We start from the raw sequence: 56,479 nt of genomic DNA on the forward strand, positions 1-56,479 counted from the left end.
GGCGGCGACCACCGCGATCAGACCCGCGTACTCCACGGCCGTCTGCCCCTCGTCCCGGCGCCAGCGGATCATCCGGGCCAGGGAGAAGGGGCGGTACGGCGGGCGGGAGCCCTCCGGGAGGCGGTACCAGTCGCGGCTCTCCCGCCGGGTGAGGAAGTAGACGATCAGGATCGGCAGGAGCAGCTGGACGGCGCCCCGGGAAGACCCGTCCGTGATGTTGCCGATCGCCCCGAGGATCAGCCACCCCTGCACGGCGAGCAGCGCCGCCCAGGTCCGCGGGCCGCCGTTGCGCCGCGTGCGGCGCGCCAGCCACCAGCCGAGGGTGCCGGGCGCGGCGGCGTACGCGATCTGGGCGAGCAGCCGGCCGTCGACCGCGTCGTACGAACTCGCGGTCATCAGCAGGCCGATGCCGCCGAGCACGGTGACCGCGAAGAGGGTGTGGACGAGGACGAGGGCGAAGAGAAGCGGCCTGGGCAGGGCGGAACGCCGTCCGGAGGCCCCGGACGATCCGGAGGGCGGCACCGCCGCACCGCCCGCCGCTGCGCCGCCGCTCCCGCCGGCTCCGCTGACCCCCCCGACCGACGCCATGCCGACTCCCCCCTCGGACCCTCAAGTGGCGTGCTCGAGCGCGGCCTTCGCGGCCGCGCATCCGGCGAGCCTAGGGAGGGACTCCCGGGAGGGCATGGGCCCGTGGGCCCAATGACGAGCCCAAATCCGTGCCGGGAAGCGGAAGCTCAGGGGGCGAAGGGGTGGGAAACGGGCGATCAGAAGATGCGCTGGCCGGGGGTGAGGACGCCGTCCGGGTCGTAGCGCCGCCGGGCGGCGGCGAACTCGTCCCAGAACGGACCGAAGTGGCGGGCCCAGTCGTCCCGGGTGAGCGGCACCGAGCCGATCGGGTACCAGCGGCCGCCCGCCTCCACCGTCACGTCGTACTGGCGGCGGTTGGCGGCGACCATCTCCTCGGCCGGGTGCGCGTCCTCGGACGCGGTCTTCAGGAGGGAGAAGAGGTAGACCAGCTCCCCGTCCGGCATCACCGGGAGCGGGGTGGTGCACTTGGCGGTCAGCACGGGGTACAGCAGGATGACCGCGCTTCGCCCGAGGGCCTCGGCCTCGAGACCGTCGAGCGTCCTGGTGACGACCTGATGGACGCTGGAGGCGGGAAGCAGGCTGTCGTACCACGGGTGGGGCCGCTGCCACTCCCCCATGGCCTCGAACTCCTTCACCAAGGGGGCGAGCCGGTTGAGGAAGTCGAAGTAGCCGATGTCCTGAGCCTCCGCGGAGAGAGCTCCGAGGTCGTCCGTGAGCCGGGTGTCGTCGGCGGCGGTGGCGTCGTAGGCGGCGGCCTCCAGCATGTAGGCCCAGCCGTCCGGGGTGCGCAGGACCTGGCCTATGAGATAGTCGAAGCGCGCTTCCCGGATCAGTCTCTCCTGCTGCGCGGTGAGCGCGGCGACGCTCGGGTACATCAGCGTGTAGAAGCGGACGGAGCGGGGAGCGGGCACCAGGCGCAGGGCGGCCCGGGTGATGATCGCGCACTGCCCGAGCCCGCCGAGGGCGGCCCGGAACAGGTCGGGCCGCGCGGTGGGCGAGCAGGTCGTCAGTTCGCCCTCCCCGGTGACGACCTGAAGCTCGAGGACGTTGGCGACCTGGGTGCCGTGCCGGCCGATCTGCCCGCCCAGACCGCCGGCGGACAGCGTGCCGCCCACGGACAGCTCCAGGTAGTCGGTGAAGGCCGGCGGGGTGAGCCCCTTTCCGAGGCAGGCCCGGACCAGCGCGCTCCACCGCGCCCCCGCCTGCACCACGGCCACGGCGGCGTCCTCCCGCACCTCGACGGAGTCCAGCGCCCCGAGGTCGATGACGACACCGGACGGAACCTGGGCCTGCCCGTAGGTCGAGTGTCCCTGCCCCCGTGCGGCCACCTGCAGTCCGCGTTCCCTGCAGTAGCGCACCATCGTGGCGACGTCCTCGGGCGAGCCGGGTCTGAGCACCGCGGCGGGTTCCTGGCGGATCAGCCCGCCGAAGTCACTCGCCGCGGTGGCCAGCGAGGCCGCGTCGAAGCGGAGTTCGCCGTCCAGGTCGGGCACGTCGTCGAAGGCGCCGGGGACGGTCACGGGGGCGGTGGGACGGGCAGACGTCACGCGTACTCCATGCGGTCTCGGGGCGGCGGCAGGGCTCGGGCGCGCCGGCTTCCCGCAGATGTCGGCACAACTGCGGCTTCAGCACATTCTGATCACGTACTGATCGGAAGTTCCGTGAAAAGCCCAAGTGGTGGAACCCGTTCCGCTTGTCCTCCGTAGCGGGATCAGGGATGGCAGCCGGCGTACTCACGGCTGGTACGCCTGGGGAGAACGGCCCACATCCGGGTGCCGCCGCCCGGCTCTCTCGCGTCGCCGAAACCCCAGTCACCGGAGCAGCTCTTCACCACACAGGCCAGAAGCCGGAGCGCAGCCCGCCGCCGGGCGTCGCAGGCGGCGGCCAGACGGGGGTGGGTGTGACACGGATGCGCGTCGAAGACGATCACGCGCAGGGCGTCGTCCCGGTAGCGGAGGGAGAGGTAGGCGTCGGTGAACGGCGCTAACCGGTAGGCACAGGCGGTGAGTTCGCCGACCACCTGGATCGCGGCGTCCGCCATCTCCTCCAGACCGTGCGACGTGAGGACCGCGCGGGTCACCGTACGGGCGATCGATGGACTGTGCGGGGCGGCCGGGAGAGTGAGGCTGTAGGAGAGGCCTTCGGGAGAGGGCGGGGCGGACGCCGAGCCGTCGGGGCGGTCGGGCGCGGCGATCGGACAGAGGGAGCCGGAAACAGGCATGGAGCATTCCGTTCAAGGGCGGGGCGTTGATGGGTTGATGGTTCGGACCGGTGGCTTGTCTCCCTGACGCGGACGCCACCCCTCCCAGGGCAGGAGAGTGCGGGCGGGCCGCGCGATGCACTTCCGGTCCAGCGCTTCGCGGTCGACCTGTCACGGACGGTAGAGGAATTCGGTGGCAAAGTGCCACTGGATCTGAGCAATTGCCACTCGTGTGGGTGGACCGTGGCCCCGTGAGGGGGCAGACTGACGCCGCTACCGGGAGGAAGTGACACATGCCACCGAGGGCGACGCCCACCGAGCGCCAGAAGCGACTGGGCGCGGAGCTGCGCAAGATGCGTCTCGCAGCGGAGCTGTCCACGGAGTACGCAGCCGGGCTGCTCGGCATCGACCGGACGAAGATCTCCAACATTGAGGCAGGCGTCCGGACCATCACCCCCGAGCGTCTGCGCACTCTCGCCTGCAATTACGACTGCCGCGACGAGGCATACGTCGACGCCCTGGTGCAGATGGCCAGCGACCGCACGCGCGGGTGGTGGGAGGTGTACCGCGGCCAACTGCCCGCCGGGCTCCTGGACATCGCGGAGCTGGAGTGGAACGCCAAGGCGGTGCGCGCGGGTCTGGCCATGCACGTGCCGGGACTCCTGCAGAACGACGCCTACGCCCGCACACTGTTCGCCGCGGCACTGCCGCCGCTGTCACCCGCAGAGATCGAACTGCGCGTCGCCCACCGTATGCAGCGCCAGCAGGTGCTCCACCGGGAGAATCCGATCACCTACGTGGGATACGTCCACGAGGCGGCGCTGCGCGTGGAGTTCGGCGGCCGGAAGGTCATGCGGGCACAGCTCGACCACCTCTGCGAGCTGTCCGAGCGGCAGAACATCGACGTGCGCGTCATCCCGTTCAGCGCCGGCGCCTTCCCCGGGGCCGGGCAGGCCGTGACGTACGCGGAGGCCGTGGTCCCCCAGCTCGACACCGTGGAACTGGATTCGGCTCACGGCCCCGAGTTCCTGCACGGGCAGTCACAGCTGGACAAGTACCGCGCCCACCTGGACTGGATGGAGGGCGCGTGTCACTCTCGACGGCGGACTCACGTGACTTCATCCGCAGCATCGCCAGCGACTTGTGAGGAGAGCCGATGCAAGACATCGCCTGGGAAGAGCCGTACTGCGCCGAGGGCGCCAACTGCTTCCGCATAGGTACCGACGGCGACGGCAACGCCTATATCGCCCTCGCCGGGCAGGAGGACGCGCCCCTCAAGGACAGCCGGGACGCCCTGCGCGCCCTCATCCGCGGCATCAAGGCAGGCAAGGCGGATCACCTGCTGTGAGCGAGCGCGGGCCGCTCACCCCCGCCCGTGCGGGACGGCGAGCGGCCCGGCGTTCTCCGGTCAGTTCTCGGCGCGCGGGAAGGAGACCTCCACCCGGCGGTTCTTCTTCCGGCCGGCCTCGGTGGAGTTGTCGGCGATCGGGTACTGCTCGCCGTAACCGCGAACCTCGTAGGTGATGTCGGAGTCGTTCAGCTCGTCCTCCAGAACACCGTGCACGGCGTTCGCCCGCTTGCGGGACAGCACGTCTCCGTGGGCGGCGGACCCCAGGTTGTCCGTGAAGCCGAAGACGCGGACCTTCGTCGCGTTCTGCGCCTTGATCTCCTCGGCGATCTCCGCGATCCGGGACTTCGCCTTCGAGCTGAGCTTGGCGCTGTCCTTGCCGAACAGCACCTCCGCCTGAAGGGCGAACTTCACGTCCGTGTTGGTGTCCTCACGGCGCTCGTCACCGCTTTGGTCTTCGACAACCTGCTTGATGTCGAGAACCTTGGGCTCGGCGAGCGTGGCGCCGTCGGGGAGCTTGAGGTCCGGATCGTTGGCGTCCACCTTCACGGGAGCGGAGGGCTTGGCCTCGGTGCCCGGGGGGACGCTGGGGCCGTCGTCGGCGGAGGCGAGCGCTGCGCCGTAGACGTTCGTGGCGATCAGGAAGGTCGTCGCGGTCAGGGTCAGGGCCAGCCGCGATGGCGTGGGGCGCGTGTAGTTACGTGTCATGGCCGGCCTCACCCAGAGATCTGGATGGTGGCGCTGGCGAACGTCGGCAGTTGGAAGGTGACTTCGCTTGCGTCCTTTGGTGGTGCAGGGAACTGCATGAAGACGGGAATCGAAGCCCCGGCCTTGATGCGCGGCATGTCAGTGGTCGTGAGAGGACGGCCGTCGGTATCCCGCAGCACGTAGTAGCGCTTCTTGTTGGCAGAATCCACGAGGGTGGCGCCGCCTAGCGATGCCCCGTGCCGCATGATCTCCGTTTCGTCTCCGCGCGTCTCAATAGGTACACGCACGGGGTCGGACCCTTCGTTCTTGATTTCACCACTCACCGTAACGAATCCGCCGGCGTCCCGAGCGGCAGAGGTGAGCTTGAGCATCAATCCGTCCTCGCCCTTGAGCTCGGCCAGCACCTCGTCCTGCCCTTCCTGAGGACTCTTGCCGGCGTCTTTGGAGGCTGAGCTGGAGGATTCGGGCTTCTTGTCCTCGTTCCCCGCTCCACCGCAACCAGCCAGGCCCAGGGTCAGTCCGGCCACAGCGGTCAGCACGACCATCCCCCTGCGGGCCTTCGTAGTGAACCGCATGCTCATGCCTCTGCTTCCTTCATCACTCGTCGTTCGCTTCTCAGTCGGCCAGGTGGACGTCGAACAGGTCCTCGGGCTTGGGCAGCAGATCCTTGGGATCCTTCGGGTCGAGCTTCCACTGCCGGTCCTTGCAAGTGAGCAAGGGAAGTGTCTCCCCGTCTTCCTCCCACCCCAGGAGATTGAACGTGCAGAGAGGCTCGATCACCGCGGTGGCGGATTCCTGCGACTTTTTGTTCTCCGTACCAGGCACGATGGAGTCGCCCACGGTGTCCTTCGTCTCGACCTCGACCGTGTAGCCCAGGAATCCTTCCGGCACGCACTCGAGAACAGTCGCGTCGTTCTGCGCCGCGAGCTGGTGCGCCCGCCAGCAGGACGGTCCCACTCCCTGCGCCTTGCCGTCGAAGATGTCCTGCCACTTGGTGGGGTCGAGAAGATTCTTCAACCAGGCGCCGGTGAGCTGGTCACGCCGGTCCTGGGCCGCTGCCAGAGCTGCCGCATCCGCGGCAGTCTGAGCCTCGTTCCGATTCGCTGCGGCCTGGCCGACCGCAAGGTACGCGAACGCGAGGAAGAGCAGGCCCCCCACCACAGTGATGTAGATGGGGAAGGCCTGCCCTGCGTCGCCGTGGCGAAGGCGCCGGATCAACCGGTGACCTCGTCGATCCTGTCCGTGATCGCCTCGTAGATCGACTCGCCGATATCCGTCCCCGTGATCGCCAGCACGATCGCCACGACCACCGCGATGATGCCCAGGTACTCCACCGCGGTCTGGCCCTTGTCGTTGCGGGCGGCGCGGGTCTGGAGGTACGCGACCGTCGTGTTGATCCAGTTGCTCATGGTGTTCCCCTCCGGCTGACGCTGGTGTTGCGGCCCCCGTCGTCTCCTTCGCGGTACCGCTTTCGACACCAGAAACGTACGGCCGGACACCCCGCCCGCCAGAGGGTCCCAGGGCCCAATCGCGGGCCCAATCGCGGGCCCAGTTCTTCATCTGCATGACCGTCAGCCCACCCCTCGGCCCGAACCCGGTGCCGTACCGAGCCACTTCGCCGCGGCCTCCGCACGGCTGGTGCTGTGGAGCTTGGCGAAGATGCGGTTGATGTGGTTCTTGACCGTCTTCTCGCTGATGAAGCAGGTGGCGGCGATCTGCTGGTTGTTCATGCCCGATGCGATGAGGTCCATGATCTCCGCCTCCCTCGCGCTCAGCTGGAACCTCGACCTGTCCGGAGCGGCCGGAGGGCCGCCCGTCCATCTAGACGTCGACTGTGCCACAACCGGTTGCACTTGCGAAAGGTTTTCTGCCGAAGCAGTTGGCTGCGGAATGTGCGGAAGGCCCGCATTCGGCGAACTCACGCGCGGGTCATCGGTCGTGGAGCCCAAACCGTCCGGCAGGGGCGCGCCCCCATTGCCCCCATCGCGCAGTTGCGCCAGCAATGCCCCGGCGGCGGTGGGGGTGAAATGGGGCCGGCCCTCCTTGATGTCCCGTACCGCGGAGACCAGTTGGTCGGCGGTGAACTCGCCGTGGACCAGGTAGCCGCCCGCACCTCTGCGCAGGGCCTCCTGGACGATCTCCGACTCCCTGCTGTACGTCAGCATCATCACGGGGGCCAGCTCCACCAGGTACGGCAGAGCGGACAGGCCGTCCACGCCCGGCATGCGGACGTCCAGCAGGATGACGTCGGGCTGGTGCTCGCGCGCCGCGTCGTAGGCCTGCCGTCCGTCGGCGACCTCCGCCACGACCGTGATGTCGTCGCGCCCGGAGAGCAACGCGGTCAGGCCGGCGCGGACCACCGGGTTGTCGTCGGCCACGACCACCCGCAGCGGGGCGGGGGGCGGGACGTTCTCGAACGGGTTCGGCGGTGGCTGCATGGGGGCGGCCTCCTCTCCGGGCGTGGGGGACGTCTTCATCGGGGCTGGGCCTCCCCGTGCGGCTGAGCGGCCGGCACCGGCGCCTGCACCGGAATCTGGATGGTGGTGGTCAGCGCCGCCAGCGGCAGGTCCAGGCGGACCTCCGTGCCGCGAGGGTGCGAACCGCGGCCGATGCGGATGCGGGCGCCCACGGAGGCGGCCCGTTCGACCATGCCGAGGAGTCCGAAGTGGCCCGCCCGGCGGAGCTGTTCGAGGTCGGTGCCGGGCGGGAGGCCGCGGCCGTCGTCGTAGATGCTGATGCGGAGCAGGTCGCCGTGGACGCCGGCCCGGATCTCGACCTTGGTCGGTTCCGCGTGGCGGTGGGCGTTCTCCATGGCCTCGGAGGCGATGGTGAGGAGCTGGCGGGCCACCGCGGGCGGGACCGGCGGGACGCTGTGCTGCCCCGTGGGGCGGTATGTGACCGCGAGGCCGGTGCGCTTGGCGAAGTCGCGGGTGCGGGCGGCCAGTTCCACGAGGACGTCCGTGCCCTGGGTCGGGTCGGACTCGCGGCGCAGGTCGGCGAGGAGTTCGCGGGACTCGGCGGCGGCGCGGCGGGCCGAGCGGGCGACCAGTTCGGCCTGCTGCCGGATCAGGGCCGGGTCCGGGCGGCCGGAGCTGGCGCTGCCGGCCAGGCCGTCGGCGGCCAGGGCCACGCCGTGCAGGGTCTTGGCGACGGAGTCGTGCATCTCCCGGGCCAGGCGGGCACGCTCGGCACTGACCGCCTCGGTCACCGCAAGACGGGCCTGGACGGTGGTGAGGGCGCGGGTCGCCTCGCCGAAGTGCAGCATCAGGTTGCGCAAACTGGAGCCGACCGCGCCGGCGACCACACAGAGGCCGGGCAGGAGCAGCGTCTCCGCCGGGCCTCCGGTGGAGTCCTCCACCGTGGCGTACACGAGGAGCAGGATGAGGCCCTGGAGGGAGGCGAAGAGCGCGGCGCCGCGCCAGCCGTAGACCAGGCCGGCCAGCAGCGGTGTGCAGACGCTGACGTAGGCGAGGGTGGTGTCGGGGCCCGCGGAGACGAGGAGCAGGGCTCCGAAGAGGGTGTCCGCGGCGAGCAGGACGGGGTGGCGCAGCAGGAGCGGGCCGAAGCGTTCCCAGTCGCGGAAGAGGACGTAGGACGCCATGAAGGTGAGGACCACGGAGATGGCCACCAGGTAGGTGCCCCAGCCCGGACCCGCGTTGAGCAGGGCCGAGGGGGCGGCCAGGGCGATCATCGCCAGGCGGAACCCGAAGACCTGCCGGCAGAGGGCCTGCAGGGCGTTGACCTGGATGTCCACGTCGGGCGCGCCGGTCCGGCCCGTCGCCGGCCGCGCGGGCTGCACCGGACCGGCGGGCGCCTGCCCCTGTCCGGGTGCGGCAGGAGGAGACGCGGGCCCAGCAGCGGGCGCGGGGGCAGAGGCGGTTGCGGCAGCAGGTGCAGGGGCGGTTGCGGCAGCAGGTGCCGTGGCTGGGGCAGGGGCGGGTGCGCCGAGGGCCCCGCGCGGGTCGCCGCCCGTCTCTTCCCTGCCGCTCTGCCCAGCAGGCGCCGCGGGCTGCGGCGGCGCGTCCGAGGACCGCTCGCCCTCGCGCACAGCCACCCCGGCCCGCGCCCGAACCTGCTCCTGGGCCTGCTCCTGGGCCCCCGCCTCGGCCTGGGCCCCCGTCCGGGCCTCCTCCTGGGCCTGTTCCTGGGCCTGTTCCTGGGCCCCGGTGCGGGCCGGAGCCTGGGCCCCTCCCTGGCTGCCCACCGGCTCCCAGCCCGGCGGCAGCGCCGGCGTGACCGTGGTGACCGGAATGTCGGGGGCGCCCGTGCGGACGTGGGGTGGGAGGACCGTGCCCGCCGGCGGCGTGGTGATCTCCGGCGGACGCGCACGGCGGCGCAGCAGCCCGGTCCCTCCGGACGTGCCCTTCTCTTCCCTCGTCGTCATGTCACCCCTCCCCCGTCTACTCCCCTGTGATGGAGCCGAAGTCGGTGCCGGAGCCGAGGATCAGGCCGGCGCCGAGCAGGATCATCGTGGCCGGGACCATGAACGTGGTGATCATCATGGTGGCCTTGGGCACCGCCCGTGCCGCCTTGCGGCGAGCGTTCTGGGCGTCGGTGCGCCGCATGTCCTTGGCGAGGGCGACGAGCGTGTCCACGATGGGCGCGCCCAGTTCCTCGCCCTGCTGCAGCGCTGTCACGAACATGGCAACCTGCTCGCTGTCGTTGCGCCGCCGCAGTTCGGCGAAGGCCTGGCGGCGGCTCATGCCGAGGTCCATCTGGCGCAGGGTGATGCGCAGTTCGTCGGCCCAGGGGCCCTCGTACTTGGAGGCGACCCGGTCCAGCGCCTGGCGGAAGCCGAGGCCGGCGCTGACCACGACGGCGAGGACGTCGAGGAAGTCCGGCAGGGTGCGTTCGATGACGTCCTTGCGGACGCGGATCGCGGACCAGATGCCGACCTCGGTCCAGAAGGCGCCGAAGGCGAGCAGCAGCAGCGCCACGAACAGCTGGCCGCGCATCAGGAAGACCAGGAAGCCGACGCCGCCGAGGGCGCCGTAGACGGCGCGGCGGGCGGCGTAGCGGTCGATGGTCAGGCCGCCGGGGTTGCCTGCCAGGTCGATCTTGCGGCGGTACTTGGCGACCCGCTTGGGGCCCATCAGGCGCAGCACGGCGGGGGCATAGCGCATGCCGAGACGGTCGACCAGGGAGTCGACCGCGCCGGTGCGGGTGGAGCCGACCTCCAGGGCGAGGGCCAGGTCGCCGGGGAGCCTTGCCTCGGCGCGGTACATGCGGATGCCGGCGAAGATGCCCCAGACGCCGAGGGCCATCAGCAGCGCGAGCAGCAGAGCCATGATCGTGGCCTCCTCAGACGTCGATGCGGGACAGGCGGCGGATGAGGAAGAAGCCGACCGCGTAGAGGCCGAAGGCGACGATGACGGCGATCTGGCCGACCGGTGAGCCGGTCATGCGCTCCAGGGCACCGTCCTTGACGCCGTTCATCAGGAAGAGCGAGCCGACGCCGAGGACGGGGACCGCGTAGGAGGTCATGTTCACCTGGGAGAGCTGGGTGCGGACCTCGCGCCGGGTCTCCTTGCGTTCCTCCAGGGTCTCGGTGAGGTTGCGCAGGGCGCTGACCACCTGGCCGCCGGCCCGGTTGGACAGCACGAGTGTGGTGACCAGCACGACGAGTTCACGGGAGGGCAGGCGGTCGGTGAGTTCGCCGAGGGCGTCGTCCATGGAGGCGCCGACGGCGAGCTGGTTGGCGACCTTGGCCAGTTCCTCGCCCGCGGGGGCCTCCAGCTCCTCGGCGGCCATGCCGATGGCGGTGCGCAGGGCGAGCCCTGCCTGGGTGGCGTTGGCCAGGATGCGGGCGAGTTCGGGGAGCTGGTTGATGAACTTCTCGATGCGTTTCTGGCGTTGCCAGTTGAGGAACTGCAGGGCCGCCCAGATGCCGAGGAGTCCGGCGAGCGGGCCGAAGAAGGGGGCGAGGGTGGCCTGGCCGATGAGCCACAGGCCGGCGACCGTGGCCAGCATGTAGACGAAGAACTCACCGGGGGTGACGTCCAGGCCGGTGGCGGCCAGGCGGAGTTCGAGCTTGCGCCCGAGCCTGGTGCGGCGCAGCCTCCGGTCGAGGGCGATGAAGTGGCGCCGGCGGCCGACGACCGGTATCTGACCGGTGGCGCTGAGCCGGTCCACCAGTGCCTGCCGCTGGGCCCTGCCCATGGCGTACGAGTGCACGCCGACGACCGCGAGGACGCAGGTCAGCAGGGTGATGCCGGTGGTCAGCGTGATCAGGTTCTGCAGTTCCATGGGGAGTGGTCCTACCTGGCTTCTCGGGTGGCGAGCTGTTCGGCGCTCTGGGCGACGCCGAAGGCCTGGGGAACGGGCTGGCTCGCCATGTAGAGGCGGTCGGCGGTGCGGCGCGGGAGCGGGAAGTACTCGAACTGGCCGTAGACGCGGCCGTCGGCGGCCATGGGCTGGGCGTTGAAGCGGGCGACGGTGGCCAGCCGGTAGGGCTCGCCGCCGTGGCTGTCGAGGATGGCGATCTCGGTGATGCGGCGGGCGCCGTCGGCGAAGCGGGTGAGCTGGACGATGACGTCGACGGCGCTGTTGATCTGGTCGTGCAGGGCGACGAACGGGATCTCCACGTCCGACATGGAGGCGAGGGTCTGCAGGCGCATCAGCGCGTCCTCGGCGCTGTTGGCGTGGACGGTGGCGAGCGAGCCGTCGTGGCCGGTGGACATGGCCTGGAGCATGTCCAGGGACTCGCCGCCGCGGACCTCACCGACGACGATGCGGTCGGGCCGCATGCGCAGGGAGTTGCGGACCAGGTCGCGGATGGTGACCTGGCCCTTGCCCTCGACGTTCGGCGGGCGGGACTCCAGGCGGATGACGTGCGGCTGCTGGAGCTGGAGTTCGGCGGAGTCCTCGATGGTGATGATGCGTTCGCCCTCGGGGATCAGACCGGAGAGGGCGTTGAGGAGGGTGGTCTTTCCGGTGCCGGTGGCACCGGAGACGATCACGTTGAAGCGGGCCTGCACCAGACCGGAGAGCAGGTGCAGCATGTGCTCGTCGAGCGAGCCGAGGCCGATGAGCTCCTGGAGGGTGAAGGAGCGCGGGAAGCGGCGGATGGTGAGGGTGGCGCCGGTCAGGGAGAGCGGCGGGATGATGACGTTGACGCGCTCGCCGGAGGGCAGCCGGGCGTCGACCATCGGGTTGGACTCGTCCACGCGCCGGTTGACGGTGGAGACGATGCGCTCGATGGTCTGCATCAGCTGGTCGTTGGAGGCGAACCGCAGCGGCAGCTGCTCGACCCGGCCGCCGCGCTCGACGAAGATGGCGTCGGGCCCGTTGACCATGATCTCGGTGATGGAGGCGTCCTCGAGGAGCGGCTCCAGGATGCCGAGGCCGAGGGCCTCGTCGACGACCCGGCGGATCAGCTGGGAGCGCTCGACGGTCGACAGGACCGGGCCCTCGCGGCTGATGATGTGCCCGAGGACGCGCTCCAGCCGGACCCGGCGCTCGGCGGCGGCCAGCGAACTCATCTCCGCGAGGTCGATCTCCTCGAGGAGCTTGGCTCGGTAGGAGGCGACCAGGTGGCCGTCCTCGCCCCGGCTTCCGTTCTCCTCGGGGGAGTTGATGCGTGCCCGCAGGCTCATGAGTCCCGTGCTCCTCGTTCTTCGTTCCGCGTGTCCTGCTGGTGTGCTCTTCGCGTCGTCCCGGCGGGTGCTCCTCGCGTCCGTGACCGGGTCAGCGGTCGACGGGCATGGTGGCGGTCTTGACGGCCGGGTCGAAGTCCCAGCCCGGCACGATCGAGGGAATCCGGACCGTCGCCGTGACGGTGACCTCGTCCCCGCCCCTCGCCTCGGCGCAGTGGGTGCCGTCGGCCAGCCAGGAGCTGACGGCGTCGGCGCAGGCGGGTCCCGCGCCCTGGTCGAGGGAGGCGCTGCGCGCCCCGGCGCGGGCGGCGGTGCCGGCCTGCTGGGCGGTGTAGGCGATCAGGCCGAGTTGTACGGCGGCCATCGCGACGATGATCAGGATCGGGATGAAGCCGAGGTACTCCAGGGCCACCTGCCCCCGGTCCCTGCGGGTGCGGTGCTCGTGCGGCGTGTCGTACGGCATGTCAGCCCAGCTCCTCCTCGACCGCGCCGGCGTGGCCGTTGACCTCGAAGGGGAAGTCGGCGGTGCCGGGGAAGAGAATGGGGACGTTCAGCTGCACGTCGGCGGTGACCATGCCGTCCCCCGTGGCGCAGTTCACCGTCGCGGCCCCCTTCCACGCGTCGGGCAGCTTGTCCAGCCCGGCCTCCTCGCAGGCGCCCTGGCGTCCGCCCGGCTCCGTGGCCGTGCCCGCCCGTACCGCCTCGTCGGCAGCATTCCCCGCGAGGGTGAAGGTGTACCCCACCAGTACCAGCTGCCACAGGACCACCAGCGTGATCAGGATGGTCGGTGTCATGCCGAGGAACTCGACGGTGACCTGGCCCCGGTCGCGGTGCCGTATGTGCCCTGCCACGGGCCGTCCTGACCGTGTTCTCATCCCCCTGCCTCCTTCCGGCGCCGGAAGCTGACCGCTCCCCGGTCGCCGCGCGACCGGCCCGCCTTGGGGGCGCCCTCGGCGCTCTTGACCAGGCCGAGTTCACCGGCCAGCCCCCACAGGGCCTGCTTCACCGTGCTCTTGGCCTCGAGTTCGTGGACGCGGCCGGCGTCCACGACGGACTGCAGTTCCTTGTAGTGCGCGGGAACCGTCGTCGCGGCCACCGAGGTGCCGGTGATCTTCTGGATCAGCGGCGGCTGGATCTCCGTGGCCCGCGAGTGACGGTTGACGACGATCGTGGTCTCCTCCGCCTTGCGGATCTGGAGCCGGTCCCACATGCGCACCGCCCGCTTGGCGCCGCGCACGGCGATCACGTCCGGGGTGGTGACCAGCAGGGCGGTGTCGGCCATCTCCACCGCGGCCGCCCCGGCGCCGCTGAGCTGGGCGCCGCAGTCGACGACCACGACCTCGTAGCGGGAGCGCAGGGCGCTGATGATCTGGCGGGTGGCGCGGTCGGTGACGTCCTCGCCGCGTTCGCCCTCGGCGGGGGCGAGCAGCAGGGCGACGCCGGTGTCGTGGCGGAAGACGGCGTCGGCGAGGACCCGCGGGGAGATGTCGGTGACCGCGGCGAGGTCGACGACCGAGCGGCGGAACTGCACGTCCAGGAAGGACGCGATGTCGCCGGACTGCAGGTCCATGTCGACCAGGGCGGTGGCCCGGCCGGACGCCTGGGCGGCCAGGGCGAGCTGAATGGCGGTGAGCGTGGTGCCCACCCCGCCCTTGGCGCCGCAGACGGTGACGACGGTGCCGCCGACGCCGGTGAAGACGTCGCCGCCGGTGCCCAGATGACGCCGTACGCCGATGGACCACTGGGCGACGGCCTGGACGCGGCTGGCGAGCTCCTCGTAGCTCAGCGGCAGGGCCACCAGGCCGCGGGCGCCGTAGTCCATGGCGGCCTGGAAGAGGCCGGGACTGGCGTCGGAGGTGACGAGGATGACGCCGACTGCGGGGAAGCGCAGGGCGACCTCGCGGATCAGCTCCAGCGCCGGGACGGGGCCGATCCGTTCGTGCACCACCACGACCTCGGGCAGCTCGTCGACGGACTCGGCGGCCAGGCGCGCCAGGGTGTCGATGAGCTGTGTGGAGTCGACCACCGGGGCCACCGGCTCGGCGTCCGGGAGCTGGCTGAGCAGGGTGGTGATGGACCGGATGGCGTCCGCGTCGCCGACTGCCGGGAGGATCCTGGTGGACATGCGGGCCTCTCACTTGTCCTTCGCGAGTTCGTACGTCCGCTGCGAGTCGGGGACGGTGGTGTCGCTGCCGGGGGCGACCAGGGCGAGCCGGACCCGCTGGGCGAACGACTCCGCGTAGGTGATGCGCTGGGCGTCGATGGTGGACAGCGCGAAGGTGATCGGGACGGCGTCGGTGGACCGCCGGCCGCGGTCGTTCTCGTCGGGCTTCAGCGGGGTGAGCCTGCCGACGTCGAGGACCTTGGCATTGGTTACGATGATCTTGGACTGAGCGGGGTCACCCTCACGCTCTCCGTCGAAGGTGGCGTAGACGTTGACCGTCGAACCCGGCGTGATCTTGCCGGCGACGCCGGTCGCCGCATCGATCATGATGGCGACCTCTTGCTGCCCGGGCTGCAGAGCGGGCTGGTCCACGATCATGTCGCTCTGCAGCAGGGAGCCCTTCTGGAGCGTGGTGACGGCGATCTTGCCCTCGATGTCGCCGAGGTCGGTGACCGCGTTGTCGGACAGCCAGCGCTCGGGCATCTTGATCTTCTCGAACTGGCCCGTGTTGAGCGCGGTGTAGGGCGGGACGTCGGATTTCAGCCGGTAGGCGGTGACCTCGGGGCCGACCTTGGACTTCACGTCGCTGATGACGGAGAGCACGCCGGCGAAGGCGCCGAGGGCGCACAGGACCGACAGGATCAGGAGTATCACGCCGCGGCGCTGACGGGAGTTCATGAACCGTACAACCTCATTGGGGATATCGGTCGAGCGGAATCGGTGGGTGTCGCGGGCGGACGCTCAGGCCCGCTGGGCGAGCGGATGCCCTTCGGGGACGGGTGGTGTGGCGGAGCAGAAGACGCAGCGGTCGCCGATGACCTCGATGCCGCACCAGTGACAGGCGCCGCGCCGGACGGACGTGACCAGTTGGTAGAGGACGGACAGGTCGGGCAGATAGGTGCAGAACTCGATGAGCTTGCCGGTGCCCCACCAGCCCGGGGACTCGGCGGGCAGCGGCGTCTCGCGCAGCCCCTGCACGTTCCAGGACGGGGCGAGGGTCGAGGTCACCCAGTCCGACTGGAGCTGACCCTTGGCGACCAGCATCCAGGTGCCGAATTCGGGCCCGTCCAGCTTGGCCTCCGGCCCGAGGCGGACCAGTTGCGGCTGGGGGTGGGCGAGGACGGCGAACTGGCTGCCGGGGACCCAGGATCTGGCGTGCTGCTTCAGATCCACGGGGACCCGGTCGAGCCGGGCGACCGAGGCGAGCAGCGCCCCGGAGTGGATGTAGTGGACGAGCAGCCGCCCGGCCGAGGCGAGCACGCCGGGGCCGAGGTCGCAGGAGGCGAGCTGGCGCAGCTGGCGGACCAGGGCGGCGAGCCCCAGCGGCGGCAGGTCCGGGGTGAACAGGGCGATGCGGTCGCTCTCCAGCAGCGAGCGCAGGGTGTGCAGCCTCCGCTGGACGGCGGTGGGCGTGGCCCGGGAGCAGACGACGATGACGTGCCCCGCCTGCTCGACCAGCAGCTGCAGCTCGGTCAGTGCCTGCTCCAGCGGCCGGGTGTCGATGTCCTTGAGCACCACGGCAGGCAGCGTCCGGTCGTCCTGCGGTGGCAGCACCATGTCGGCGCTGGTCACGGCAATGGCAGTTGGCACGCGCAGCTCCCCGTTTTCTTCCCTTGCCCTCGGTGCACCGGGCGTGACGCCCAAGCACCCTGATGACTTCGCTGCGTGACTACCTCAGAACTGTATCCACGGCCCTGTGACCGTAGAACAGCGATTGTGTAGCTGAACAGCAACTGCCTCACGCACAAGGTGCGTCAAAACGGGGCAGGTTGAGCATCTCGCCGGTCCGGTTCGGACCCTCGGGGGACGATCCCGAACGCAGCGGCTCGACGGTGGGCCCCGCTTTGGGCCCCGGGGCCCACGCTTCCCACCCGCCGTCCTCCTTACGCTCGCCCAGCACCGAGGACACGGGAGAGGGGGCGAGGCGGATGAACCGTTCAGAACGGGCCAATTGGGGCGATCGCGGGGCCACCGGGACCGAGTACCTCGGGATGATCGTGGTGACCGTGGCGATCGTGCTGGCGGTGTCGGCGACCGGCGTGGGGCAGCTGATCCATGACGAGATCGCCGCGCTGGTGTGCCGGGTGACCGGTGGCGGGAACTGCGGCTCGGGGGACAACACGGCAGAAAAGCCGCTCACCGACGCCGATTTCGAGCCGACATTGTGTCAGGTGTCGTCCGTGACGGACAAAGCAGGCTCGAAGGCGAAGATTCTCTTCTTCGAGATCGGCCAGGAGTACGGCTTCCAGGAGCAGCGGCTGCAGGCGAAGAACGACGTCAACGGCGACGGCAAGGTCGACGACAAGGACCAGCTGGTGTACCTGACGTTCACCGACGCCGCCTCGGTCGCCGCGAAGAAGGACTTCAAGCCCGGCATGAAGGTGGGACGCTTCGGCACCGACACGGTGGAACTGGGCGCCGGCATCAAGGTCACCAACGGCGACACCTGGGTGTTCGAGAGCGCGGAGGAGGCGGAGCGGTTCCGCGAGGACGTGGAGAAGCTGCAGATGTACGAGATGCGGCGGACCATGCCCGGCGGCGGCGAGGCCAGCCTCGGCGACGGCATCCTCTATCTCTTCGGCACCGGTCCGCTGAAGGACGAGGAGGAGACCAGGGAGCGGGTCGAGGCGAACCTCGGCAGCAACCGGCAGATCACCTACGGCAAGGTGGGCCTGGACGCCTCCGCGTCGGCCGGTCTGAAGCTGTCCGCGGGTGACGAGCGCAAGCTGAGCGCGGCACTCGGCGGCAACTTCAAGTACTCCCCCGAGATCACCTGGACCGACAACGCCTACAAGGGCACCAAGTCGTACACCTACTCCTCGTCCATCGAGTACGGCACCAAGGTCGGCTACGAGGCCGGCCCGATCAGCGGCGAGTACTCGGCGAACACCACGCAGACCGGCACGGTCACCGTCACCTACGACAAGAAGACCGGCAAGCTGGTCCGCATCGACATGACCCGCACCGTGGAGCGGGGCGGGCAGCGGGACGGCGCCAAGGTGGGCGGCGACAACGGCAAGGAGGGCGACGACAAGCGGGGCGGCAGCGTCGGGGCCAAGGGCACCGACTCCAGCACCGGCATCGAGATCGTCACCACCTCCGTCTCCTTCGACCCGGGCAAGGCGGGCGACCGTGACCGGGCGATCGCCGAGCAGTGGCTGGACGGCACGAACGAGCAGGTGGGGGCGCCGTTCCGGTACATGTTCGGCTCGGACGGCTTCACCCCGGACAAGCGGCCCGGCGCCGACGACCCCTTCGGGCAGCTGGTGTTCGACAAGGGGCGCTCCAGCCGGATGACGTACACCGGTGAGGTGAACGCCGCCGAGTACGGCTTCGAGCTGAACCTCGGACTCAGCCTCGGGATGACGGTCAGCACCGAGCACAAGAAGGAGACCCTGACCGACGCGGAGTTCCTCGGCGCACCCCGCGGGGACCGCCGCTCCTACGTTCCCTACAGCTACTGTGCGAACTGACCGGACAAGGAGCCCCCACATGCCCTCACTCTCGACACCCGGCCGCACCCTGCTCGGCCGCTCCTGTGCCGCGGCCGGTCTTCTCGCCCTGCTGCTGACCGCCTGCGGCAACGACTCGTCCTCGTCCGCCTCCGCCGAGGTCCCGGACGGCTGGCGGACCCTTGAGACCCCGCGTGTCTCGGTCGCCTGTCCGCCGGGCTTCCGCGAACAGGACGACTCCCGGCGCAGCAAGCACAACGCCGCCGCCGCCGAACTCCGCGCGGACGGCCGCACCGTCGCCCTGATCACCGTGCAGCTGGACTTCACCAGGGCGAACAACGCCGAGCAGGCGGCCATCGCCGCGGAGGCCGGCATCCAGCTGGGCGCCGATGTCAAGGGCACCGACGAGGTCGAGCTGTCCGGCACGGACGACGCCCGGCGCATCGACTTCACCTTCGAGGCGACCGGCGAGGGCGGCGGTCCGGCCAAGGGCGCCACGGTGGACGGCGTCATCCTCACCGGGCTGGACTCCGAGCAGGAGACCTTCGCGATCCGCATCGACGCGCAGCGCGGCAAGCTCGCGGACGCCGACCTGAAGCGGATCGTCGACTCGGTGGAGGTGCGGTAGCGATGGCCGTCGACGCACCGGTCAGGCCCGCCCCGGCGTTCATACGGGCCTGGGCGGCCGGAGTGATCGTCCTGGTGGCGACGGAGGTGCTCCAGGCGTCACTGGTGAACGAGTACCTGGTGGGCCCCGAGGGCGTCCGCTCCTTCGGCGCCGCCCTCGGCCTGGTCCACCTGCCCAACCTGGTGTGCGTGCTGCTGTCCACCTGGGCGGCGGCCCGCATGCACCCGGAGCCCTGGCGAGACGTCTCCTGGCAGCACACGGTGGCCGCCTGCGCCGTCCCGGTCGCCGCCCACGTCCTCTCCCTCGTTCTCCATCACGAACGCGGCGCCCTCGGAACCCTGGGCTTCTGGATGTCCACGGGGGTGCTGCTGGCGGGCTGCGCCCTGGGGATGCTGGCGGACCGGTGGCAGGAGGAGAGCGGGTAGGGAGCGGGCGGGCCCCCGCCGCCCGGCACGCCGTCGCGGCAGGGGCGCGGGCGGCGCCGGAGGCGGGCCCGTCGGGGAGTTGACGCGTACCGACCACTTGACACCCTCAATTGGTCTGGACCAACTTGGGTGCAGCGATGGCCACCGCTCCCCTTCCCCACTCCCCACCGGAGGCCTTTGTGGACCTCGTACACAGACGGTTCGGACGACGCAGGCGGGTGTGGGCGGCGGCCGTCACGGCCGCGCTCGCTCTCTCCTTCACGGGCCTGGACGCGAATCCGGCGTCCGCGGCCGACGTCAACAACGCCAAGAACGCCGGCTTCGAGTCGGGCCTGAGCGACTGGACCTGCTCCGCCGGCAGCGGGACGACCGTCTCCTCCCCCGTGCACGGCGGCACCGCCGCGCTCAAGGCGACGCCCTCCGGGCAGGACAACGCGCGGTGCAGCCAGACCGTGGCCGTGCGGCCCGACTCGACCTACCAGCTGAGCGCCTGGGTGCAGGGCGGCTATGCCTACCTGGGCGTGACCGGCACCGGAACCACGGACGTGTCGGCCTGGACACCGGACTCCGGCAGCTGGAAGCAGCTGACGACCTCCTTCACCACCGGGTCCTCCACCACCTCGGTGACGGTCTACACCCACGGCTGGTACGGCCAGCAGCCCTACTACGTCGACGACCTGTCGGTGTTCGGGCCGGACGGGGGCGGCGGCGGTGACCCGGAGCCGACCGTCCCGGGCACGCCGGGCGGGCTGAGCGTCTCCGGCACGACGACGGACTCCGTGTCCCTGTCGTGGAACGCGGTCCCGGGCGCCACCGGCTACACCGTCTACCGGGACGGCACCAAGGTGACGGCGGTGACCGGCACCTCGGCGACGATCACCGGGCTCGAGCCCTCCACCTCGTACTCCTTCCAGGTGGCGGCCACCAACGCGGCGGGCGAGTCGGCCAAGTCGGCGGCGGTCACGGCCCGCACCAAGGACCAGGACAGCGGGGGCGGCGATGACCTGCCGCGGCACGCCGTGACGGGCTACTGGCAGAACTTCGACAACGGCGCCGCGGTCCAGCGGATCTCGGACGTCTCCGACCAGTACGACATCATCGCGGTCGCCTTCGCGGACGCCACCGGCACGCCGGGCGCGGTCACCTTCAACCTGGACACGGCGGGCCTGAACGGCTACACCGTCGACCAGTTCAAGGCGGACATCCGGGCCAAGCAGGCCGCCGGGAAGAAGGTCATCATCTCGGTGGGCGGTGAGAAGGGCACCGTCACGGTGAACGACTCGGCCTCCGCGGCCAACTTCGCCGACTCCGTCTACGCCCTGATGCAGGAGTACGGCTTCGACGGCGTGGACATCGACCTGGAGAACGGCCTCAACGCCACCTACATGACACAGGCGCTGCGCGCGCTGTCCGCCAAGGCGGGACCGTCGATGATCCTGACGATGGCGCCGCAGACCATCGACATGCAGTCGACGTCCAACTCCTACTTCCAGACCGCGCTGAACGTGAAGGACATCCTCACGGTCGTCAACATGCAGTACTACAACAGCGGTTCCATGCTGGGCTGCGACGGCAAGGTCTACCACCAGGGCTCGGTGGACTTCCTGACCGCGCTGGCCTGCATCCAGCTGGAGGGCGGCCTCGACCCGTCCCAGGTGGGCCTGGGCCTGCCCGCCTCCACCCGGGGCGCGGGCAGCGGCTATGTGGAACCCTCGGTGGTGAACGCCGCCCTGGACTGCCTGACCCGCGGCACCAACTGCGGCTCCTTCAAGCCCTCGAAGACCTACCCGAGCCTGCGCGGCGCCATGACCTGGTCCACCAACTGGGACGCGACGGCGGGCAACGCCTGGTCGAACGCGGTCGGTCCGCATGTGCACGCGCTGCCGTGAGGTGGTCGCCGGACGGGTGAGGGCCCGCCCCTGACTCACGTGCGCACCGCGCCCCTGTCCGCCGGCGGCAACGGCGGGCAGGGGCGCAGGCACGTGCCGCCGGCCCTGAGGGCGGACAGAGGCGCGGGCAGTCACGGCCGACGCCTACCTGGGCGTCTCCTGGCGCCGGTCGAGGACGGCCTCGCAGTGGACCCGGGGGCCATCGGCGAGCCGTGCAGCTGGGCGCCCTCGGCCGCGGTGAGCTTCAGGCAGTCCTTGGGCGCCGTCAGCACCTCGCACATCTCGCGGGGCTGCCCCCGGACAGAACGGCCCGTCGTCGTCGAGCACCAGCGTCAGCCGTCAGCCCGGAGTGGGACCGGCCGGCGTGACGGACGGGCCCGCCGTGAGGAGCACCCCGGCTAGAAGAACTCCGACCACGGCTGGTCCCAGATCTGCTTGACGCACAGCACCAGGAACAGCAGTCCGGCGACGGCCAGCATGGCGTTGCTGAGCGGGCCGTTGCGCCACTCGCCGGGTGTGCGGGAGGAGTTGAGGAGCCAGATGAGGGTGAGGGCCAGGAAGGGCATGAAGGCCGCGCCGAGCACGCCGTAGATGATGACCAGGCGGAAGGGCTGGCCCTCGAAGAGGAGGATCATCGGCGGGAAGGTCAGCCAGAGCAGATAGGCGCGGAAGGGCCAGGACTTCTCCCGGACACCGGAGGCGATCTCCTCGCCCCTCGACTCGGCGGCCTTGCGCCGGCCGCGGGTGACGAAGTCGGTGAACATCAGGCTCACGCCGTGCCAGACACCGATCAGCGAGGTGAAGGAGGTGGCGAAGAAGCCGATCAGGAAGAACGTGGCCGTCGCCGTGCCGTACTCCCTCTCCAGGATGTCGCCGAGCTGCAGCAGGCCCTTGTCGCCGCCGGCGAGCGCCACATTGGCGGAGTGGAGCAGTTCGGCGCCGACGATGAGCATGGCGACGACGAACACACCGGTGGTGATGTAGGCGACCCGGTTGTCCAGCCGCATCACCCTCATCCAGCCGGTGTCGGTCCAGCCCTTGGCGTTCACCCAGTAGCCGTAGGCGGCGAGGGTGATGGTGCCGCCGACGCCGCCGATCAGGCCGAGGGTGTTCAGGATGGAGTCATGGGCGTCGGGCAGCACCGGAAGCAGCCCGGCGAAGGCGTCGCCCAGGTTGGGGGTGACACGGATCGCCAGATAGACGGTGACCACGAACATGACGCCCACCAGGACCGTCATGACCTTCTCGAACACCGCGTACTGGTTGAACCAGACGAACACCAGGCCGACCAGCGCGCAGGCGATGCCCCACCATTCGAGGTCCATGACGCCGGGGAAGAGCGCCTGGAGCGGCAGCGCGCTGGACGACATGGCGGCGGCGCCGTAGACGAAGCCCCAGACGACGACGTAGACGCCGAAGAACCAGGTGGTCCAGCGGCCGAGGCCGGCCCAGCCGTCGAAGAGGGTGCGGCCGGTGGACAGATGCCAGCGTCCGGCCGCCTCGGCGAGGGAGATCTTCACGATGCAGCCGATGACGGCGGCCCACAGGAGGGTGTAGCCGAAGTTGCTGCCCGCGATCAGCGTGGCGACCAGGTCACCGGCGCCGACACCGGTCGCGGCCACGACGATTCCGGGGCCGATGTATCTCCAGCTCGATGCGCGGGGCCTGGAACCCGCCCCGGGCCCTGCTGAGGTGTCCTGGGTGTTTCCCGTGTGTCCCGTGGTGTCCGCCATGGGGGTCAAGAAATCCCATGCGGGACGGCCGGACAAGAGGGCCTGCGGGGATCTTCACCGGATGTGCCTGACCGTGTGACCGAAAACCCGCGGACGGGCCGATGACCGGCCCGCGGACCGAAACCCCGCGACCGGACCGACAGCCCGCGACCGGACCGACAGCCCGCGACCGGACCGACAGCCCGCGTATGGCCGGAGACCCGCCCGCGGATTTCCATACGCCGACGATATGTGCCGACTCGTAGCATCGGCGGCATGCGTGTCTTGATCGTCGAGGACGAACCATTCCTGGCGGAGGCCGTGCGTGACGGGCTGCGCCTGGAGGCGATCGCGGCGGACATCGCGCACGACGGCGACACCGCTCTGGACATGCTGAGCGTCAACAGCTACGACATCGCCGTCCTCGACCGCGACATTCCCGGACCCTCGGGTGACGAGATCGCCAGACACATCGTCGCCTCCGGCAGCGGCATGCCGATCCTCATGCTCACCGCGGCCGACCGTCTCGACGACAAGGCATCCGGCTTCGGGCTCGGCGCCGACGACTACCTCACCAAGCCGTTCGAGCTGCAGGAGCTGGTGCTCAGGCTGCGGGCCCTCGACCGCAGACGCGCCTGCATCAGGCCGCCGGTGCGGGAGATGGCGGGCCTGCGCCTGGATCCGTTCCGCCGGGAGGTGTACCGGGACGGCCGCTATGTCGCCCTCACCCGGAAACAATTCGCGGTGCTGGAAGTCCTGATCGCCGCGGAAGGCGGTGTCGTCAGTGCCGAGGAACTGCTGGAACGCGCCTGGGACGAGAACGCCAACCCGTTCACCAACGCGGTCCGCATCACCGTCTCGGCGCTGCGCAAACGGCTCGGCGAACCCTGGCTCATCACCACCGTGCCCGGGGTCGGCTACCGCATCGGCCCCGCCCCCGGACAGGAGACGCACGGGAAGGACGGGAAGGACGGGAAGGACGGAAGCGACGGGAGAAGGGGCGAGAGAAGGGCCGAGACACGGGGCAAGGGAACGGCCGATGCATAGACGGCGCGGGCTCAGCGTCCGCCTCAAGCTCACCCTCAGCTACACCGCCTTCCTGATGGCCGCGGGCGTACTGCTGCTGGCGGCCATCGGAGTCTTCCTCTTCAAGGAAGGGTGGCTGATCACCATAGGGGGTGTGTGGCGGGAGACCCCCGGCATCGCCTTCGTGCGCGGATTCGCCCCGATGGCGGCCGCCGTCATGACCTTCCTCCTCGTCTTCGGCCTCCTCGGCGGCTGGCTCCTCGCCGGCCGCATGCTCGCCCCGCTGGACCGCATCACCCATGCCACCCGCACGGTCGCCAACGGGTCCCTCTCCCACCGGATCCGGCTCCCGGGCCGCCAGGACGAGTTCCGGGAACTCGCCGACACCTTCGACATGATGGTGACGCGGCTCGAGGCGCACGTCGCCGAGCAGGAGAGGTTCGCGGCGAACGCCTCCCACGAGCTGCGCACCCCGCTGTCGGTCTCCAAATCGCTCCTCGAGGTGGCCCGCGCCGATCCGGGGCGCGCCGCCGACCCGCTGATCGACCGCCTCCACGCCGTCAACACCCGGGCCATCGATCTCACCGAGGCGCTGCTGCTGCTCAGCCGGGCCGGCCGGAGATCCTTCACCCGGGAGCACGTCGACTTGTCGCTGGTGGCGGAGGAAGCCACCGAGACGCTGCTGCCGCTCGCGGAGAAGCACGGCGTCACCCTGGAGACCTACGGCGACGTCGCACCGGCCGTCGGGTCCCCGGCGCTGCTGCAGCAGCTGGCGGCGAACCTGGTGCACAACGCGATCGTCCACAACCTGCCCGGACAGGGCAGCGTGTGGGTGAGCACCGGGGCCGGCCCCCGCACCGTGCTGCTCACCGTCGAGAACACCGGTGAGCCGATCGCCCCGGAGGTGGCCTCGACCCTCACCGAGCCGTTCCAGCGCGGGACGGAGCGCGTGCGCACCGATCACGCCGGGGTCGGTCTGGGCCTGGCCATCGTGCGGACCATCGCGGAGGCGCACGACGGAACCCTCACCCTCGCCCCGCGCCCCGGCGGAGGGCTGCGCGTCACGGTGGCACTGCCTGCCGCCGCACCGCACCCGGGCGGTGGTGCGGTGCCACGGGAGTGGTCACCCGCGGGGGCCTGAGGGAGTGGTCACCCGCAGGGGTCTGCGGGAGTGGTCATCCGCGGGGGCCTGAGGCAGCACGCCCGCCGGCGTTCAGGGCGAGCGTAGGGCAGCCCGGGTATCGCCGGCGTATGGAATTCTGCTGACGCCGCCGCAACAACCGGCTGTCTTCAATGGAGGCATGAAGCTGAACATGTCGCTGTCCGCCCCGGCCCGACGTGCGCGGCGGCTCGCCCGCTGGACGGCGCTCGCCGGCCTGGGCGTCACGGGGGCGGCGGTCGCCTCTCTCGTCCTGCCGTTGTTCGTGCGGTCCGTGCCGCTGGTCCTGCACGGGGGCTGGTACGCCTGGGTGTTCACCTTCAACGGCGTGATGCTCGCGATGGTTGCCGCCCTGCCGGTGTCCGCGCTGGTGGTGTGGCTGCTGGCGCGGCGCCGGAGAGCCGCCGGGGCCGAGCCGGCCTGGGCGCGGCGCGCCTCGCTGGCCGAGGTCGGCATGGTGCACGGGACGGTGCCGTGGGTGTGGCTGATCCTGATGCCGGGCGAGCGGGCCGGTGAGGTCTCCGGCCGCTTCAGCCTGGTCCCGGTGGCGGACCTGCTCACCATGGGGCCGCTCGGGATCCTCGGCAATCTGCTGGTCTTCGCGGCGCTGGGGTTCTTCGCCCCGTTGCGGTTCACACGGCTGACGTCGGTGCCGCGGGTGCTGGCGCTCGGCGCGGGGTGCTCGGTCCTGGTCGAGACCCTGCAGTACGTCCTGCGGCTGGACCGGGTGTCCTCCGTGGACGACGTCCTGCTCAACGCCGCCGGTGCGGCTCTGGCCGGGATGGCGTCGCGGCGCTGGTGGCGCGTCCCTGCGCCGAGCGGCACGCCCGGACCCGCCCCGGTCCCGGCGGGCTGAGCCCCGCCCGCCACCGAGTCCGGCGAACTGACGTTCCGTCGGCCCCGACGACGGACCGGGGTGACCCGGACGGCTCCGGTTCGGGGGGAGCCGGCCCGGACGGCTCCCGCTGCCCGGACGGCTCCAGCGCGGCGAGTTGATCCACCCCCCCCTCTCCCCTCCCCTCCCTCACCCCACCCCACCTCACCCATGCCCTCACGCACGCCGCCCCGCGCGCACCCGGCTTCGCGCGGAGCGCCGGCCCTCCCCTCCTCCTCTTCCTCCCCTCCTCCCTCAGCAGCCCAGAAGTCGCCCTACCCAAGGCAGGTGGCAGTCCCCCGGTGAACAGCAGCACAGGCCGGTGTCGTGCCGGCTCGCCCTCCGCACCCGCACACTCACCCGCACGCCGTTCCCGGGGCGATGCCCGCCGGGCTGCCTCCCGGCGCCGCCAGTGGCTGACCGCCACCGTCGTGACGCTCGTCGCCCTCGGCCTCGTCACGGCCGGACCGCTGGTTCTCCGAGGGCTCGCCGGCATACCCGGGCTCTCCGTCCTCCTCGGTCCGCCGGCGCCGGACGAGTCCGACGCAGGCGACGCCCATGCCTCGGACTCCTCGCCCGGTCCCTCACGTCCCTCGCCCGCCTCCCCGACGACCGTGCCGCAGTCGGGTCCGGGCACCTTCACCATCGCCACCGCCGGCGTGCAGAACACCGGCGCGGGCCGGCCGTACCGGGTGGAGGTGGAGGACGGCACCGGGGTCGACCCCGACGAGGCGGCCGAGCAGATCGCCGCGATCCTGAATCACGAGCGCGGCTGGTCGCGCGGTGGCGGTGCCGCCTTCCGGCAGGTCTCCGACGCCAGTGCCTCGCTGGTCATCCGCATCGCCACACCGGACACCGCGGACTCCCTCTGCGCGGCCGGCGGCCTGGACACCAAGGGCGAGCTCAACTGCCGGGTCGGCCGGACCGTGGCGGTGAACCTCAAGCGCTGGCTGCTCGGGTCGCCCCAGTTCGACGGGCCGGCCGAGGAGTACCGGGCGCTGATCATCAACCACGAGGTCGGCCACTGGCTCGGCTACGGCCACCGCGGCTGCCCCGGCCCCGGCAAGCCCGCCCCGGTGATGATGCAGCAGATCAAGGGCCTGGACGGATGCACGTCCAACGCCTGGCCCTACAGCTCGGACGGCACCTTCCTCGACGGCCCCGAGGCTCCTTGAACCTTGCAGGTCTCCCCCGGCCATCGCTTGCGATTGATACCCCTAGGGGGTATACAGGGAGTGTGATCGGGATACCCCCATGGGGTATCACGCCGGCAACTGAGGGAGCGCTGATGGCCACCACCGTCCCGGACCGGAGGACCACCGAGGTCGAACTCGCGATCGGCGGCATGACCTGCGCCTCGTGCGCCGCCCGGATCGAGAGGAAGCTCAACCGGATGGAGGGGGTCACCGCCACCGTCAACTACGCCACCGAGAAGGCCAAGGTCAGCTTCGGCGGCGACATCGCCGCCGCGGATCTGATCGCCACGGTCGAGGCGACCGGGTACACCGCGCACGAACCCCGGCAGGAGCCGGCCCGTGCCGACACCGGCGGCGTGGCTCCGGGCAGGGAGCCCGACCCGCTGCTGCCGCTGCGCCAGCGGCTGATCACCGCGGTGGTGCTCGCCGTGCCGGTGATCGTGCTCGCGATGGTCCCGGCCTGGCAGTTCGAGTACTGGCAGTGGCTGTCGCTCACCCTGGCGGCCCCGGTGGTCACCTACGCCGCCTGGCCCTTCCACAGGGCCGCGTTCACCAATGCCCGGCACGGGGCGGCGACCATGGACACCCTGATCTCGGTCGGCGTGTCGGCGGCGTTCCTGTGGTCGCTGTGGGCCCTGTTCTTCGGCACCGCCGGGACGCCCGGCATGACCCACCCCTTCGAGCTGACCATCGAACGCGGGGACGGCGCCGGGAACCTCTACCTCGAGGCGGCCGCCGGAGTCACCGCCTTCATCCTGGCGGGGCGCTACTTCGAGGCCCGCTCCAAGCGCCGCGCCGGGGCCGCGCTGAAGGCGCTGCTCGAACTGGGCGCCAAGGACGTCACCGTGCTGCGCGAGAGCGGCCGGGAGGAGCGGATCCCGGTGGACGCGCTGCGCGTCGGCGACCGGTTCCTGGTCCGGCCCGGGGAGAAGATCGCCACCGACGGAGTGGTCGTGGAGGGCAGCTCCGCCGTGGACGCGTCCATGCTCACCGGCGAGTCGGTGCCCGTCGAGGTCGGCGCCGGGGACGCGGTGACCGGGGCGACGGTGAACGCCGGCGGCCGGCTGGTGGTGGAGGCCACCCGGGTCGGCGCCGACACCCAGCTGGCCCGGATGGCGAAGCTGGTGGAGGACGCGCAGAACGGCAAGGCGGCGGCCCAGCGGCTCGCCGACCGCATCTCCGGCGTCTTCGTGCCCGTCGTCATCGCCCTGGCGCTGGGCACCCTGGCGTTCTGGCTGGGCAACGGAGCGGAACTCACAACCGCGTTCACCGCCGCCGTCGCCGTACTGATCATCGCCTGCCCCTGCGCCCTGGGCCTGGCCACGCCGACCGCGCTGCTGGTCGGCACGGGGCGCGGCGCCCAGCTGGGCATCCTGATCAAGGGCCCCGAGGTGCTGGAGCACACCCGCAGGGTTGACACGATCGTGCTGGACAAGACCGGCACCGTCACCACCGGCCACATGACCCTGCTCGCCGTGCACACCGCCGAGGGCACCGAGGCCCACGAGGCGCTGCGCCTCGCGGGCGCCCTGGAGCACGCCTCCGAGCACCCGATCGCCCGGGCGGTCGCCGCCGGTGCCGCCGAGCGGGTCGGCGTCCTGCCGGCACCGGAGGACTTCGCCAATGTGCCCGGTCTCGGCGTCCAGGGTGTCGTCGAGGGGCACGCCGTGCTGGTCGGCCGGGAGAAACTGCTGCTGGAGCGGGCCCTGACGCTGCCGGCCGGGCTGGCCCGGGCCAAGGCGGACGCCGAGGCGGCGGGCCGTACGGCGATCGCGGTCGCCTGGGACGGGGAGGCCCGCGCGGTGCTGGAGGTGGCCGACGCGGTCAAGGACACCAGCGCCGAGGCCGTCACCCGGCTGCGCTCGCTCGGCCTGACGCCGATCCTGCTCACCGGGGACCACCGGGCCGTGGCCGAGTCGGTGGCCGCCGAGGTCGGCATCGACGAGGTGATCGCCGAGGTGATGCCCGAGGACAAGGCCCGGATCGTCGAGCAGCTGCAGAACGAGGGCCGTACGGTCGCCATGGTCGGCGACGGGGTCAACGACGCCGCCGCGCTCGCCCAGGCCGACCTGGGTCTCGCGATGGGCACCGGGACGGACGCGGCGATCGAGGCCGGCGACCTCACCCTGGTGCGGGGCGACCTGCGGGCGGCGGCCGACGCGATCCGGCTGGCGCGCCGGACCCTCGCCACGATCAAGTCGAACCTCTTCTGGGCCTTCGCCTACAACGTGGCGGCCCTTCCGCTGGCCGCGGCGGGGCTGCTCAACCCGATGATCGCCGGGGCCGCGATGGCCTTCTCCTCGGTCTTCGTGGTCGGCAACAGCCTGCGGCTGCGCCGCTTCGAGGCCGCACGACGACCACCCGCCGGGCGCTCATAGGACACGCTCAGGAAGGGAACCCGAGAACCATGGACCACACCGAGCACGGACACTCCGGCCCCGTGCACACCACCGGGCACGGGTCCGGCGACCACGGAGGTCACGGCCACGGCGGCGCATCCTGGGGGACCGCCGCGAAGGCGACCCTGCACTGCCTGACCGGATGCGCCATCGGTGAGATCCTCGGCATGGCCGTCGGCACCGCCCTGCTGTGGGGGAACGTCCCGACCATGGTGCTGGCGATCGCGCTGGCGTTCCTGTTCGGCTACTCGTTCACCCTGTTCGCGGTCGTACGGGCCGGGGTGAGCCTGAAGAACGCGGTGCGGATCGCGCTCGCCGCCGACACCGTCTCCATCGCCGTGATGGAGCTGGTGGACAACGCCGTCATCGCCCTCACCCCGGGCGCGATGGAGGCGCAACTGGCCGACGGGCTGTTCTGGTACGCGCTCCTCGGCGGCTTCGCCGTGGCGTTCGTGATCACCACACCGGTCAACAAGTGGATGATCGGCCGCGGCAAGGGGCACGCGGTGGTGCACGCGTACCACTGAGCTGCCGCGGCCCATCCCCTACTCGGCGCCGGCGCCGGCCTTCCGGTCGGCGCCGCTCCCCGCTCCGGCACCCTCCTCGGCCTTCGCGTCCGCGTCCTCGGCGCCGGCCTCGTCCTTGTTCTCCTCGTCGGCCCCGTCGTCGAAGTACGCGTCGAGCACCTCGTCCAGCCCGGCGTCCCACTCCGCGAAACGGCTGCGGGACGGGGCCTCGATCTCGATGGGGTACCAACGGCGGTCCGGCGTATGGACGGTGACGGTGTACCGCTTCCCGAACCGGGCGACCGACGTCTCCACCGCCCCGATCTCGTCCCAGCGGAACTCGCACTCCTGGTCGTCCAGCCGCAGCCGGATGCCGCGGTGGTCGGCGAGGATGCGGGCGCGGCGGTCGGACGCCTCGAAGACCGGTCCGTCCGGGGCCGGTTCCTCCTCCTCGGGGGCCTGCTCCTCCTCGGCCGGCGGCTCGGACGCGGCGTCCTCCTCGGTCTCCTCGACCGGCTCCTCGGGCTCCTCCGCCTTGGCGTCCTCGTCCCGCGCCTTGACGGGAGAGGAGAGCCCGGGGATGAAGGCCGGGTCGAAACCGGCGCCTTCCAGGGGCTGACTGCTCGAACCTATGCGCTGCTCCACAGCGGAGCAGTATGGTCGACAAACCTGTGCCCGGCCCACCCAGCCCCTGCTTCGTTATACGAGCTTCGCCGGCTCCGACTCGCAGGTGCGGACACGCCGGCACCCTTGCCGTCCGAGGTGGACGGGACCGATTCCGTTGCCGCGCACGTCACTTCTCCGGCAGCTGCCACTCGACGGGCTCGTCCACCACCTCCGGCGAGTACAGGACCCGCTCCGGACGTCCCTCGTCCGGCACCTCGAACGTGATGTTGCCGCGCACGCAGTCCCCGGCGCGCACCTTGGCGCCCACCGGATACAGCGGCCGGGGCAGCCCGGAGCTCATATGCGCCGGCTCCACCCGCACTCCGTCCGCGTAGGCCAGGGTCCAGGTGAACGGACTGACCGAGACGACTCTGGCGGTCTTGTTGCAGACCCTGGCTTCGACGAGTGCCCACTTGTGGCCCTGCGTCAGCAGATCAGGGTCGCTGCGGATGCCCTCGTCCCTGAACGCCAGGACCGTTGCCGTGAGCTCTCCTTCGGAGAACGTGATGTCTGCGGTTTCCCCGATCGCCAGCATGGCCGGGGCCGGTGCCGGCGTGGCGCCCGGGGCCGGGCGGGCGGAGGCCGATCCGGATGCCTTCGTGACGGTGGCCTTGTCGTCCCTGTCGTCCCTGCCGTCACTGGAGCCGGCGCAGCCGGCCACGGTCAGGCAGGCGGCCAGGGCAAGCGGGATGGTTCGGCGCATGGTCCCCCCAGATGTGGTGATCAAGATGAGGGCATGATGCGCACATACGGGGGCAGCCTGGGGCTTCGCAGGCCCGCTGTGACGCGAACGTGCGACGTCCCCGCCACCCTGCGGGGGGAACCGGCCGGCGGGGACGCGACGCGCTCGGAGCGAGGGGCAGGGGCGGAGGACGGTCGCGGTGTCAGACGATCAGGCTCAGGGCTGCCGCCACCGTGAAGCCGGCCAGGGACAGGACGCTTTCCAGGACCGTCCAGGTCTTGAGGGTGTCGCGTTCGCTGATGCCGAAGTACTTGGCCACCATCCAGAAGCCGCCGTCGTTGACGTGCGAGGCGAAGATGGAGCCGGCGGAGATGGCCATGATGACGAGGGCGACGAAGGCCTGGGAGTGGTCGCCCTCGGCCAGGAGCGGGGCGACGATGCCGGCGGTGGTCACGATCGCCACGGTGGCCGAGCCCTGGGCGACCCGCAGGACCAGGGAGATCAGGTAGGACAGCACGATCACGGGCAGGCCGACGTCGTTGAAGGTGTCGGAGAGGGCCTGGGCGACCCCGCTGGCCTTGAGGACGGCGCCGAAGACGCCGCCCGCGCCGACCACGAGCAGGATGTTGCCGACGGGCTTGAGGGAGGACGTGGAGACGGCCTCCAGGGACTTGCGGGACCAGCCGCGGCGGATGCCGAGCAGGTAGTAGGCGAGGAACAGGGCGAGGGTCAGGGCCACGAAGGGGTGGCCGAAGAACTCGATCACCGAGCGGAGGGTGGAGGGGTCCAGGGCGATCGAGGAGAAGGTCGCGGCGAGGATCAGCAGCAGCGGGGTGCCGATGATGCCGAGGACCGTGCCGAGCGGCACCGGGGTCTCGCGGGGCTCGACGCCGGAGGCCCGCTGCTCCTCGACCACGGCCCGCCGGGCGTCCGCGGCGGCCTCCACCATGTCCTGCGGCACGTCGACGAAGATGCGCCGGCCGATCCAGGCCGAGTAGGCCCAGGCGGCGATCACGGCGGGGATGCCGCAGACGATGCCCATGAGGATGACCCAGCCGAGGTCCACGTGGAGCAGTCCGGCGGCGGCCACCGGGCCGGGGTGCGGGGGCAGGAAGGCGTGGGTGACGGAGAGGCCGGCCAGCAGCGGCAGACAGTACAGGAGGATGGACTTGCCGGAGCGCTTGGCGGCGGCGTAGACGATGGGCGCGAGCACGAAGATGCCGACGTCGAAGAAGACCGGGATGCCGAAGATCAGGCCGGTCAGGCCCATGGCGAGCGGGGCGCGCCGCTCGCCGAACATCCCGAGCAGCCGGGACGCCAGCACCTCGGCGCCGCCGCTGACTTCGAGGATGGCGCCGAGCATGGTGCCCAGGCCGATGATGATGGCGACGTGCCCGAGGATGCCGCCCATGCCCGACTCGATGGTGGAGACGGCGTCGGACTTCTGCACGGTGCCGAAGAGTTCGGTGACCGACAGGCCCGCCAGCAGGCCGACGGCTATGGAGACGCCGAGCAGAGCGACGAACGGCTGGAGGCGGACCCGGATGATGAGGAAGAGCAGCAGGGCTATGCCGAGGGCGGCGACGGTGAGCAGCCCGGCGGTGCCGTCGATCAGCAGGAGCAGTCCGCCGGTGTGGGGTGGGGTCTCGGGGGCGGGGGCCGAGGCGGCGAGCTGGAGGGATGAACGGGACATACGGGGGTCCTCTGGATAAGGGCATGGTGTTTTCGAGCAGGGGGGGTCGCGGCACGGCGCCCCGGGGGTGGCGGGCGCCGCGCCGGACGGTGTGTTCGTGCCTGGGGGGTGAGGGGGTCTCAGAAGGGCGGCCGAGGGACGGTCGGAGCGTCAGCCGAGGACGGCGAGTGCGTCGATCTCGATGAGGAGGCCGGCGGGGAGACCGACGTAGACGGTCGTGCGGGCCGCGGGGGGCTGGGTGAGCCCCTGCTCCTCGAAGTAGGCGTTGTAGATCTCGTTCATCTCCGCGAAGTGGTCCACGTCGGTGAGGTAGACGCGGATCATCATCACGTCGTCCCAGGTGGCGCCGCCCTCCTCGAGGACCGCCTTGACGTTGGCGAGGGTCTGCAGGGTCTGCTCGCGCAGGGTGGGGCCCGCGGGGGTGGGGGCCTTGCCCTCCTCGGCGGGGAGGAACCCGACCTGGCCGGCGACCTGGAGGATGTTGCCCTTGCGCACGCCGTGCGAGAACTTCGCCGGCGGGGTGGTGTGGGTCTTCGGGGTGAGCGCGGTCTTCTCGGTCATGGCGTGTCCTTGTCGGGGTGGTGCACGGGCGTTCTGCCGGAGTACTCGCCGCTGATCGCGTCCGCGGTACGGCGCACCAGCGGGAGCAGGGTGAGGAGTTCGTCGGCGGTCACCACGACGTTCGGCGCGGAGACCGACATGGCGGCGACCACCCTGCCGTCGGCGCCCCGGATGGGGGCGGCGACGCAGTTGATGGACTCCTCGTGGCCGCCGAGGTCGGTGGCCCAGCCCTGTTCGCGCACCTTGGCCAGTTCCTTCAGGAAGGCCTCGGCGTTCGGTGTCGAACGGGGCGTGTACATGGGGTAGTCGAGCTTCTCGGCGAGGGCCCGCCGCTCGGGCTCGGGCAGGTCGGCCAGGAGGAGCTTGGCGACGGCGGCGACGGTGATGGCGACGGGCTTGCCGATGCGGGAGTACATGCGCACCGGGTAGCGGCTCTCCACCTTGTCGATGTAGAGGACCTCGTTCTCCTCGTACACCGCGAGGTGCACGGTGTGCCCGCACTGCTCGTTGAGGCGCACCAGATGGGGGTGGGCGATCTCGCGGACGTCGAGGTTCTCCATCGCCTCCTGGGCGAGGGCGAAGAGGCGGGCGCCGAGGCGGTATCGCTGGTCCGACTGGCGGTAGACCAGGCCGTGTTCGTGGAGGGTGCGCAGCAGGCGCAGCGCGGTGGACTTGTGCACGCCGAGGCGGTCGGCGACCTGGCCGAGATCGGCCGGGCCCTCGGCGAGCAGCGGCAGGATGCTCAGCGCGCGGTCTACGGTCTGGCTCATGGGGTGCGTACCTCCTCGTCGGCCCGTTCCACGGCGGCCGTCCAGCCGGGGCCGAGTCGCAGTCTCCCCCACTCGGTGTCGTCGAGGGCGGCGAGCCGGTCGGCGAGCGCGGCGGGCGGGGGCGGTGCGAGGTCGCCGGGGGCGGTGAGGGCGGCGGCGGCCCAGAGGTGCCCGTGGCGCAGCCGCTGCCGCACGGGCAGGCCGCGCAGGGTGGCGGAGAGGAATCCGGCGGCGAAGGCGTCCCCGGCGCCGACGGTGGCCACGACGTCGACGGCGAGCGCGGGGGCGGAGGTGACCTGTGACGGGCCGGAGGTGCCCCGGGCCGGCGCGTCCCCGTGGAAGGCCCGCGCTCCGTGGGCGCCGCGCTTGACGACCAGCGTCTCTGGCTCGGGCAGGGCCTTCCTGATCGCCTCCGCGCCGCCGGTGATGCCCCAGGCCTCCTCGGCCTCGTCCTCGCCGACGAAGACGATGTCGGCGCGGCGGGCCAGGTCGAGCAGGATGCGGGGGTCCTCGGGGTGCTGCCAGAGGCCGGCCCGGTGGTTGACGTCGAAGGAGATCAGCGGGCGGTCCGGGCGGGGCGCGGTGAGTTCGCCGAGCAGGTCTCGGCAGCCCTCGGAGAGCGCGGCGGTGATGCCGGACAGATGCAGGACGCGCCCGTCCAGTGCGGCGTCGGCGGGCACGTTGGCCGGGGTCATGGCGGAGGCGGCCGAGCCGGCACGGTAGTAGGCCACCTCGTGGGCGTCGGTCGCACGGTCGCCGGCGGTGCGGAAGTAGATGCCGGTCGGGCGGTCCGGGTCGCGCCGCACCCGGGAGACGTCGACGCCGTGCCCGGCGATGGCCGCCAGCAGGTGGTCGCCGAAGGGGTCCGCGCCGACCCTGCTGATCCAGCGGGCGGTGTGCCCGGCCCGGGCGAGCATGCAGGCGGTGTTGGATTCCGCGCCGCCGATCCCACGGTGGAAGGACGGCACCTCGGCGAGGCGGCCCGGTGCGGAGGGCCGGAACGTCACCATGGACTCGCCGAGCGCCACGACGTCCACGCCGCGGGCGGGGTCAGATGGTCCGGTGACGGTCACGATGGCGGGGCTCCTTCTCGCCTGGGGGCCGCGGTGTCCGTTGACCCCGCGTGGCCGAGATGTTAGACAGCGGTGAGCGACATACGCAATGAGCGTTGCACTAAGCGCAACGCTCCTGATCGGGAGGTTCCCCATGGTCTCCGGCCCCGGCTCCGAAGCCCTCGCCCGGCTCGCGGAGGAACGCGTCGACCACCGCTTCCGGGGCCTCCCGCCGGACGCCGAGGGCCTCACCGTGGGCGAGCTGGCCGCCCGGCGCCTCAATCTCTTCACCGACGGCTTCACCACGCCCGTGCTCGCGCTGTCCGCCGAGCGCCTGGAGCACAACCTGCGGGTGATGGAGACGTACGCGGCCCGGCACGGCCTCGCCTTCGCCCCGCACGGCAAGACCTCCATGGCCCCGCAGCTGTTCCGGCGGCAGATCGAGCACGGGGCCTGGGGCATCACGCTCGCCGTGCCGCACCAGGTGCGGGTGGCGCGCGCGTTCGGCGTGCAGCGGGTGTTCCTCGCCAACGAGCTGGTCGACGCGGCGGCCCTGCGCTGGATCTCCGCGCAGCTGGACGCCGACGAGGACTTCCGCTTCATCGCCTACGTGGACTCGGTGCGCGGCGTCGAGCTGATGGACGCGGCGCTGAGCGGCGCCGGCCGTCCCGTGGACGTGGTGGTCGAGCTGGCCGCGGGCGAGGGCGCGAGGACCGGGGTGCGCACCGAGGCCGAGTGCGCCGCCGTCGCCGACGCGGTGGCCGCCGCGCGCGGGCTGCGGCTGGTCGGCGTCGCCGGGTACGAGGGCGAGGTGCCGAAGGCCGACCCGGAGCGGGTGGCCGCCTGGCTGCGCCGGCTGGTGTCGCTGGCCGTGGAGTTCGACAAGGCAGGGCGGTTCGCCGGGCTGGACGAGATCGTGGTGAGCGCGGGCGGCAGCGCCTGGTTCGACGCGGTCGCCGACGCCTTCGCCGCGATCCCGGACCTGTCCGCCCCGGTGCTGAAGCTGCTGCGCTCCGGCGCCTACGTCTCGCACGACGACGGGCACTACCGCAGGCTCACCCCGTTCAACCGGGTCCCCGAGGAGGGCGCCCTGGAGCCCGCGTTCCGGCTGTGGGCCCAGGTGGTCTCCCGGCCGTCCGCGGAGCAGGCGTTCCTCAACGCGGGCAAGCGGGACGCGGCCTACGACCTGGATCTGCCGTCCGCCCGGGTGGTCCGCAGGGACGGGGCCGAGCACCCGGCCGAGGGGATCACCGTGACCGCGCTGTCCGACCAGCACGCCTGGCTGCGCACCGCCGCCGGGGCCGATCTCCGGGTCGGCGACTGGGTGGGGCTCGGGCTGTCCCACCCGTGCACCTCGTTCGACAAGTGGGTGCTGATCCCCGTCGCCGAGGCGGACGGCACGGTGACCGAATACATCCGTACCTTCTTCTGACCCTTCTTCCGAGAGACCCTTCTGGGAGACCCTTCTGAGAGACCGGGGGAGACCGGCATGGAAGAGCTCGTCATACGGGACGCGGACGTCGTCGACGGCTCCGGGGAGCCGTCGTACCGGGCGGACGTGGTCGTCGACCGCGGACGCATCGTGTCCATCGTCAAGGAGGCCGCCGCGGCGGGCTGCCAGCGGCCGAAGGCCCGGCGCGAGCTGGACGCCGAGGGTCTGGTGCTCTCCCCCGGCTTCATCGACATGCACGCTCACAGCGATCTGGCGCTGCTGCGCGACCCCGACCACAGCGCCAAGGCCGCGCAGGGCGTGACGCTCGAGGTGCTCGGGCAGGACGGGCTGTCGTACGCGCCGGTCGACGACCGCACACTGGGCGAGGTGCGCCGCGCCATCGCCGGCTGGAACGGCACCGGGGACGACATCGACTTCGACTGGCGCTCGGTCGGCGAGTACCTGGACCGGCTCGACCGGGGCATCGCGGTCAACGCCGCCTATCTGATCCCGCAGGGCACCGTCCGGGCGCTGGCGATGGGCTGGGAGGACCGCAGGGCCACGCCCGAGGAGCTGCAGCGGATGCGGGAGCTGGTCGCCGAGGGCATGGAGCAGGGCGCGGTCGGCCTGTCCTCCGGGCTGACCTACACGCCGGGCATGTACGCCGACGGCGCCGAACTCACCGAGCTGTGCCGGGTGGTGGCCTCCTACGGCGGCTACTACTGCCCGCACCACCGCTCCTACGGGGCCGGCGCCCTGGAGGCGTACGAGGAGATGGTGACGCTGGCCCGGCGGGCCGGCTGCCCGCTGCATCTGGCGCACGCCACCATGAACTTCGGCGTCAACAAGGGCCGGGCGCCCGAGCTGCTCGCCCTGCTGGACCGGGCACTGGACGCGGGCGCCGACATCAGCCTCGACAGCTACCCGTACACGCCGGGCTGCACCACGCTGGTGGCGCTGCTGCCGAGCTGGGCGAGCGAGGGCGGTCCCGAGGCGGTGCTGAAGCGGCTCGCGGACGAGGGGACGGCCGAGCGGATCCGGCACGATCTGGAGGTGACCGGCTCGGACGGCTGCCACGGGGTGCCCGTGGAGTGGGAGACCATCGAGATCTCCGGGGTCGGTGACCCGGCGCTCGGCGCGTACGTGGGCCGCACCGTGCTGCAGTCGGCGCGGGAGCGGGGCACGAGCCCCTGGGCGGTCGCCCGTGAGCTGCTGCTGCGGGACCGGCTGGCGCCGACGATCCTGCAGCACGTGGGCCACGAGGAGAACGTGCGGGAGATCATGCGGCACCGGGTGCACACCGGAGGCTCGGACGGCATCCTCCAGGGCAGCAAGCCGCATCCCAGGGCCTACGGCACCTTCCCGCGCTACCTCGGTCACTACGTCCGCGAGGCGGGGGTGCTGTCGCTGGAGGAGTGCGTGGCGCACCTGACCTCGCGTCCGGCCGCCCGGCTGCGGCTGCCGGACCGGGGCCTGGTCCGCGAGGGGTACCGGGCCGACCTGGTTCTCTTCGACCCGCGGACGGTGGCCGCGGGAGCGACCTTCGAGGAGCCGCGGACGCTGCCCACGGGCATCCCGTACGTCCTGGTGGACGGGCAGTTCGTGATCGAGGACGGGCGGCGCACCGATGTGCTGGCCGGGCGGGCGGTGCGCCGGACTCCCCGGTGACCGCCCGCCCCTGAGACCTTGCCTACGGCTTGGGGACGAGGCAGCCGCTCGCGTCCAGCTCGAGCTTGCTGTCCGGGCCGAAGCAGGCGGGGAACAGGTAGGTCTGCTGGGCGTAGTTGATGCCCTGGCGGACCGTGACCTGGCCGTTCTCGTCGACCTCGCACGGGTTGTTGAGCGTGCAGCGCTCGCCGTCCTCGTTGCCGGTGTTGTTGACCGCGACCACCTTGCCGGTGGCGGAGTCGACGACCGGGGAGCCGGAGGTGCCGCCGATGGTGTTGCACTCGGGCGTGTAGCGGACCGAGTCCTTGAAGGTCCAGTCGCCTTCCTTCAGGCGGTGGGCGAAGCCGTCGACGGAGCAGTTGTAGATCCGCCTCCAGTAGCCGGAGACCACGCTGATGGAGGTGCCGGCGACGGGACGGCTGTCGTCGAGGGTGAGCGCGTCGATGCCGTAGGAGCTCTTGATCCGGGCGTAGCTGGTGCTCAGCCGGTAGATCGCCGCGTCCGTGTCGGTCATGGTCGCGTACAGCAGGCGGTCGGCGCGCAGGGTGGCGACCCGCGATCCCGAGGCGTTCAGCAGCGAGAAGGTGCGGCTGGAGGCCCGGTCGGTCAGGACCTGGCCGGGGCCGGGGAAGCCGCTCTCCAGGCAGTGGCCGTTGGTCAGGACGAGCGCGGGGTCGTCGTCCTCGGCGTCCGGCATGCGGACGACGGAGCCGGAGCAGTTGCTGAGCGCGACCGTCCCGGCGAAGTTCACCGCACCGGCCTTCGGTGCGGTGAGCCCGGACAGGGAGTCGAGGACGCCGTTGACGGTGTCCATCACCGTGCCGGTGGTCGTCGTGCCGGTGGTCGTCGTGCCCGTGGCCGCGGCCGTGTCCGCGGACGTGGGGGGAGCTTCGGCGGCGACCGCGGGCATCGCGCCGGCACCGGTCATCGCCAGCGCGCACAGCGCGACGACGAGAGGTTTTCTCATGTGGGGCCCCTCTATGCGACGGAGGCGACCGGATCGCTCCGGTCGCCCGCAGAATTGTCATGCGCATTGTCATCGCCGGGACTCCGGGACGACAAGGGCTGGTTTCCGCCGGTAACCCCACGGGGCGCCGGCCCGCCCGCGCACCGGATCAGGTTCGCCCGGCGGTGTGAAGGAGCGGGCGCCCGTCGTGGGGAGGGTCGGTGTGGAGGTGATGGAGAGAACCCCTGCGCCGCAAGGGACCCTTGGGGCCGCTGGGGTGCATAGCCACCCAGACCGGAACGTCTCACGTGGCGGAAAACACGGCCCAAGGGGCGATTCGGGACCGTAAGCTCCCTGCATGCAGGTGATCCAGTCGACCAAGCTCGCCAACGTCTGTTACGAGATCCGGGGCCCGGTGCTCGAGGAGGCGATGCGGCTCGAGGCGGCCGGTCACCGCATCCTCAAGCTCAACACCGGCAACCCGGCGGCGTTCGGCTTCGAGTGCCCGCCCGAGATCCTGGAGGACATCCTCCGCAACGTCGCCACGGCCCACGGCTACGGCGACGCCAAGGGCCTGCTGGCGGCCCGCCGGGCCGTGGTGATGCACAACCAGACCCTCGGCATCGAGACCGACGTCGAGCACGTCTTCATCGGCAACGGCGTCTCCGAGCTGATCGTGATGGCCATGCAGGGCCTGCTGGACGACAGCGACGAGGTACTGGTCCCGGCCCCCGACTACCCGCTGTGGACGGCGGCCGTCTCCCTGTCCGGCGGCACCGCGGTGCACTACCGCTGCGACGAGCAGTCCGACTGGATGCCGGACCTCGCCGACGTGGAGCGCAAGGTCACCGACCGCACCAAGGCTCTGGTGATCATCAACCCGAACAACCCCACCGGCGCGGTCTACGACGAGGCCGTCGTCAAGGGCCTGACGGACATCGCCCGCCGCCACAACCTGCTGGTCTGCTCCGACGAGATCTACGACAAGATCCTCTACGACGACGCCGTGCACACCCCCACCGCCGCCGTCGCCCCCGACCTGCTCACGCTCACCTTCAACGGCATGTCGAAGGCCTACCGGGTGGCCGGCTACCGGGTGGGCTGGATGTCGATCTCCGGCCCCCGCGCGCACGCCGACTCCTACATCGAGGGCCTGACGATCCTGGCGAACATGCGGCTGTGCGCCAACATGCCGGGCCAGCACGGCGTGGTCGCCGCGCTCAGCGGACGGCAGACGATCAACGACCTGGTGCTGCCGGGCGGCCGGCTGCGCGAGCAGCGGGACGTGGCCTACGAGCTGCTGACCCAGATCCCCGGGGTGAGCTGTGTGAAGCCGAAGGGGGCGCTGTACCTCTTCCCGCGGCTCGACCCGAACGTCTTCAAGATCAGGGACGACCGGCAGATGGTCCTGGACCTGCTGCGGCGCGAGAAGATCATGGTGGTCCAGGGCACCGGCTTCAACTGGCCCGACCCGGACCACTTCCGCCTGGTGACCCTGCCCTCGGTCGCCGATCTGCGGGACGCCATGGGCCGCATCGGGCGCTTCCTGGACGGCTACAGCCAGCCCTGAGGCCGCAGGTCCGGGTGGACGGGGCCGCGGAACTGCGCGGACGGCCCCGTGAGGCGGAACCGTGAATCCGATCGACGACTCAACTTTAGACCGATTCTAAGCTAGGATGGCTTCCTGACAGTTCACAGGAGGCCATCCATGTACGAACCGATCCGCACCAAGTCGGTCCACAGCACGATGGCCGGCACCCCCCAGGACTTCCCCCACCGCTCCCGCGAGGAGGAGCTGGACATCCAGCTCGCGGGCCACCTCGCCGCCCTGCTCGCCGTCACCGACGAGCTGCGCGCGACGGCCCCCTCGGCCGACCTGGACACCGCGGCCGAACGGCTGGCCGCCCAGGTGACCCGGCTGCGGGGAGGACGTACGCCGGCCCGCGCCTCGGCGCGCACGACCGGCGGCAAGGCGGACGCCGCGACCCTGCACGAGCGGGCGCACGCCCTCGCGGGCCGTGCACTGGTCGTCGCCGCGTCCCGCGCCGACACGGCGGCCGCGATCCTGGCCGCCGAGCGGATGGACGCGCATGCCGCCGCGCTGGAGCCCAGGGAGCTCGCGTCCCGCTGAGCCCGCCCACCGGCTCCCGTCCGTGCGGGCCCGCCCACCGGGCTCCCGAAGACCGGCCCCGGCCCGCGTGCTCCCACCGACGCGCGAGCCGGGCGCCTCGTACGTGAGAGGGCGTCTCCCCTGGCTCCTGACCCGCCCGCAGGGCGGGAGCCAGGGGAGACGCCCGTGACGCCTTGACGCCTTGACGTATCAGCGGCCCTTCCGCTCCCGCCCGGCAGCGGTGACGCGGGTGACGACGTGCCGGAACACCACGCCCTCCTCCGAGCGGGCCTCGGCCCGTACGAGCAGGCCCGTCCCCGGATCGACCGTGAACTCACAGGTCAGGCCCTCGTCCGGCGCCCATGCACTGAACGGGAAGGCCCGCATCGGCCGCACGACGGCCCGCACGGAGTCGTCCGTGCCCCCCGGCTGCGCCTCGACCCGGCTGAGGTGCCCGACGATGCGGCCGGGCGTCAGCAGTTCGGCCAGCCGGGCCGCCACCGGCCCGGTCCGCTCCGGCGCGTAGTCCCCCGTGAGCGCCAGCTCCTTCCCGCGAACCGAGACGTCCCACGACCGTCGTGCTCCGCCCGGGACCTCGAAGGCCTCGAAGCCGAGGTCGTCGTGCGGATCGGCCTCGACCTCCACGACACCGCCCGTCAGCTCGACGGGCTCCACCAGCGTCCTGGCCATCCGCCCCAGCACCCGCCCCGCGCCCTCCGACGCGTCGCGCACCTCACGCACGTCCAGCTCGACGACCCGCGCGGTGGCCAGGGCCCCGTGTGCGTCATACAGCTCGGCGGACCGCAGGAAGCCGGTGTCCGCATCGACCCGGACGACCAGCCGGCCGGCCCCGGGCGGCAGCCACTCGTCCCCCGGATCGGCGCACAACAGGTTTGGTACGAGGGCGAGTTCGACGCACTCCCCCGCACGCCGCGCCACCGGAACCGCTCCGATGCCCCTCAGCAGCCGGGCCGGATCGAACAGCACGGCCCACGGCTCGTCGGCACCGTCCTCCTCGCGCAGCCCCAGCGAGGACACGCCCTCCAGCCGGCACCGCCGGGACCGGCCGTTCCGCCGCCGGACAGCAGCGGCGCCCCCTGCCGTCCCGGTCCCGAAGCGCCCGCCCAGCTCGGGCTCCGCCTCACGCGCCGCGTACTCGAGCTCGACGACGGCGTCCACCGTCACGTCCCGCGCCACACCGGCGGCGATCCGGGCCAGGGCCAAGGCGGCCGTGCCCTGCCCGCCCGAGGGAGGTTCACCTAGCCAGTGGGAAGTTGCCACGATGCCCAAGTCTCCTCAGCGTCAGCACGATTCGGTGCCCACTGCACGTACAGTACGCGGTACGGATGCCCGGGCGGCGGCACGCCCACGAGCTCGATCGTGTAGGAGCGGTCCTCGTTCCGGGTGATCCGGCACCCCGGTTCGGTGATGCCGGGTCCGCACGCCATGACCTTCTGCCGCCGCACGTCCTCGTCCGGGATGCCGGACTTGTCGATCCTGCTGTGCAGCATGAACGAGACGTACGAAGGAGCCGCGTCGGCCGTCACCCTGACGCTGAGCGGCTTCCCGGCGCCGGACCCGCGGCTGTTCCCCTCCGGCTCCTCCCAGTCGAGGCGCCGTGGGGGCGCCTTGCGCCGGCCGTCGCCCCACTGACCCGCCACCAGGGGCAGGGCGGGCCCCCCGTCGAGCCGGGCGGCCGGGCGCGCCGGCGCCCCGGACGGAGACGCGGACGGGGACGCCGGCCCCAAGGTCCGGTCCGAGGCCCGCGCCCGGGACGGTTCATCCGCCGGTCCCGTACAGGACCCGAGCAGGACGGCGACACAGAGAGCCGCCGCCCCGCCGGCCGCCCGCCGTGTCAGCCCTTGCACTTGATCTCTTTGTCGTTCTGGTTGTAGACGTGGGCCGATCCCCTGCCCTGCGGGCCTGACACGTAGAAGCGGGCCTGGCCCTTGTAGCGGTACCAGGTGTCCTTCTTGCAGCCCTTGGGCGCCACCACGCGCAGGCTCTTGGTGTTCTTCTTGCCGCCCTTGCCGGTGGCCAGGTGCTCCCAGCCGTACCAGCGGGAGCGGGACAGCGTGCCCTCGGTGTTCAGATTCGGGGCCACCTGGCCGCACTTGGTGTCGAAGTGCACGTTGATCGTGCCCTTCTTGGTGTGCGAGTTGTGCGGGTAGTCGACCGTGGCCTTGCAGAGGTACGGAAGGCGCTTGGCCGCGGCGGCACGGACGGCGAAGGCGCCGGACTCCCCCGCGGCGCCGTCCGCCGCCAGTTCCGCCTCACCGAGCACGGCGTCCCCCGTGGGGACCTGCTGGTCCGGCTCGGTGATCTCGACGACCTCGGTGGTGTCCGTACCCTCCGCGTCCGCCGGAAGCCCGTCGGCGGCGACGGCCACCTCGCCGCCGGCGAGAACGGCCGAGGCGGTGAGCGTGACGGCGGCTATGGACGTGATGATGCGCCGCCCGGGGCGCTTGGTCATGGCCACGTGTTCCCCCATGTGGTCAGAAGCAGAGCGGGGCTCGGTCGAAAGTCCCCGAGTGCGAGCGCCTGGTTTCGGTCGGTGGCGCTCCCCCACGCCGATCACTCTGGTCCTGCAAGATCAGGAACCCAAGTCCACGACGTCTCCATGATCCCGATTCGGTCAGGACACACGCCTCGCGGTGAACCGGGGCACTGCGCGCCCCTTTCACCAACTTTGGCGCACTTCAAGGGACTTGATCGACCTCATGAACCCCGGCCACACATCGGACACACGTGCGAATATGGCCGATTGTCATCCCTGACCTGCCGGTCGCCCACGGAACCGACGCACGCCCGCGGGCGGCCTCAGCTCGACTCCCGCTCCACCGGCAGCCACAGTTCCGCGTCCGCGTGGGTGCCGTCGTCGGACAGGCGGGTGCGCAGAATCTCCGGGCCGGGGCGGCTGCGGTACGGGTTGGACGGGAACCACTGGGTGAAGACATCGCGCCACAGGTCCTGGATGGCCTGCGGGGACGGACCCGCGGTGGTGAAGACCGCCCAGGTGCCGGCCGGCACCCGGAGGGTGTCGGTGCCCTCCGGTGCGGGGGCCGAGGTGACCACCGCGTGGTAGTAGTCCAGTTCCGTACCCTCCGCCCGGCTGGGGTCCAGGTCGTCGCAGACCGCGACGACGCCCTGCGGCTCCTGGTCCGACAGCTGCTCCAGCTGCCCGACCGCCTCACGGTCCAGGCCGCGCACAAAGGAGATGATCTTCTCGTTGGGTCCCGAGTGCACCAAGGGGACCCGGGCCTTGAATCCCACGACGGTGAAGCCGGGCCGGTCGACGACGCGGTATCGCATGCTGCTGCTCCCTTCGACGGTGAGGCGGAAGGTGAGCCGTGGCTGGGAGACGAGCGCGGCTCCGGTGCGCCGCGCCTCGCCGGGTCCGACCCCGTGCACGGCACGGAAGGCACGCGCGAACGCCTCGCCCGAGCCGTAGCCGTAGCGCACCGCGATCTCCAGCAGCGTCGCGCGCCCCTCGAGCACCTCCGCACCGGCGACGGTGAGCCTGCGGCGGCGGATGTACTCCGACAGCGGCATGCCCGCGAGCGCGGAGAACATCCGGCGCAGGTGGTACTCGGAGGTGGCGGCGATACGGGCCAGGCCGGCCGCGTCGATGTCCTGGTCGAGCCGCTGCTCGATGTGGTCCAGGACCTGGTTGAGACGCTCCAGCACTCCCGGCTCCCCTTCTCTTCCTCGATCTGTTCCTCGATCTGTGCCTCACGCTAGGGAGCACGCGGTGCCCCCGACCCGACATCCTGTGCCCGATCGGATCGGGTGCGGTACCGCGGCTCGCCGGGGCCGCGTCCGGCATGGCTTCTGCAGCGTTCGGGGCGCGAGGGCCGGGAGAGGCTCTGCGGGCGGTACCGGGGGGAGGAACCCGGCATGGGGGACGGGCAGGAGACGGCGCGGCGGCTGCGGGCGGTCCGCGAGGAGCTGGCGGAGCGGTTCCTCGAGCGGGACGACGTCGTACGGACCCTGGTGGTGACGCTGCCGGCCGGGCAGCACTCATTGCTGCTGGGCCCGCCCGGCACGGCGACGTCGGAGCTGGCGCGGGAGCTGACCGGCCGGATCGAGGGCGCCGCGTACTGGGAGATCCTGCTGCCGAAGTGCACCGCGCCGACGCGGATGTCCGGGCCGATCGACGTGGCCGCGCCGGCGCGGGGCGAGTACCGGCAGGTGTACGACGGACGGGCGACGACCGCGCACATCGCCTTCAGCGACGAGATCTTCAAGTGCTCGACGGCCGCGCTGAACGAGACGCCCGGCCACCTCAACGAGCGGATCTGCCACCCCGAGAGCGGCGGCGCGCCCAGGGAGATCTCCGAGAACTGGCGCGCCTGTGGCACGGCGTCAAGCGCCGCCTGGACTTCCGCCTCTTCGGCATCACCCTCGCCACCCCCTCCCCCGCGCCGGGCTCGGTCCTCGCATCCCTGCGACAACCTCCGCACCGTGCACGACCTCACCGACGTCCGCACCGCCTCCGACCTGTTCCGCCTGATCCGAGGGGCCGGGCGCGCGCCGGTGCGGCCGGGCACAGCCGGACGCCCCGGTCCTGCATGGGCCGGGGCGTCCGTCGTGGGTCGGCACGTTCGTGAGAGCCCGGGGCGGGCCGTGCCGGAGGGCGGGGGTGGGTCCGGAACCGAGTGGTGCTCCGTCGGGGCGGACGGAGCGGGCGGCGCCGGACCCGTGACCCCGCACGCCGTTGTACGGGGCCCCGCCGGTGAGTTCCGCGGCCGGCACGTGACGATCGCTGGTCAGGGCATCCGACCGGCCGCGGAGCTGGTGGGGGCTGTGCTCAGCCCAGGCGCTCGACGAGCGCGCGGTACTGGTCCCACAGCTCCTTCGGGGTGTGGTCGCCGAAGGTGTTGAGGTGCTCGGGGACCAGCGCGGCCTCCTCGCGCCACACGTCCTTGTCGACGGTGAGCAGGAAGTCCAGGTCGGCGTCGGACAGCTGCAGGCCCTCGGTGTCCAGCGCCTCCTTGGTCGGCAGGATGCCGATGGGGGTCTCGACGCCCTCGGCCCTGCCCTCCAGGCGCTCCACGATCCACTTCAGGACGCGGCTGTTCTCGCCGAAGCCGGGCCAGACGAACTTGCCCTCGTCGTTCTTGCGGAACCAGTTGACGTAGTAGATCTTCGGCAGCTTGGACTGGTCCTTGTCCTTGGCCACGTCGATCCAGTGGGCCATGTAGTCGCCCATGTTGTAGCCGCAGAAGGGCAGCATGGCGAACGGGTCGCGGCGCAGCTCGCCGACCTTGCCCTCGGCCGCGGCGGTCTTCTCGGAGGCCACGTTGGCGCCGAGGAAGACGCCGTGGTTCCAGTCGAAGGACTCGGTGACCAGCGGCACGGCGGTGGCGCGGCGCCCGCCGAAGAGGATCGCGGAGATCGGCACGCCCTTGGGGTCCTCCCACTCGGGCGCGATGATCGGGCACTGCGAGGCGGGCACGGTGAAGCGGGCGTTGGGGTGGGCGGCCGGGGTGTCGGACTCGGGCGTCCAGTCGTTGCCGCGCCAGTCGGTGAGGTGGGCCGGGGGCTGCTCGGTCATGCCCTCCCACCACACGTCGCCGTCGTCGGTGAGGGCGACGTTGGTGAAGACGGCGTTGCCCCAGAGCGTCTTCATGGCGTTGGCGTTGGTGTGCTCGCCGGTGCCGGGCGCGACGCCGAAGAAGCCGGCCTCGGGGTTGATGGCGTAGAGGCGGCCGTCCTCGCCGAAGCGCATCCAGGCGATGTCGTCGCCGATGGTCTCGACCGTCCAGCCGGGGATGGTCGGCTCCAGCATGGCGAGGTTGGTCTTGCCGCAGGCGCTCGGGAAGGCGGCGGCGACGTACTTGGCCTCACCGCGCGGCGGGGTGAGCTTCAGGATGAGCATGTGCTCGGCCAGCCAGCCCTCGTCGCGGGCCATGACCGAGGCGATGCGCAGGGCGTAGCACTTCTTGCCGAGCAGGGCGTTGCCGCCGTAGCCGGAGCCGTAGGACCAGATCTCGCGGTCCTCGGGGAAGTGCGAGATGTACTTGGTCTGGTTGCAGGGCCAGGGCACGTCCTGCTGGCCCGGCTCCAGCGGGGCGCCGAGGGAGTGCACGGCCTTGACGAAGAAGCCCTCGTCGCCCAGCTCGTCGAGGACGGCCTGCCCCATGCGGGTCATCGTGCGCATGGAGACGGCGACATAGGCCGAGTCGGTGATCTCGACGCCGATCGCGGACAGCGGCGAGCCGAGCGGGCCCATGCAGAAGGGCACCACGTACATCGTGCGGCCCCGCATGGAGCCGCGGAACAGACCCTTGTCACCGGTGAAGATCTCCCGCATCTCGGCGGGGTCCTTCCAGTTGTTCGTCGGGCCGGCGTCCTCCTCCTTGGCGGAGCAGATGAAGGTCCGGTCCTCGACGCGGGCCACGTCGGTGGGGTCGGAGGCGGCGTAGTAGGAGTTGGGGCGCTTGATCGGATCCAGTTTCCGGAACGTTCCCTTGGCGACGAGCTCCTCGCACAGGCGCTCGTACTCGGCCTCTGAGCCGTCGCACCAGACGACCTCGTCCGGCTGCGTCAGTTCGGCGATCTCGTTGACCCAGGAGATCAGTCCCTGGTGGGTGGTGGGAGCCGCGATGTCGCGCGCCACGATTGCTCCTAAATGAGGGGTTTTTTGTTGGGAGGCCCCGTGGGGGCTGCGACCCGGATGCTTGTCGGTGAGATCTTGGGCGCTCATCCGGTGCCGACCGCACTCATTTGATCATCCGACGCAAGCGCCCATCTGTCCAGAGGGCCGCACAGGTGAGCAACGTGACGATGACCACGGTTTTCGGGTGGCTTTACCTGCACGTTGGGTCGATATGGCGATTTCTTTGCGTGACGGTCCGGTCGAGGTGCTGTGAGAGGATGGCCGGAGCGGTGCCCAATTCGTCACACTGATCCGCAACTTACGGTGCCGTAGGTACCATGCGGTGCATGACAGCGTTCGTCCCCGACGCGCCCTCGGACACGCCGGCCGACGGCCGCGGTCCGGTCGCGACCCATCTGCCGCACCCGGTCAAGCCCAAGCTCCGGGGCTGGCTCCACCTGGGCATGTTCCCCGCCGCCCTGGTCGCCGGCCTGGTCCTCACCGCCCTCGCCGACTCCACCCGCGGCCGCATCGCCTGCGGGGTCTACGCACTCACGGCCTGCCTGCTGTTCGGCGTCAGCGCGCTGTACCACCGGGGCAACTGGAGTCCCCGCATGGACGGCGTCCTGCGCCGCCTCGACCACGCCAACATCTTCCTGATCATCGCCGGCACCTACACCCCGCTGACCATCCTGCTGCTGCCGGAGTCCAAGGGACGCTGGCTGCTGTGGGGCATCTGGGCCGCCGCCGTCGCCGGGATCGCCTTCCGGGTCTTCTGGGTCGGCGCCCCGCGCTGGCTCTACACGCCCTGCTACATCGCCATGGGCTGGGCGGCCGTCTTCTACCTGCCCGACTTCCTGCGCACCGGCGGCGTCGCCGTGCTCGCCCTGGTGGTCGTGGGCGGCCTCCTCTACAGCGCGGGCGGGGTCGTCTACGGCATCAAGAAGCCCAACCCGTCACCGCGCTGGTTCGGCTTCCACGAGGTGTTCCACTCCTTCACCCTGGCCGCCTTCATCGCCCACTACGTGGGGATCTCCCTGGTGGCCTACCAGCACGCGTAACGCACGGCCGACGGACGGCACGAACAGCACGAGCGACACGAACGGAACGAACGGAACGAACAGGGCCGCGGCGACGACGCCGCGGCCCTTCTGCGTGCCCGGACACCGCACGGCTGCGCGGCGATTGTTGGCAGTCACCTCTTTTTGAGAGCTACTCTCATTTCATGGCTGCTGTCATTGCTGTCGACTCCGTGAACGCCGTACCGCCCGACCCCCGCCGCTGGTGGGCCCTGGGCGCCCTGGTCGCGAGCATGCTCACGCTCGGCTTCGACCTGACGATCCTCAACGTGGCCCTGCCGGCCATGGCCGCGCAGCTGGAGGCGAGCACCGACCAGCTCCAGTGGATCGTGGACGCGTACATCGTGGTGTTCGCCGCGCTGATGCTCCCCGCGGGACTTCTCGGTGACCGTTTCGGGCGCCGCCGGATGCTGGTCGCGGGGCTCGCCGTGTTCTTCCTCGGCTCCCTGGCCGGCGCCCTCACCGGCACCCCGGGCCTGGTGATCGCGGCCCGCTCGGTGATGGGGCTCGGGGCCGCGCTGGTCATCCCGCTCGGGCTGTCCGTGCTGCCGTCGATGTTCGGCGAGCAGGAGCGCGGCAAGGCGGTCGCCGCCGTCACCGCCTCCATGGCCGCGGGCATGCCGCTCGGCCCGCTCGTCGGCGGACTGCTGCTGGACCACTACTGGTGGGGCTCGATCTTCCTGATCAACCTGCCGATGGCCGCCCTCGGCATCGCCGCCTGCCTGTTCCTGCTGCCCGAGTCCCGCGACCCGGCCACGCCCAGGGTGGACCCGCTGTCCACCGCGTACAGCGCGCTCGGGCTCGGCGCCCTGGTCTTCGGCATCATCGAGGGTCCCGGACGCGGCTGGACCAGCGGGTGGGTGCTGGGCGCCTTCGCCCTGGCCGCCCTGCTGCTGACCGCGCTGACGGTGCGCGAGCGGCACGCCGTGCGGCCCATGCTCGACCTGGCGCTGCTCGGGCGGCGGGTGTTCCTGCTCAACGCGCTCGCCGCCACCCTCGGCACCTTCGTCTTCTCCGGGCTGCTGTTCCTGCTGCCCACCCGCCTGCAGGAGACCGACGGACACGACGCCTTCGGCACCGGGCTCCGGCTGCTGCCGATGATGGGCGGCCTGCTGATCGCGGCGCGGGCCGGCAGCCCGCTGGTGCGCCGCCTCGGCCCCCGGCCCGTCGTCGCCGCCGGTCTGGTGGTGCTGTGCTTCGCCGCGCTGCTCGGCTCGCACACCGGCCCCGGCGACGGCTACGGCTTCACCGCGCTGTGGCTGACCATCGCCGGCTTCGGCTTCGCCTTCGCCATGGTCCCGGCCATGGACGCGGCGCTGGGCGGCATCGACGCCGACGAGGCCGGCAGCGGCTCCGGGCTGCTGATGACACTGCGCCAGGTCGGCGGCGCCGTCGGCATCGCCCTGCTCGGCAGCCTGGTCGCCGACACCTACGCCGGCCGGCTCGACACCGCCGGCCTGCCCGGGCCGGCCGCCGAGACCGCCCGCGAGTCGCTCAGCGGGGCGCACGCGGTCGCCGAACGCCTGGACCTGCCCGCGCTGGCCGCCTCGGCGGACGCGGCCTATCTGGACGGCATGTCGGTGGTGCTGGTGGTGTGCGGCATGGCCGCCCTCGCGACGGCGGTGATGGCTGCCCTGTGGCTGCCGAACCCGCGGCCCGCGGCCCGGCCGGACACCGCCTCCATCGCGCCGGACGGGGCTGCGGGCGGCGCGGGCGGTGCCGCCGGCCGGAGCGGGAAGGCCTCCGTCCCGGAGCCGACGCCGGCCGCGGACGGCTCCCCGGCCCGTCCCGGCCATGGTCCCGGCGAAGGAGGATGACGGACAATGAGGGCATGACCATGGCACGAACCCCTGTTCGCGGACCAGCCCGTCAGCTGGGCCTGCGCGAACGGAAGAAGATCAAGACGCGCATGGCGATCAGGGAGGCCACCTACGACCTGATCAAGGAACAGGGGTACGACGCCACCACGGTCGAGCAGATCGCCGAGCGCGCCGAGGTCTCGCCCAGCACCGTCTTCCGCTACTTCCCCACCAAGGAGGACATCGTCCTCACGGACGAGTACGACCCGCTCGTCGAGGACCTGATGCGCGGCCGCCCCGAGGACGAGCCCGTGCTCGAATCGGTGCGGTGGGCCATCCGGGAGGCGATGGCGATGGCCTTCACCGACAACCCCGAGCGCCAGCAGGAGGAGATGGTGCTGCGCGCCCGGCTGGCCGTGGAGGTCCCCCAGGTGCGGTCCCGGCTGATGGAGAGCATGTCCGTCACCGGACACATGCTGTGCCGGGCCATCGCGGAGCGCACCGGCCGCGCGGAGCAGGATCTCGAGGTCCGGGTCTACTCGATGGCCCTGATGGGCGCCATGCTGGAGACGCTGGTCTACTGGGGCGAGCACGGCTGCCGTGACGATCTGGGCGAGCTGATCGACCGCACCCTGGACACGTTCCAGGACCTGCCGCGGCGCCTGCCGTGACATCCTTGACCGGGTGAACGGTCCCGAGATCCACGTCGAGTTCGACCCCGAGCTGCTGCTCTTCGTGCCGCAGGCCCGGCCCGCCGGCACGCTGAAGACCGCCACCGACGGGGTGTCCAGCCTGGGCCATGTCGTCGAGTCCCTCGGCGTGCCGCTGACCGAGGTCGGTGCGCTGCTCGTGGACGGGCACGAGGTGCCGGTCTCCCACGTGCCGAGGGCCGGGGAGGAGGTCACCGTGCGGAAGGTCGCGCACCCGCAACGGGTGCCGGGCGCCCCGCTGCGGTTCCTGCTCGACGTCCATCTGGGCACGCTGGCCCGGCGGCTGCGGCTGCTCGGGGTGGACACCGCCTACGAGGCGACCGACATCGGTGACCCGGCGCTGGCCTCGCGGTCGGCCGCGGAACGCCGGGTGATGCTCAGCCGGGACCGGGGGCTGCTGCGGCGGCGCGAGCTGTGGGCGGGCGCGTTCGTCTACAGCACCCGGCCCGAGGAGCAACTGGCGTACGTCCTGGACCGGTTCCGGCCCGAGCTGCGGCCCTGGACGCGATGCACCCAGTGCAACGGGCTGCTGCGGGAGGCGACCAAGGAGGAGGTCGCCGACCAGCTGAAGGGCGGCACGCACCGCACGTACGACGTCTTCGCCCAGTGCACCGAGTGCGGGCGCGCGTACTGGCGGGGCGCGCACCACGAGCAGCTGGAGGCGATCGTCGACCGGGCGGTGGCGATGCGCGCGCAACTGGGCTGAGCCCGCCGGCACGTTCCGCACACCCGGGCGGGGCACCGCGGCGCCGCGGTGTGCGGCGCGCGGAGCCCCGCGCTCGTCGGGCCCCGGGCGGCCCGGGTTCCGGGATCCGGCTCAGCGCCTGGACAGGTCACCCTTGCCGCAGGCGACGCCGTCCCCGTCGCGGTCCAGCCCGAGCGGGTCGTCCTTGCCGTTGACCTCCAGCCGGCCGTAGTCGTGGTCCTTCAGCCAGGTGCAGCGGGCCGTGGTGGTCGGCTTCACCTCGTCGGGGAACACGGTCGGGACGCAGACGTTGGCCGAGCCGTAGTGGCGGTCGCAGCCGGAGATCCGCGGGCTGACCGGGTGGGACTTCCGCTTCTTGCCGGGTCCGGTCACCTTGCCCTCGGGCGCCTGCGCGAAGTCGTGCACGTGGGCGGAGGCGTCCTTGGCGGTGAGCGCCCGCGGGCCCTGCAGATGCACCCACTCGGCGACCGACGGGACGCCGTTGGCGTCGACCACGAACAGCATGTACCAGCCGGGCGGGGCCAGGTCGGGGTTGCTGGTGACGTTCAGGTCGACGTTGTCGCCGTCCACGGACAGCGGCAGGTCCACGAACCGCTGGTTGGGGTCGGAGGAGTGGGTGACCGCGGCCGGGCGGATCAGCTCGGCCCTGGCGATGGGCCGGTCCACTGTGATGCGCTGGGTGTCGCCGTAGGTCCACTCGCGGTCGATCAGCGAGGTGATCTGCGGCCGCTCGCCCTTGAAGAGGTAGGGCGGGCTGTAGATCGACACGTTGTGGTTCCAGGAGCCGTCGCCCGGGTTGTCGCCGGTGGCCATCACCCGGCCGTCGGGGAGCAGGAACGCCGAGGAGTGGTAGCCGCGGGCCTCCGGGTCGGCCGCCACCGGGTCGAAGGTCTCCGAGGCCGGGTCGAAGACGGACGTCTCGTAGACCGGGTCGGCGCGGTTGTGCAGGGCGCCGCCGGTCTCCAGGACCTTGCCGTCGGGCAGCAGCACCGCGGAGACGTACATCTTGCCCTGGTCGCCGGTCTGCGGGACGCGGCCGTCGCCCAGGTCGACGGTGCCCTGCGGGATGGGCGGGCCGGCGACGTACGCGGGGTTCGGGTCCTTGAGGTCGATGATGTCGGTCAGCCGGTTGGCGTCCGGGTTGGTGTCGATGTTGCCGCCGCCGAGGGTGAGGACCTTCTGGTCCTGCGCGGGCGGCAGCAGCACACTGGCCGACTGGTCCCGCTCGTCCTTGTTCCGCAGGCCGGGCACCTGGGTGATGGTGTTGGCCTCGTAGTCGTAGATCGCCGCGCCGCTGCCGGGGATGTTGTTGCCGAAGACATGGCTGCCGGAGTAGAAGAGGCGGCCGTCCTGCATCAGGATCATCGACGGGTACAGGCCCCAGTACGACCAGGTCTGGTTGACCTGCCAGGTGGGCAGCCACCGCTGCTCGGCCTCCGACCAGCGCTCGGCGGTCACCGAGCCGGTGGAGTCCTCGCGCAGGCCGCCGAAGCTGAGGACGTCGCCGTTGCCGAGGATGGTCGCCGACGGGTACCAGTGCCCGTCGTTCATGTCGTTGGTCCTGGTGTAGGTCTCGGTCTCCGGGTCGAAGATGTACGAGTCCTTGTAGCCCTGGTAGCCGATGGTGCCGTCGTCGGACGGGTAGCCCTTGTTGCCGCTCATCACCAGGACGCGGCCGTCCTTGAGCTGGACGTGCCCGGCGCAGAACATGTCGTCCGGCGTGGGGATGGTCTTGTAGGTGCCGTTCTCCGGGTCGTACACCGCCGAGGTGAAGGTGCCCGCCTCGAACATCTCCGGGTCGTTGCCGGAGCCGGCGATCAGCAGCACCTTGCCGTTGTGCAGCACCACGGAGTGCATGGAACGGACCGGGTTCTGGGTGGGCAGCACCTCCCACTTGCCGTCGGCGCACTCGGCCGCCGTCCCGGTGCACTCGGGGTCGGGGACGGGCTCGGCGACCTGCTCCATGGCGTAGTCGTCGGTGGTGACGGCGCCGGTGCCGTAGACGGAGACACCCCAGGCGATGCGGTCGGTGCCGTCCGGGACCTCGGGGGTGCGGACGCCGGCCTCGGTCCAGGCGGCCGCCATGTCCAGCGTCTTGAGGTCGGTCCAGTACTGCCAGCCCGCGGCGGCGTCGTGCCGGAACAGCGTGATCGAGGCGTCGGGGGTGGTCGACTTGTACCAGAGGGACAGGTCGTACTGCTTGCCCGGCGTCACCACCGGCGCGCACTCGGCGGACTCGGTGATCAGGGCCTTGCGGTCGCCGTCCACGCGCCGGGTCAGCTCGACCTTCATCGCCTTGTCGCCGGTGTGCGCGTCGTCGGTGACGGTGAAGGTGAAGTCGTTGTCGCCCCAGCCCGAGCGGGACCAGCAGTACGGCATGTCACCGGCCCCGGCCGTCTCGAACCCCGGGTTCTGCACCAGGTTGGCGGCCACGGCCGGCTGGGGCGCGGTGAGCAGGAGGCCCGTGGTGAGCGCGCCGACGGCCGCCAGGGCCGTGGCGCGTCTGGGCCTGAGCGGTGTTCTCATGAGGTGCTCCTTGCTGTGCGGCTCGCTCGGCGGCTCCTGCGCGGCAGGTACACCAGCGCTTCGGTTCCCACGAAGCGCAGGACGAAGGTGATGACGAGGGCCAGGGCGGTGGCCGGGAGGACGGCCAGCTGGAACTGGCCGACCAGCAGGGCGATCAGCGGCAGCCGCAGCACCAGGTCGGCGTTGGCGAGCAGCGCGAACCGCACGGTGCGGTCGGCCCAGTGCCGGTGCCGGCGCCGGGTGCGGAACAGCAGCAGGTCGATGAGCAGGAAGTTCCAGGCCACGCCGAACTGGTTGGCGATGATCTCGGCGGGCAGATAGTGCAGGCCCGCCTCGGTGAGCGCCCACAGCGCGGCCAGGTTGGGCACGAAGCCGGTGAGCCCGATCAGCCCGAAGACGATCATGCGGGCGAGCGGTGCCTCGGTGCGCAGCCCGGCGAGGTGCCGCAGGAAGCGCAGGCCCTCCCTGGCGGTGGACTTGGACTCGCCGGCGTACCTCTCCTGGAAGACGAACGGCACCTCGGTGACCGTGCGGGGGCTGCTGCGGACGGCCAGTTCGAGAAGGATCTTGTAGCCGAGCGGCCTCAGCTCCTCGGCGGTGACCGTGGTGCGGCGGATGGCGAAGAAGCCGCTCATCGGGTCGCTGATGCCGTGCAGGCGGCGCGGGAAGAGGGACTTGGTCAGCCAGGTCGCGCCGCGCGAGACGGCCACCCGGTAGCTGCCGGCGAGCCCGGCGCGGCTGCCGCCCTTGATGTAGCGGGAGGCGACGACGAGTTCGGCACCCGCCCGCTCGCCGGCGGCGATCAGTTCGGGGACGAGGGACGGCGGGTGCTGGCAGTCGCCGTCCATGACGACCACCCAGTCGGAGGTGGCCGCCTTGATGCCCTCGACGACGGCCCCGCCGAGCCCCCCGGTGGGTTCGTCCCGGTGCAGAACGGTCACCGGGAAGGGGCAGTCCTGCGCGGCGGCGCGGACGACCTCGGGGGTGTCGTCGGTGGAGTCGTCCACGAAGACGACCTCGCAGGGCACCCGCGCGGGGACGGACTCGGTGATCCGGTGCAGCAGCTGCCGTACGTTGGCGGACTCGTTGAAGGTCGGTACGACGATGGTGACGGCCCCCGGCTCGGGCACCTCCACCGGTTCGAGGACCGGCTCGCCGAGGCCGCCGGGGACGATGGACTCCTGGCTCATCGGGCGCCTCCGGCGGTCGCGACCTCGCGGATCTCTATGCGGTCCTCACCCGTGCCGAAGACGGCGACCGGCCGGGAGTGCTCGATGGCGGCCTTGACGTTGGGCAGGTCCTCGGCGTCACGCCGCACGGTCGGCGAGGCGACGACGTAGTCGATGTCCCGCCAGCCGCCGGGCATGGTCCTGGTGACCGCCGGGTCCAGGTCCGCCTTGTAGAACCAGATGACGCCGAGCCCGGGTTCGTACCCGGCGTGCACCAGGTCCAGCCACATCGCGTCGTCCACCAGGACCCGGGTGCGGGCCGGGTCGGGCACCTGCTCGGCCATCCACCGCGAGGCCGCCTCGTAGGGGGCGTTGGCGTCTACGGTGACCGCGATGCGGGTGCCGTCGTACCAGCGGGGGCCGACGTAGGCGCAGGCGGC

General features: G+C 71.5%; 52 protein-coding genes and 2 pseudogenes (2 of these 54 running past the window's edge). 21 read left to right on the forward strand and 33 right to left on the reverse strand.

Annotated features, from left to right (window positions below; translation table 11 throughout):
* From HCJ93_RS12730 to HCJ93_RS12740, 3 genes are all read right to left on the reverse strand, one after another.
* Positions 1-588 carry the start of a Tox-REase-5 domain-containing protein gene (locus HCJ93_RS12730; protein WP_167994357.1) on the reverse strand. 1,980 nt of this gene lie to the left of the window's left edge, so the window shows 588 of its 2,568 coding nt (coding positions 1-588); the start codon lies at positions 586-588; its stop codon lies beyond the left edge, outside the window.
* A gap of 176 nt (positions 589-764) precedes the next feature.
* Complete coding sequence (locus tag HCJ93_RS12735; protein WP_206317313.1) at positions 765-2,135, reverse strand: FAD-binding protein; 1,371 nt, start codon at positions 2,133-2,135, stop codon at positions 765-767.
* A 164-nt stretch (positions 2,136-2,299) separates the two neighbouring features.
* Positions 2,300-2,809: an ATP-binding protein gene (locus HCJ93_RS12740; protein ID WP_167994359.1), complete on the reverse strand. Its 510-nt coding sequence runs from the start codon at positions 2,807-2,809 to the stop codon at positions 2,300-2,302.
* Positions 2,810-3,081: 272 nt separating this feature from the next.
* Between HCJ93_RS12740 and HCJ93_RS12745 the strand changes: the two are divergent.
* Positions 3,082-3,935 (forward strand): annotated as a pseudogene (locus HCJ93_RS12745) (helix-turn-helix domain-containing protein).
* A gap of 9 nt (positions 3,936-3,944) precedes the next feature.
* Positions 3,945-4,136, forward strand: a complete 192-nt coding sequence (locus HCJ93_RS12750) for a hypothetical protein (protein ID WP_167994361.1) — start codon at positions 3,945-3,947, stop codon at positions 4,134-4,136.
* 60 nt (positions 4,137-4,196) lie between these two features.
* On the opposite strand, the gene HCJ93_RS12755 is transcribed toward HCJ93_RS12750, so the two are convergent.
* The 14 genes from HCJ93_RS12755 to HCJ93_RS12825 all read right to left on the reverse strand — a co-directional run bounded on the left by HCJ93_RS12755 (position 4,197) and on the right by HCJ93_RS12825 (position 16,175).
* Positions 4,197-4,844, reverse strand: a complete 648-nt coding sequence (locus HCJ93_RS12755; RefSeq protein ID WP_167994363.1) for an OmpA family protein — start codon at positions 4,842-4,844, stop codon at positions 4,197-4,199.
* 8 nt (positions 4,845-4,852) lie between these two features.
* Positions 4,853-5,425, reverse strand: coding sequence for a hypothetical protein (locus HCJ93_RS12760; protein ID WP_167994365.1), 573 nt, complete (start codon positions 5,423-5,425; stop codon positions 4,853-4,855).
* A gap of 34 nt (positions 5,426-5,459) precedes the next feature.
* Entirely contained in the window at positions 5,460-6,062 is a 603-nt protein-coding gene (locus HCJ93_RS12765; protein WP_167994366.1) for a pilus assembly protein TadG-related protein, read from the reverse strand.
* Complete coding sequence (locus HCJ93_RS12770; RefSeq protein WP_167994368.1) at positions 6,059-6,253, reverse strand: hypothetical protein; 195 nt, start codon at positions 6,251-6,253, stop codon at positions 6,059-6,061. The genes HCJ93_RS12765 and HCJ93_RS12770 overlap by 4 nt, the downstream gene beginning before the upstream one ends.
* Positions 6,254-6,415: 162 nt before the next feature.
* Complete coding sequence (locus HCJ93_RS12775) at positions 6,416-7,282, reverse strand: response regulator (protein ID WP_167994370.1); 867 nt, start codon at positions 7,280-7,282, stop codon at positions 6,416-6,418.
* A gap of 35 nt (positions 7,283-7,317) precedes the next feature.
* The gene (locus HCJ93_RS12780; RefSeq protein ID WP_167994479.1) at positions 7,318-8,535 is read right to left on the reverse strand and encodes a sensor histidine kinase; all 1,218 of its coding nucleotides are present in this window, start codon (positions 8,533-8,535) and stop codon (positions 7,318-7,320) included.
* A 709-nt stretch (positions 8,536-9,244) separates the two neighbouring features.
* The gene (locus tag HCJ93_RS12790; protein WP_167994372.1) at positions 9,245-10,132 is read right to left on the reverse strand and encodes a DUF5936 domain-containing protein; all 888 of its coding nucleotides are present in this window, start codon (positions 10,130-10,132) and stop codon (positions 9,245-9,247) included.
* 13 nt (positions 10,133-10,145) lie between these two features.
* Complete coding sequence (locus tag HCJ93_RS12795) at positions 10,146-11,090, reverse strand: type II secretion system F family protein (protein WP_167994374.1); 945 nt, start codon at positions 11,088-11,090, stop codon at positions 10,146-10,148.
* A gap of 11 nt (positions 11,091-11,101) precedes the next feature.
* Positions 11,102-12,439 carry a TadA family conjugal transfer-associated ATPase gene (locus HCJ93_RS12800; protein ID WP_167994376.1) on the reverse strand — a complete coding sequence of 446 codons (1,338 nt, stop codon included), beginning with the start codon at positions 12,437-12,439 and terminating at the stop codon, positions 11,102-11,104.
* A 91-nt stretch (positions 12,440-12,530) separates the two neighbouring features.
* On the reverse strand, positions 12,531-12,902 hold the full coding sequence (locus HCJ93_RS12805; protein WP_167994378.1) for a TadE/TadG family type IV pilus assembly protein: 372 nt from the start codon (positions 12,900-12,902) through the stop codon (positions 12,531-12,533).
* A 1-nt stretch (position 12,903) separates the two neighbouring features.
* On the reverse strand, positions 12,904-13,314 hold the full coding sequence (locus HCJ93_RS12810) for a pilus assembly protein (protein ID WP_167994380.1): 411 nt from the start codon (positions 13,312-13,314) through the stop codon (positions 12,904-12,906).
* Positions 13,311-14,564: a CpaE/TadZ family protein gene (locus HCJ93_RS12815; RefSeq protein ID WP_167994382.1), complete on the reverse strand. Its 1,254-nt coding sequence runs from the start codon at positions 14,562-14,564 to the stop codon at positions 13,311-13,313. The genes HCJ93_RS12810 and HCJ93_RS12815 overlap by 4 nt, the downstream gene beginning before the upstream one ends.
* Before the next feature lie 9 nt (positions 14,565-14,573).
* Positions 14,574-15,281 carry a Flp pilus assembly protein CpaB gene (gene cpaB, locus HCJ93_RS12820; protein WP_167994384.1) on the reverse strand — a complete coding sequence of 236 codons (708 nt, stop codon included), beginning with the start codon at positions 15,279-15,281 and terminating at the stop codon, positions 14,574-14,576.
* 63 nt (positions 15,282-15,344) lie between these two features.
* Positions 15,345-16,175, reverse strand: coding sequence for a hypothetical protein (locus tag HCJ93_RS12825; protein ID WP_167994480.1), 831 nt, complete (start codon positions 16,173-16,175; stop codon positions 15,345-15,347).
* Between the two features lie 356 nt (positions 16,176-16,531).
* Here HCJ93_RS12825 and HCJ93_RS12830 point away from each other — a divergent pair, with 356 nt between their 5' ends.
* The 4 genes from HCJ93_RS12830 (at position 16,532) to HCJ93_RS12845 (ending at position 20,997) form a co-directional block, all read left to right on the forward strand.
* Positions 16,532-18,076, forward strand: coding sequence for a hypothetical protein (locus HCJ93_RS12830; RefSeq protein ID WP_167994386.1), 1,545 nt, complete (start codon positions 16,532-16,534; stop codon positions 18,074-18,076).
* 19 nt (positions 18,077-18,095) lie between these two features.
* Complete coding sequence (locus tag HCJ93_RS12835) at positions 18,096-18,683, forward strand: hypothetical protein (protein WP_167994388.1); 588 nt, start codon at positions 18,096-18,098, stop codon at positions 18,681-18,683.
* Positions 18,684-18,685: 2 nt separating this feature from the next.
* Entirely contained in the window at positions 18,686-19,108 is a 423-nt protein-coding gene (locus HCJ93_RS12840; RefSeq protein ID WP_167994390.1) for a hypothetical protein, read from the forward strand.
* A gap of 179 nt (positions 19,109-19,287) precedes the next feature.
* Entirely contained in the window at positions 19,288-20,997 is a 1,710-nt protein-coding gene (locus HCJ93_RS12845; protein WP_167994392.1) for a chitinase, read from the forward strand.
* A gap of 398 nt (positions 20,998-21,395) precedes the next feature.
* Here HCJ93_RS12845 and HCJ93_RS12855 read toward each other — a convergent pair whose 3' ends face one another.
* The gene (locus HCJ93_RS12855) at positions 21,396-22,730 is read right to left on the reverse strand and encodes an Nramp family divalent metal transporter (RefSeq protein WP_167994394.1); all 1,335 of its coding nucleotides are present in this window, start codon (positions 22,728-22,730) and stop codon (positions 21,396-21,398) included.
* 255 nt (positions 22,731-22,985) lie between these two features.
* Here HCJ93_RS12855 and HCJ93_RS12860 point away from each other — a divergent pair, with 255 nt between their 5' ends.
* The 6 genes from HCJ93_RS12860 (at position 22,986) to HCJ93_RS12885 (ending at position 29,890) form a co-directional block, all read left to right on the forward strand.
* Entirely contained in the window at positions 22,986-23,756 is a 771-nt protein-coding gene (locus HCJ93_RS12860) for a response regulator transcription factor (RefSeq protein ID WP_167994396.1), read from the forward strand.
* On the forward strand, positions 23,749-24,876 hold the full coding sequence (locus tag HCJ93_RS12865; protein ID WP_167994398.1) for a sensor histidine kinase: 1,128 nt from the start codon (positions 23,749-23,751) through the stop codon (positions 24,874-24,876). The genes HCJ93_RS12860 and HCJ93_RS12865 overlap by 8 nt, the downstream gene beginning before the upstream one ends.
* Before the next feature lie 160 nt (positions 24,877-25,036).
* On the forward strand, positions 25,037-25,750 hold the full coding sequence (locus HCJ93_RS12870) for a VanZ family protein (RefSeq protein WP_167994400.1): 714 nt from the start codon (positions 25,037-25,039) through the stop codon (positions 25,748-25,750).
* Positions 25,751-26,199: 449 nt separating this feature from the next.
* Positions 26,200-26,943: a DUF3152 domain-containing protein gene (locus HCJ93_RS12875; RefSeq protein ID WP_309141390.1), complete on the forward strand. Its 744-nt coding sequence runs from the start codon at positions 26,200-26,202 to the stop codon at positions 26,941-26,943.
* Positions 26,944-27,056: 113 nt separating this feature from the next.
* Complete coding sequence (locus HCJ93_RS12880; RefSeq protein ID WP_167994402.1) at positions 27,057-29,342, forward strand: heavy metal translocating P-type ATPase; 2,286 nt, start codon at positions 27,057-27,059, stop codon at positions 29,340-29,342.
* A 29-nt stretch (positions 29,343-29,371) separates the two neighbouring features.
* Positions 29,372-29,890, forward strand: coding sequence for a DUF4396 domain-containing protein (locus HCJ93_RS12885; protein WP_167994404.1), 519 nt, complete (start codon positions 29,372-29,374; stop codon positions 29,888-29,890).
* An 18-nt stretch (positions 29,891-29,908) separates the two neighbouring features.
* On the opposite strand, the gene HCJ93_RS12890 is transcribed toward HCJ93_RS12885, so the two are convergent.
* The 6 genes from HCJ93_RS12890 to HCJ93_RS12915 form a co-directional block, all read right to left on the reverse strand.
* Entirely contained in the window at positions 29,909-30,514 is a 606-nt protein-coding gene (locus HCJ93_RS12890; protein WP_167994406.1) for a hypothetical protein, read from the reverse strand.
* Positions 30,515-30,662: 148 nt separating this feature from the next.
* Positions 30,663-31,238 (reverse strand): DUF4352 domain-containing protein, encoded by a 576-nt coding sequence (locus HCJ93_RS12895; RefSeq protein ID WP_167994408.1) that lies wholly within the window; start codon positions 31,236-31,238, stop codon positions 30,663-30,665.
* A gap of 181 nt (positions 31,239-31,419) precedes the next feature.
* Positions 31,420-32,910 (reverse strand): GntP family permease, encoded by a 1,491-nt coding sequence (locus tag HCJ93_RS12900; RefSeq protein ID WP_167994410.1) that lies wholly within the window; start codon positions 32,908-32,910, stop codon positions 31,420-31,422.
* A 150-nt stretch (positions 32,911-33,060) separates the two neighbouring features.
* Positions 33,061-33,471 (reverse strand): RidA family protein, encoded by a 411-nt coding sequence (locus tag HCJ93_RS12905; protein ID WP_167994412.1) that lies wholly within the window; start codon positions 33,469-33,471, stop codon positions 33,061-33,063.
* Positions 33,468-34,241, reverse strand: coding sequence for an IclR family transcriptional regulator (locus tag HCJ93_RS12910; RefSeq protein ID WP_167994414.1), 774 nt, complete (start codon positions 34,239-34,241; stop codon positions 33,468-33,470). The genes HCJ93_RS12905 and HCJ93_RS12910 overlap by 4 nt, the downstream gene beginning before the upstream one ends.
* Complete coding sequence (locus tag HCJ93_RS12915; RefSeq protein ID WP_309141391.1) at positions 34,238-35,314, reverse strand: sugar kinase; 1,077 nt, start codon at positions 35,312-35,314, stop codon at positions 34,238-34,240. The genes HCJ93_RS12910 and HCJ93_RS12915 overlap by 4 nt, the downstream gene beginning before the upstream one ends.
* Positions 35,315-35,447: 133 nt before the next feature.
* On the opposite strand from HCJ93_RS12915, the gene HCJ93_RS12920 reads away from it, so the two are divergent.
* Both HCJ93_RS12920 and HCJ93_RS12925 read left to right on the forward strand, forming a co-directional pair.
* Positions 35,448-36,725: an alanine racemase gene (locus tag HCJ93_RS12920; RefSeq protein ID WP_167994418.1), complete on the forward strand. Its 1,278-nt coding sequence runs from the start codon at positions 35,448-35,450 to the stop codon at positions 36,723-36,725.
* A gap of 57 nt (positions 36,726-36,782) precedes the next feature.
* Complete coding sequence (locus HCJ93_RS12925; protein ID WP_167994419.1) at positions 36,783-38,393, forward strand: N-acyl-D-amino-acid deacylase family protein; 1,611 nt, start codon at positions 36,783-36,785, stop codon at positions 38,391-38,393.
* Between the two features lie 22 nt (positions 38,394-38,415).
* Here the strand turns inward: HCJ93_RS12925 and HCJ93_RS12930 are convergent, their stop codons facing one another.
* A complete protein-coding gene (locus tag HCJ93_RS12930) occupies positions 38,416-39,360 on the reverse strand; it encodes a S1 family peptidase (protein WP_167994421.1) in 945 nt (314 codons plus the stop codon).
* A 337-nt stretch (positions 39,361-39,697) separates the two neighbouring features.
* Here HCJ93_RS12930 and HCJ93_RS12935 point away from each other — a divergent pair, with 337 nt between their 5' ends.
* Positions 39,698-40,909, forward strand: coding sequence for a pyridoxal phosphate-dependent aminotransferase (locus HCJ93_RS12935; protein WP_167994423.1), 1,212 nt, complete (start codon positions 39,698-39,700; stop codon positions 40,907-40,909).
* Between the two features lie 138 nt (positions 40,910-41,047).
* Entirely contained in the window at positions 41,048-41,470 is a 423-nt protein-coding gene (locus HCJ93_RS12940) for an SCO4983 family protein (RefSeq protein WP_167994425.1), read from the forward strand.
* Positions 41,471-41,659: 189 nt separating this feature from the next.
* Here the strand turns inward: HCJ93_RS12940 and HCJ93_RS12945 are convergent, their stop codons facing one another.
* The 4 genes from HCJ93_RS12945 to HCJ93_RS12960 all read right to left on the reverse strand — a co-directional run bounded on the left by HCJ93_RS12945 (position 41,660) and on the right by HCJ93_RS12960 (position 45,136).
* Complete coding sequence (locus HCJ93_RS12945; RefSeq protein WP_167994427.1) at positions 41,660-42,730, reverse strand: hypothetical protein; 1,071 nt, start codon at positions 42,728-42,730, stop codon at positions 41,660-41,662.
* Positions 42,709-42,960, reverse strand: coding sequence for a hypothetical protein (locus HCJ93_RS12950; RefSeq protein ID WP_167994429.1), 252 nt, complete (start codon positions 42,958-42,960; stop codon positions 42,709-42,711). Before HCJ93_RS12950 ends, HCJ93_RS12945 begins: the two co-directional genes overlap by 22 nt.
* A 344-nt stretch (positions 42,961-43,304) precedes the next feature.
* Positions 43,305-43,922, reverse strand: coding sequence for a hypothetical protein (locus tag HCJ93_RS12955; RefSeq protein WP_167994431.1), 618 nt, complete (start codon positions 43,920-43,922; stop codon positions 43,305-43,307).
* Positions 43,923-44,269: 347 nt separating this feature from the next.
* Positions 44,270-45,136, reverse strand: coding sequence for an AraC family transcriptional regulator (locus HCJ93_RS12960; protein ID WP_167994433.1), 867 nt, complete (start codon positions 45,134-45,136; stop codon positions 44,270-44,272).
* Between the two features lie 210 nt (positions 45,137-45,346).
* On the opposite strand from HCJ93_RS12960, the pseudogene HCJ93_RS30150 reads away from it, so the two are divergent.
* Positions 45,347-45,830: pseudogene (locus HCJ93_RS30150) on the forward strand (AAA family ATPase); the annotation flags it as partial.
* 429 nt (positions 45,831-46,259) lie between these two features.
* Here the strand turns inward: HCJ93_RS30150 and HCJ93_RS12970 are convergent.
* Positions 46,260-48,071: a phosphoenolpyruvate carboxykinase (GTP) gene (locus HCJ93_RS12970; RefSeq protein WP_167994435.1), complete on the reverse strand. Its 1,812-nt coding sequence runs from the start codon at positions 48,069-48,071 to the stop codon at positions 46,260-46,262.
* Positions 48,072-48,397: 326 nt separating this feature from the next.
* Between HCJ93_RS12970 and trhA the strand changes: the two genes are divergently transcribed.
* The 4 genes from trhA (at position 48,398) to HCJ93_RS12990 (ending at position 52,344) form a co-directional block, all read left to right on the forward strand.
* Positions 48,398-49,111 carry a PAQR family membrane homeostasis protein TrhA gene (gene trhA / locus HCJ93_RS12975; protein ID WP_167994437.1) on the forward strand — a complete coding sequence of 238 codons (714 nt, stop codon included), beginning with the start codon at positions 48,398-48,400 and terminating at the stop codon, positions 49,109-49,111.
* A 251-nt stretch (positions 49,112-49,362) separates the two neighbouring features.
* On the forward strand, positions 49,363-50,946 hold the full coding sequence (locus HCJ93_RS12980; RefSeq protein ID WP_167994484.1) for an MFS transporter: 1,584 nt from the start codon (positions 49,363-49,365) through the stop codon (positions 50,944-50,946).
* Between the two features lie 14 nt (positions 50,947-50,960).
* Entirely contained in the window at positions 50,961-51,599 is a 639-nt protein-coding gene (locus HCJ93_RS12985) for a TetR/AcrR family transcriptional regulator (protein WP_167994439.1), read from the forward strand.
* Positions 51,600-51,612: 13 nt separating this feature from the next.
* Positions 51,613-52,344 carry a Mut7-C RNAse domain-containing protein gene (locus tag HCJ93_RS12990; protein ID WP_167994440.1) on the forward strand — a complete coding sequence of 244 codons (732 nt, stop codon included), beginning with the start codon at positions 51,613-51,615 and terminating at the stop codon, positions 52,342-52,344.
* Between the two features lie 111 nt (positions 52,345-52,455).
* On the opposite strand, the gene HCJ93_RS12995 is transcribed toward HCJ93_RS12990, so the two are convergent.
* The 3 genes in view from HCJ93_RS12995 to HCJ93_RS13005 are tightly spaced (each overlapping or abutting the next) and all read right to left on the reverse strand, a layout consistent with a single transcriptional unit that may run on beyond the window.
* Entirely contained in the window at positions 52,456-54,870 is a 2,415-nt protein-coding gene (locus HCJ93_RS12995; protein ID WP_167994441.1) for a galactose oxidase family protein, read from the reverse strand.
* Complete coding sequence (locus tag HCJ93_RS13000) at positions 54,867-56,060, reverse strand: glycosyltransferase (RefSeq protein WP_167994443.1); 1,194 nt, start codon at positions 56,058-56,060, stop codon at positions 54,867-54,869. Before HCJ93_RS13000 ends, HCJ93_RS12995 begins: the two co-directional genes overlap by 4 nt.
* Positions 56,057-56,479: the 3' portion of an ArnT family glycosyltransferase gene (locus HCJ93_RS13005; RefSeq protein ID WP_167994453.1), read on the reverse strand. The gene runs 1,221 nt beyond the window's last position; 423 of the gene's 1,644 nt are visible here — the last part of the coding sequence; its start codon lies beyond the right edge, outside the window; it ends in the stop codon at positions 56,057-56,059. Before HCJ93_RS13005 ends, HCJ93_RS13000 begins: the two co-directional genes overlap by 4 nt.

This window comes from Streptomyces composti, assembly GCF_012034205.1.
GTDB classification, from domain to species: Bacteria; Actinomycetota; Actinomycetes; order Streptomycetales; family Streptomycetaceae; genus Streptomyces; species Streptomyces composti.

Coding starts and splice junctions, on each gene's coding strand:
- HCJ93_RS12740 (WP_167994359.1), bottom strand. CDS start 2,809: ATGCCTGTTTCCGGCTCCCTCTGTCCGATCGCCGCGCCCGACCGCCCC.
- HCJ93_RS12750 (WP_167994361.1), top strand. CDS start 3,945: ATGCAAGACATCGCCTGGGAAGAGCCGTACTGCGCCGAGGGCGCCAAC.
- HCJ93_RS12755 (WP_167994363.1), bottom strand. CDS start 4,844: ATGACACGTAACTACACGCGCCCCACGCCATCGCGGCTGGCCCTGACC.
- HCJ93_RS12760 (WP_167994365.1), bottom strand. CDS start 5,425: ATGAGCATGCGGTTCACTACGAAGGCCCGCAGGGGGATGGTCGTGCTG.
- HCJ93_RS12770 (WP_167994368.1), bottom strand. CDS start 6,253: ATGAGCAACTGGATCAACACGACGGTCGCGTACCTCCAGACCCGCGCC.
- HCJ93_RS12775 (WP_167994370.1), bottom strand. CDS start 7,282: ATGCAGCCACCGCCGAACCCGTTCGAGAACGTCCCGCCCCCCGCCCCG.
- HCJ93_RS12780 (WP_167994479.1), bottom strand. CDS start 8,535: ATGATCGCCCTGGCCGCCCCCTCGGCCCTGCTCAACGCGGGTCCGGGC.
- HCJ93_RS12790 (WP_167994372.1), bottom strand. CDS start 10,132: ATGGCTCTGCTGCTCGCGCTGCTGATGGCCCTCGGCGTCTGGGGCATC.
- HCJ93_RS12795 (WP_167994374.1), bottom strand. CDS start 11,090: ATGGAACTGCAGAACCTGATCACGCTGACCACCGGCATCACCCTGCTG.
- HCJ93_RS12800 (WP_167994376.1), bottom strand. CDS start 12,439: ATGAGCCTGCGGGCACGCATCAACTCCCCCGAGGAGAACGGAAGCCGG.
- HCJ93_RS12805 (WP_167994378.1), bottom strand. CDS start 12,902: ATGCCGTACGACACGCCGCACGAGCACCGCACCCGCAGGGACCGGGGG.
- HCJ93_RS12810 (WP_167994380.1), bottom strand. CDS start 13,314: ATGAGAACACGGTCAGGACGGCCCGTGGCAGGGCACATACGGCACCGC.
- HCJ93_RS12815 (WP_167994382.1), bottom strand. CDS start 14,564: ATGTCCACCAGGATCCTCCCGGCAGTCGGCGACGCGGACGCCATCCGG.
- cpaB (WP_167994384.1), bottom strand. CDS start 15,281: ATGAACTCCCGTCAGCGCCGCGGCGTGATACTCCTGATCCTGTCGGTC.
- HCJ93_RS12830 (WP_167994386.1), top strand. CDS start 16,532: ATGAACCGTTCAGAACGGGCCAATTGGGGCGATCGCGGGGCCACCGGG.
- HCJ93_RS12835 (WP_167994388.1), top strand. CDS start 18,096: ATGCCCTCACTCTCGACACCCGGCCGCACCCTGCTCGGCCGCTCCTGT.
- HCJ93_RS12840 (WP_167994390.1), top strand. CDS start 18,686: ATGGCCGTCGACGCACCGGTCAGGCCCGCCCCGGCGTTCATACGGGCC.
- HCJ93_RS12855 (WP_167994394.1), bottom strand. CDS start 22,730: ATGGCGGACACCACGGGACACACGGGAAACACCCAGGACACCTCAGCA.
- HCJ93_RS12860 (WP_167994396.1), top strand. CDS start 22,986: ATGCGTGTCTTGATCGTCGAGGACGAACCATTCCTGGCGGAGGCCGTG.
- HCJ93_RS12865 (WP_167994398.1), top strand. CDS start 23,749: ATGCATAGACGGCGCGGGCTCAGCGTCCGCCTCAAGCTCACCCTCAGC.
- HCJ93_RS12870 (WP_167994400.1), top strand. CDS start 25,037: ATGAAGCTGAACATGTCGCTGTCCGCCCCGGCCCGACGTGCGCGGCGG.
- HCJ93_RS12880 (WP_167994402.1), top strand. CDS start 27,057: ATGGCCACCACCGTCCCGGACCGGAGGACCACCGAGGTCGAACTCGCG.
- HCJ93_RS12885 (WP_167994404.1), top strand. CDS start 29,372: ATGGACCACACCGAGCACGGACACTCCGGCCCCGTGCACACCACCGGG.
- HCJ93_RS12895 (WP_167994408.1), bottom strand. CDS start 31,238: ATGCGCCGAACCATCCCGCTTGCCCTGGCCGCCTGCCTGACCGTGGCC.
- HCJ93_RS12900 (WP_167994410.1), bottom strand. CDS start 32,910: ATGTCCCGTTCATCCCTCCAGCTCGCCGCCTCGGCCCCCGCCCCCGAG.
- HCJ93_RS12905 (WP_167994412.1), bottom strand. CDS start 33,471: ATGACCGAGAAGACCGCGCTCACCCCGAAGACCCACACCACCCCGCCG.
- HCJ93_RS12910 (WP_167994414.1), bottom strand. CDS start 34,241: ATGAGCCAGACCGTAGACCGCGCGCTGAGCATCCTGCCGCTGCTCGCC.
- HCJ93_RS12920 (WP_167994418.1), top strand. CDS start 35,448: ATGGTCTCCGGCCCCGGCTCCGAAGCCCTCGCCCGGCTCGCGGAGGAA.
- HCJ93_RS12925 (WP_167994419.1), top strand. CDS start 36,783: ATGGAAGAGCTCGTCATACGGGACGCGGACGTCGTCGACGGCTCCGGG.
- HCJ93_RS12930 (WP_167994421.1), bottom strand. CDS start 39,360: ATGAGAAAACCTCTCGTCGTCGCGCTGTGCGCGCTGGCGATGACCGGT.
- HCJ93_RS12935 (WP_167994423.1), top strand. CDS start 39,698: ATGCAGGTGATCCAGTCGACCAAGCTCGCCAACGTCTGTTACGAGATC.
- HCJ93_RS12940 (WP_167994425.1), top strand. CDS start 41,048: ATGTACGAACCGATCCGCACCAAGTCGGTCCACAGCACGATGGCCGGC.
- HCJ93_RS12950 (WP_167994429.1), bottom strand. CDS start 42,960: ATGCTGCACAGCAGGATCGACAAGTCCGGCATCCCGGACGAGGACGTG.
- HCJ93_RS12955 (WP_167994431.1), bottom strand. CDS start 43,922: ATGACCAAGCGCCCCGGGCGGCGCATCATCACGTCCATAGCCGCCGTC.
- trhA (WP_167994437.1), top strand. CDS start 48,398: ATGACAGCGTTCGTCCCCGACGCGCCCTCGGACACGCCGGCCGACGGC.
- HCJ93_RS12980 (WP_167994484.1), top strand. CDS start 49,363: ATGCTCACGCTCGGCTTCGACCTGACGATCCTCAACGTGGCCCTGCCG.
- HCJ93_RS12985 (WP_167994439.1), top strand. CDS start 50,961: ATGACCATGGCACGAACCCCTGTTCGCGGACCAGCCCGTCAGCTGGGC.
- HCJ93_RS12995 (WP_167994441.1), bottom strand. CDS start 54,870: ATGAGAACACCGCTCAGGCCCAGACGCGCCACGGCCCTGGCGGCCGTC.
- HCJ93_RS13000 (WP_167994443.1), bottom strand. CDS start 56,060: ATGAGCCAGGAGTCCATCGTCCCCGGCGGCCTCGGCGAGCCGGTCCTC.